General features: G+C 59.7%; 57 protein-coding genes and 2 pseudogenes. 12 read left to right on the top strand and 47 right to left on the bottom strand.

The features are described from left to right. Positions 1–238: 238 nt before the first annotated feature. Both O3W47_RS24970 and O3W47_RS24975 read right to left on the bottom strand, forming a co-directional pair. Positions 239–520 (bottom strand): hypothetical protein, encoded by a 282-nt coding sequence (locus O3W47_RS24970; RefSeq protein ID WP_269314892.1) that lies wholly within the window; start codon positions 518–520, stop codon positions 239–241. Positions 521–548: 28 nt separating this feature from the next. After that, complete coding sequence (locus O3W47_RS24975; protein WP_269314893.1) at positions 549–893, bottom strand: hypothetical protein; 345 nt, start codon at positions 891–893, stop codon at positions 549–551. 681 nt (positions 894–1,574) lie between these two features. Here O3W47_RS24975 and O3W47_RS24980 point away from each other — a divergent pair. Then, positions 1,575–1,793 carry a hypothetical protein gene (locus O3W47_RS24980; RefSeq protein WP_269314894.1) on the top strand — a complete coding sequence of 73 codons (219 nt, stop codon included), beginning with the start codon at positions 1,575–1,577 and terminating at the stop codon, positions 1,791–1,793. A gap of 377 nt (positions 1,794–2,170) precedes the next feature. Here O3W47_RS24980 and O3W47_RS24985 read toward each other — a convergent pair whose 3' ends face one another. The 4 genes from O3W47_RS24985 to O3W47_RS25000 are packed head-to-tail and all read right to left on the bottom strand — an operon-like array spanning position 2,171 to position 4,548. Beyond that, positions 2,171–2,389 carry a hypothetical protein gene (locus O3W47_RS24985; RefSeq protein WP_269314895.1) on the bottom strand — a complete coding sequence of 73 codons (219 nt, stop codon included), beginning with the start codon at positions 2,387–2,389 and terminating at the stop codon, positions 2,171–2,173. Further along, positions 2,370–3,488, bottom strand: a complete 1,119-nt coding sequence (locus tag O3W47_RS24990) for a hypothetical protein (protein WP_269314896.1) — start codon at positions 3,486–3,488, stop codon at positions 2,370–2,372. Before O3W47_RS24990 ends, O3W47_RS24985 begins: the two co-directional genes overlap by 20 nt. Next, the gene (locus O3W47_RS24995) at positions 3,418–4,089 is read right to left on the bottom strand and encodes a hypothetical protein (protein WP_269314897.1); all 672 of its coding nucleotides are present in this window, start codon (positions 4,087–4,089) and stop codon (positions 3,418–3,420) included. The genes O3W47_RS24990 and O3W47_RS24995 overlap by 71 nt, the downstream gene beginning before the upstream one ends. 60 nt (positions 4,090–4,149) lie before the next feature. After that, complete coding sequence (locus O3W47_RS25000; protein ID WP_269314898.1) at positions 4,150–4,548, bottom strand: DUF2829 domain-containing protein; 399 nt, start codon at positions 4,546–4,548, stop codon at positions 4,150–4,152. Between the two features lie 89 nt (positions 4,549–4,637). Between O3W47_RS25000 and O3W47_RS25005 the strand changes: the two genes are divergently transcribed. After that, positions 4,638–4,928: a hypothetical protein gene (locus O3W47_RS25005; protein WP_269314899.1), complete on the top strand. Its 291-nt coding sequence runs from the start codon at positions 4,638–4,640 to the stop codon at positions 4,926–4,928. A gap of 214 nt (positions 4,929–5,142) precedes the next feature. On the opposite strand, the gene O3W47_RS25010 is transcribed toward O3W47_RS25005, so the two are convergent. The 12 genes and pseudogenes from O3W47_RS25010 to O3W47_RS25065 all read right to left on the bottom strand — a co-directional run bounded on the left by O3W47_RS25010 (position 5,143) and on the right by O3W47_RS25065 (position 11,182). Then, the gene (locus tag O3W47_RS25010) at positions 5,143–6,015 is read right to left on the bottom strand and encodes a hypothetical protein (RefSeq protein WP_269314900.1); all 873 of its coding nucleotides are present in this window, start codon (positions 6,013–6,015) and stop codon (positions 5,143–5,145) included. 210 nt (positions 6,016–6,225) lie between these two features. Then, positions 6,226–6,483 carry a DUF2312 domain-containing protein gene (locus tag O3W47_RS25015; RefSeq protein ID WP_269314824.1) on the bottom strand — a complete coding sequence of 86 codons (258 nt, stop codon included), beginning with the start codon at positions 6,481–6,483 and terminating at the stop codon, positions 6,226–6,228. A gap of 5 nt (positions 6,484–6,488) precedes the next feature. Then, positions 6,489–7,178, bottom strand: a complete 690-nt coding sequence (locus O3W47_RS25020) for a hypothetical protein (RefSeq protein ID WP_269314901.1) — start codon at positions 7,176–7,178, stop codon at positions 6,489–6,491. Beyond that, positions 7,168–8,106: a toprim domain-containing protein gene (locus O3W47_RS25025; protein WP_269314902.1), complete on the bottom strand. Its 939-nt coding sequence runs from the start codon at positions 8,104–8,106 to the stop codon at positions 7,168–7,170. The genes O3W47_RS25020 and O3W47_RS25025 overlap by 11 nt, the downstream gene beginning before the upstream one ends. Beyond that, the gene (locus O3W47_RS25415; RefSeq protein ID WP_269314903.1) at positions 8,103–8,288 is read right to left on the bottom strand and encodes a hypothetical protein; all 186 of its coding nucleotides are present in this window, start codon (positions 8,286–8,288) and stop codon (positions 8,103–8,105) included. Before O3W47_RS25415 ends, O3W47_RS25025 begins: the two co-directional genes overlap by 4 nt. Then, positions 8,285–8,943 (bottom strand): annotated as a pseudogene (locus O3W47_RS25035) (hypothetical protein). Before O3W47_RS25035 ends, O3W47_RS25415 begins: the two are co-directional and overlap by 4 nt. 20 nt (positions 8,944–8,963) lie before the next feature. Next, on the bottom strand, positions 8,964–9,305 hold the full coding sequence (locus O3W47_RS25040; RefSeq protein WP_269313759.1) for a hypothetical protein: 342 nt from the start codon (positions 9,303–9,305) through the stop codon (positions 8,964–8,966). Then, a complete protein-coding gene (locus O3W47_RS25045) occupies positions 9,302–9,529 on the bottom strand; it encodes an HNH endonuclease (protein WP_269313760.1) in 228 nt (75 codons plus the stop codon). The genes O3W47_RS25040 and O3W47_RS25045 overlap by 4 nt, the downstream gene beginning before the upstream one ends. 78 nt (positions 9,530–9,607) lie before the next feature. Further along, positions 9,608–10,156 (bottom strand): hypothetical protein, encoded by a 549-nt coding sequence (locus tag O3W47_RS25050; protein WP_269313761.1) that lies wholly within the window; start codon positions 10,154–10,156, stop codon positions 9,608–9,610. A 2-nt stretch (positions 10,157–10,158) separates the two neighbouring features. Continuing rightward, complete coding sequence (locus tag O3W47_RS25055; RefSeq protein WP_269314904.1) at positions 10,159–10,548, bottom strand: hypothetical protein; 390 nt, start codon at positions 10,546–10,548, stop codon at positions 10,159–10,161. Then, positions 10,545–10,964, bottom strand: a complete 420-nt coding sequence (locus tag O3W47_RS25060) for an ASCH domain-containing protein (RefSeq protein WP_269313763.1) — start codon at positions 10,962–10,964, stop codon at positions 10,545–10,547. Before O3W47_RS25060 ends, O3W47_RS25055 begins: the two co-directional genes overlap by 4 nt. Then, on the bottom strand, positions 10,961–11,182 hold the full coding sequence (locus O3W47_RS25065) for a helix-turn-helix domain-containing protein (RefSeq protein ID WP_269313764.1): 222 nt from the start codon (positions 11,180–11,182) through the stop codon (positions 10,961–10,963). Before O3W47_RS25065 ends, O3W47_RS25060 begins: the two co-directional genes overlap by 4 nt. Between O3W47_RS25065 and O3W47_RS25070 the strand changes: the two genes are divergently transcribed. The 10 genes from O3W47_RS25070 to O3W47_RS25115 all read left to right on the top strand — a co-directional run bounded on the left by O3W47_RS25070 (position 11,181) and on the right by O3W47_RS25115 (position 15,961). Beyond that, on the top strand, positions 11,181–11,903 hold the full coding sequence (locus tag O3W47_RS25070) for a LexA family protein (protein ID WP_269313765.1): 723 nt from the start codon (positions 11,181–11,183) through the stop codon (positions 11,901–11,903). The genes O3W47_RS25065 and O3W47_RS25070 overlap by 2 nt on opposite strands. Before the next feature lie 255 nt (positions 11,904–12,158). Continuing rightward, a complete protein-coding gene (locus O3W47_RS25075; RefSeq protein WP_269313766.1) occupies positions 12,159–12,452 on the top strand; it encodes a helix-turn-helix transcriptional regulator in 294 nt (97 codons plus the stop codon). Further along, the gene (locus tag O3W47_RS25080; protein WP_269313767.1) at positions 12,449–12,790 is read left to right on the top strand and encodes a hypothetical protein; all 342 of its coding nucleotides are present in this window, start codon (positions 12,449–12,451) and stop codon (positions 12,788–12,790) included. Before O3W47_RS25075 ends, O3W47_RS25080 begins: the two co-directional genes overlap by 4 nt. Then, a complete protein-coding gene (locus O3W47_RS25085) occupies positions 12,787–13,053 on the top strand; it encodes a hypothetical protein (protein ID WP_269313768.1) in 267 nt (88 codons plus the stop codon). The genes O3W47_RS25080 and O3W47_RS25085 overlap by 4 nt, the downstream gene beginning before the upstream one ends. Beyond that, positions 13,050–13,601 (top strand): hypothetical protein, encoded by a 552-nt coding sequence (locus O3W47_RS25090; RefSeq protein ID WP_269313769.1) that lies wholly within the window; start codon positions 13,050–13,052, stop codon positions 13,599–13,601. Before O3W47_RS25085 ends, O3W47_RS25090 begins: the two co-directional genes overlap by 4 nt. After that, positions 13,598–13,918: a hypothetical protein gene (locus O3W47_RS25095; RefSeq protein WP_269313770.1), complete on the top strand. Its 321-nt coding sequence runs from the start codon at positions 13,598–13,600 to the stop codon at positions 13,916–13,918. The genes O3W47_RS25090 and O3W47_RS25095 overlap by 4 nt, the downstream gene beginning before the upstream one ends. Continuing rightward, complete coding sequence (locus O3W47_RS25100; protein ID WP_269313771.1) at positions 13,915–14,223, top strand: hypothetical protein; 309 nt, start codon at positions 13,915–13,917, stop codon at positions 14,221–14,223. The genes O3W47_RS25095 and O3W47_RS25100 overlap by 4 nt, the downstream gene beginning before the upstream one ends. Further along, positions 14,220–14,483: a hypothetical protein gene (locus tag O3W47_RS25105; RefSeq protein ID WP_269313772.1), complete on the top strand. Its 264-nt coding sequence runs from the start codon at positions 14,220–14,222 to the stop codon at positions 14,481–14,483. Before O3W47_RS25100 ends, O3W47_RS25105 begins: the two co-directional genes overlap by 4 nt. A 258-nt stretch (positions 14,484–14,741) precedes the next feature. Next, the gene (locus tag O3W47_RS25110) at positions 14,742–15,044 is read left to right on the top strand and encodes a hypothetical protein (RefSeq protein WP_269313773.1); all 303 of its coding nucleotides are present in this window, start codon (positions 14,742–14,744) and stop codon (positions 15,042–15,044) included. Then, the gene (locus O3W47_RS25115; RefSeq protein ID WP_269313774.1) at positions 15,041–15,961 is read left to right on the top strand and encodes a hypothetical protein; all 921 of its coding nucleotides are present in this window, start codon (positions 15,041–15,043) and stop codon (positions 15,959–15,961) included. Before O3W47_RS25110 ends, O3W47_RS25115 begins: the two co-directional genes overlap by 4 nt. Positions 15,962–16,281: 320 nt before the next feature. Here O3W47_RS25115 and O3W47_RS25120 read toward each other — a convergent pair whose 3' ends face one another. The 29 genes and pseudogenes from O3W47_RS25120 to O3W47_RS25260 all read right to left on the bottom strand — a co-directional run bounded on the left by O3W47_RS25120 (position 16,282) and on the right by O3W47_RS25260 (position 40,278). Further along, entirely contained in the window at positions 16,282–16,605 is a 324-nt protein-coding gene (locus tag O3W47_RS25120) for a hypothetical protein (RefSeq protein WP_269314802.1), read from the bottom strand. A gap of 74 nt (positions 16,606–16,679) precedes the next feature. Continuing rightward, on the bottom strand, positions 16,680–18,131 hold the full coding sequence (locus O3W47_RS25125; RefSeq protein WP_269314803.1) for an SGNH/GDSL hydrolase family protein: 1,452 nt from the start codon (positions 18,129–18,131) through the stop codon (positions 16,680–16,682). A 147-nt stretch (positions 18,132–18,278) separates the two neighbouring features. After that, positions 18,279–18,425: a hypothetical protein gene (locus O3W47_RS25130; protein ID WP_269314905.1), complete on the bottom strand. Its 147-nt coding sequence runs from the start codon at positions 18,423–18,425 to the stop codon at positions 18,279–18,281. Between the two features lie 109 nt (positions 18,426–18,534). Beyond that, positions 18,535–18,825: a hypothetical protein gene (locus O3W47_RS25135; protein WP_269314805.1), complete on the bottom strand. Its 291-nt coding sequence runs from the start codon at positions 18,823–18,825 to the stop codon at positions 18,535–18,537. After that, positions 18,818–19,531, bottom strand: coding sequence for a hypothetical protein (locus O3W47_RS25140; RefSeq protein WP_269314906.1), 714 nt, complete (start codon positions 19,529–19,531; stop codon positions 18,818–18,820). Before O3W47_RS25140 ends, O3W47_RS25135 begins: the two co-directional genes overlap by 8 nt. 254 nt (positions 19,532–19,785) lie before the next feature. After that, positions 19,786–22,302, bottom strand: a complete 2,517-nt coding sequence (locus O3W47_RS25145; protein WP_269314807.1) for a hypothetical protein — start codon at positions 22,300–22,302, stop codon at positions 19,786–19,788. A gap of 55 nt (positions 22,303–22,357) precedes the next feature. Then, entirely contained in the window at positions 22,358–22,786 is a 429-nt protein-coding gene (locus tag O3W47_RS25150) for a hypothetical protein (RefSeq protein WP_269313737.1), read from the bottom strand. Further along, complete coding sequence (locus O3W47_RS25155; RefSeq protein ID WP_269314808.1) at positions 22,783–25,284, bottom strand: hypothetical protein; 2,502 nt, start codon at positions 25,282–25,284, stop codon at positions 22,783–22,785. Before O3W47_RS25155 ends, O3W47_RS25150 begins: the two co-directional genes overlap by 4 nt. Further along, positions 25,281–25,763, bottom strand: a complete 483-nt coding sequence (locus tag O3W47_RS25160; protein ID WP_269313739.1) for a hypothetical protein — start codon at positions 25,761–25,763, stop codon at positions 25,281–25,283. Before O3W47_RS25160 ends, O3W47_RS25155 begins: the two co-directional genes overlap by 4 nt. Before the next feature lie 29 nt (positions 25,764–25,792). After that, positions 25,793–26,311 (bottom strand): hypothetical protein, encoded by a 519-nt coding sequence (locus O3W47_RS25165; protein WP_269314907.1) that lies wholly within the window; start codon positions 26,309–26,311, stop codon positions 25,793–25,795. Beyond that, positions 26,248–26,874, bottom strand: coding sequence for a hypothetical protein (locus O3W47_RS25170; RefSeq protein ID WP_269314908.1), 627 nt, complete (start codon positions 26,872–26,874; stop codon positions 26,248–26,250). The genes O3W47_RS25165 and O3W47_RS25170 overlap by 64 nt, the downstream gene beginning before the upstream one ends. An 82-nt stretch (positions 26,875–26,956) precedes the next feature. Continuing rightward, a complete protein-coding gene (locus tag O3W47_RS25175; protein WP_269314917.1) occupies positions 26,957–28,771 on the bottom strand; it encodes a hypothetical protein in 1,815 nt (604 codons plus the stop codon). Between the two features lie 251 nt (positions 28,772–29,022). Next, positions 29,023–29,667, bottom strand: a complete 645-nt coding sequence (locus tag O3W47_RS25420; protein WP_442864637.1) for a transglycosylase SLT domain-containing protein — start codon at positions 29,665–29,667, stop codon at positions 29,023–29,025. A gap of 1 nt (position 29,668) precedes the next feature. Then, a complete protein-coding gene (locus O3W47_RS25185) occupies positions 29,669–30,229 on the bottom strand; it encodes a hypothetical protein (protein ID WP_269313741.1) in 561 nt (186 codons plus the stop codon). Then, on the bottom strand, positions 30,229–30,384 hold the full coding sequence (locus O3W47_RS25190) for a hypothetical protein (protein ID WP_269313742.1): 156 nt from the start codon (positions 30,382–30,384) through the stop codon (positions 30,229–30,231). Before O3W47_RS25190 ends, O3W47_RS25185 begins: the two co-directional genes overlap by 1 nt. Before the next feature lie 47 nt (positions 30,385–30,431). Continuing rightward, a complete protein-coding gene (locus O3W47_RS25195) occupies positions 30,432–32,342 on the bottom strand; it encodes a hypothetical protein (protein ID WP_269314909.1) in 1,911 nt (636 codons plus the stop codon). Continuing rightward, complete coding sequence (locus O3W47_RS25200) at positions 32,305–32,958, bottom strand: hypothetical protein (protein ID WP_269313744.1); 654 nt, start codon at positions 32,956–32,958, stop codon at positions 32,305–32,307. Before O3W47_RS25200 ends, O3W47_RS25195 begins: the two co-directional genes overlap by 38 nt. A 72-nt stretch (positions 32,959–33,030) precedes the next feature. Then, positions 33,031–33,309, bottom strand: a complete 279-nt coding sequence (locus O3W47_RS25205) for a hypothetical protein (protein WP_269313745.1) — start codon at positions 33,307–33,309, stop codon at positions 33,031–33,033. Positions 33,310–33,374: 65 nt separating this feature from the next. Continuing rightward, positions 33,375–34,112, bottom strand: a pseudogene (locus O3W47_RS25210) (phage capsid protein); the annotation flags it as partial. 350 nt (positions 34,113–34,462) lie between these two features. Then, the gene (locus O3W47_RS25215) at positions 34,463–34,789 is read right to left on the bottom strand and encodes a hypothetical protein (RefSeq protein ID WP_269314910.1); all 327 of its coding nucleotides are present in this window, start codon (positions 34,787–34,789) and stop codon (positions 34,463–34,465) included. A 42-nt stretch (positions 34,790–34,831) separates the two neighbouring features. Beyond that, the gene (locus O3W47_RS25220; RefSeq protein ID WP_269314911.1) at positions 34,832–35,134 is read right to left on the bottom strand and encodes a hypothetical protein; all 303 of its coding nucleotides are present in this window, start codon (positions 35,132–35,134) and stop codon (positions 34,832–34,834) included. 277 nt (positions 35,135–35,411) lie between these two features. Continuing rightward, on the bottom strand, positions 35,412–35,756 hold the full coding sequence (locus tag O3W47_RS25225) for a hypothetical protein (protein ID WP_269313748.1): 345 nt from the start codon (positions 35,754–35,756) through the stop codon (positions 35,412–35,414). 38 nt (positions 35,757–35,794) lie between these two features. Next, on the bottom strand, positions 35,795–36,130 hold the full coding sequence (locus tag O3W47_RS25230; protein ID WP_269314812.1) for a hypothetical protein: 336 nt from the start codon (positions 36,128–36,130) through the stop codon (positions 35,795–35,797). Next, positions 36,118–36,417, bottom strand: a complete 300-nt coding sequence (locus O3W47_RS25235; RefSeq protein WP_269314912.1) for a portal protein — start codon at positions 36,415–36,417, stop codon at positions 36,118–36,120. Before O3W47_RS25235 ends, O3W47_RS25230 begins: the two co-directional genes overlap by 13 nt. Continuing rightward, positions 36,384–37,130, bottom strand: coding sequence for a portal protein (locus O3W47_RS25240; RefSeq protein WP_269314913.1), 747 nt, complete (start codon positions 37,128–37,130; stop codon positions 36,384–36,386). The genes O3W47_RS25235 and O3W47_RS25240 overlap by 34 nt, the downstream gene beginning before the upstream one ends. A 279-nt stretch (positions 37,131–37,409) precedes the next feature. Further along, a complete protein-coding gene (locus tag O3W47_RS25245) occupies positions 37,410–37,631 on the bottom strand; it encodes a hypothetical protein (protein ID WP_269313749.1) in 222 nt (73 codons plus the stop codon). Between the two features lie 134 nt (positions 37,632–37,765). Further along, positions 37,766–38,584, bottom strand: coding sequence for a hypothetical protein (locus O3W47_RS25250; protein WP_269314914.1), 819 nt, complete (start codon positions 38,582–38,584; stop codon positions 37,766–37,768). Next, the gene (locus tag O3W47_RS25255) at positions 38,530–39,246 is read right to left on the bottom strand and encodes a hypothetical protein (protein WP_269314915.1); all 717 of its coding nucleotides are present in this window, start codon (positions 39,244–39,246) and stop codon (positions 38,530–38,532) included. The genes O3W47_RS25250 and O3W47_RS25255 overlap by 55 nt, the downstream gene beginning before the upstream one ends. Positions 39,247–39,960: 714 nt before the next feature. Further along, the gene (locus O3W47_RS25260; protein WP_269314916.1) at positions 39,961–40,278 is read right to left on the bottom strand and encodes a hypothetical protein; all 318 of its coding nucleotides are present in this window, start codon (positions 40,276–40,278) and stop codon (positions 39,961–39,963) included. Between the last annotated feature and the right edge of the window lie 328 nt (positions 40,279–40,606).

The following is a 40,606-nucleotide window of genomic DNA, read 5'->3' on the forward strand; positions in this document are numbered from 1 at the left end:
TTTCAAACCGAAGTCGCGGGCGTATGCCCGCGTCCGCATGAGCCACCCCCACCACGGGCGGGAGGCCAGCCGGTTTTCCGCGCACGCGAGGCCGGAAACCAAACCTGCCTACTGATTTACGATCAGTTGCGGCATCAATGATTTCAGATGGTTATCTATAGATATGTCGCAAGCCCTCGAAGTCGCACGAACGGACATTGATTTCATTGATCTTTTTCGCTCGGTGCGTCTACCCGCGTCAGGTCCAGCGCCGCGCCTTCGGCTGGCCGTTCGGTCGGCATTTCGCCGATGAACATGACGCCGAGTTTGGTTTCTTGACATGGACTTCCTGCGGTCGCTTGGCATGGAAGAACGGCATGAGCTCGGCGTTGGCATCCTCGATCATGTCGTATGCCTTGCTCATCATCTTGAACACCTGGTCGCGGTCGAGCACGCCAGTCCGCACCGCCGCTTCCATCGCCTGTTCTGGCGTAGCACCTTCGAAGGTCGGGAGACAGGCCAGCTCGGCGGCAAGCGCCACCGGATTGAGTTGGCCAGGTCAGCGAGGTTCAAGGCCGGATCGCGATAGCCCATGGATAGCAGGTAGTTCGCCAGATCGGTGGAACGGCGGTTCTGGGAGCCTTTCGGCCTCCCCTCGCCCGCTTGGCGGCATCCATGATTGACGCGACGTGTTTGACCGGACCGGCGAATAGGCAGTTCTCGCCGTCAGGATCGGCAAGCAAGAGGGATTGCTGCGCGGGTTCCTCGCGCTCGCCCGCGATGGACTGGGCGAGGCCGGCCATGACAGTTTCCGTCATCGCCGCCATCGATCCGACTTTCGCGGCGCGCTCCGGCGAAATTTCGCGGCGTGTGTGCCACTGAAGCCCCTGATTTTGCTCGGTTTCGTCGCTCACCAGCTATTTCCTATTTGTTTATTCCGGTTACCGGATGCGGCTTTCGCCAACCGGTGGTAACCGATTTTCCAACCGCATTTCCGCAAGAAAACAGGAACATATACCTACCGGTTACCCGGTTACCATCAAATCACCATCTACGCGTATACACGCGCGCGCGTAAAAGGGTGCAATATATGGGTAACTCGCCAACCGACATTACAAGCCTCTGATTTTGTTGATTTATCGCGGTTACTCTGCCGCCAACCTAATGGTAACTGCTGGTAACCACCCGCACCCGGCAGGGCAGACAAGCCCCGCAACGTTCACGCTATGACGCATTCCCCGTGTTAAGTGCCAGCGCCGGGATTTTCCCGGCATATCGTGGTGAGCGGCCACAAGGCTGGAGCGAAGCGGAGGCATAGGCCGTGAACAGGCTGCAACGGCAGGCGCTGGCACCGTCCGCGCCTCACTTGCTCCAACCTCTCGTAGCGATTGGCCACGGCATTCCTTTTCTCGTGTCGCCTCTCTCCAATCGCAGTTCAATGCGGCGGCGCGGACACCGCTTTAAAGTCACGGGGCGGGGGTGAAAGAGTTAAATGCGGGAGGGGCAAGGCGGAAGGGAATGACGCAATAAGGACAGGGTGTGGGTTAACGAATGTGAATTGATGTTCTCATTCTGTTCTGGTAATTCAGTCGCCCATGGTTGAGACGATCGGAGAAGCATTCAACGCGGATTGGCAGCTGTTCGCACGCTGTGTGGACGGTCGTGTGGATCTCGGCCACGCGGCGCTGAAATGCGAATGGCGCTATGATCTGGACATGATGACGCTGGTTGCGACACGCGGCCGGGATTTCCGCTGGCAAGCATCGCCGGCAGGTTGCGCTGTCCTCGATGCGGCAACCGGCGCATCAGCGTGACATTCGTTCTCCCAGGCGACAGGAAGGCCGAGGCGGCCGCAACGGCCGATATCACGCTGGTAGAAATAGAAAGGCCCGCCGGATCGCTCCAGCGGGCCACATGGCAGGGATGTGCCGAGCGCTAATGCAGCCCCAGCAATCGCATGTTTCTGTCGCGCTGCAGGCGGCCCTCTGCCGCCTCCTCTTCCATCGCAGCTCGGCTACGATGCGCGGCATGGCGGCATTGAGGCGGGCAAGGGCGCGGGCGTAGGACCATCCACGCGACACGGCGCAGCCGCCCTCGTCCAGCCGGCCGTCATCGCACCCAAAACCGCCCTCCATGTGAGCGGCGTGATACAGCGGGCAGAAACGGATATCAGCGTGAGGGCAGCGCTTCTTCATCCCGAGCTATCCATCCAGGCATCATAGCCGGCCAGATCGACGAGCGTGACGGTTTTGGCCAGGCGGTTGATCTTCACAGTCTTGTCGGCCTTTGAGAGCTCGCGCGGCACGATCGTTTGAGGAGCCTGTTTAAGCGCCAGCGTCCAGCCGCCATGATTGAATTCGCTATCTGCGAAAACACGGTTCAGGTTGTCGTCAGCGTGCGGGATCGCCAACGCATACCCTCCAGGGCTTACCCTTCTCGCGCAGGCCGAGACCGATCAGCGCCAGGCGGGCGCGGGCATCCTCGATGAGCATGTCGGAACGCTGGTCATTTTCCAGCGCCTCAATGATGCCGCCCACCGTCTGCCGCTCGCCGGCCTTGTAGGCGTCCACTTTCGCGCCCATGATCTTTTCAATGACTTCCTGCCATTTAGGCATCTGTTCGGCTCTGTCGGCCGACGTTGCGGCCTCGAGCGTTTCCACCAGCATATCGATATCGAGGCGAACACCATCGGCCGTTGGATCCTGATGCATGCCGGCATCGACAAGCCCCTGCTCTCCCACCAGGAGCTCGGCACAGGCCAACACCGTGCCGTAGGTATCGATCGCGCGCGGATCCAGTGCAAGGCGGCGATCGGAAAGTATCTGCCGCCACTTCGGCAGGATATGCAAATGGAAATCGTGATATCCGTCCATGATCTGTCGGAGGATCATACGGCCCCACTCTTCCTTGATCAGCGGCTGCTTGGCGTTGGCGTCTTTATCGAGCGCATTGAGGTTCAGAATGATCATGCGGGTGCGGTCCTGGACGCCAAGGTGTGGATGCAGGATCGCCGAGAAAATGAAGCTCGAGCGCAATTCGAATTCTGTGCCGTCGCCGTTCGCACCGCCGCGATAGCCCTTGGCACCGGAATAGGACTGGCGGGCAAGCTCGATGATGGCCTGCTCTTTCTGGCCCTGCGCCTTGCGTTCGAATTCATCGACTGCAACCGGCCGGCTGTCCTGCCGGATGTTCTGATAGATACCGGCGGCCGTTGTGTTGGCGGTCGAATAAAGCGCGGATCCGAAAAGCGCCCGCAGGATCCCGTGCAGGGTCGATTTACCCGTGCCGGCACCACCCATTGTGAACAGGATCGGGCGCACGTCGAGTGCGCCGGAGAGAAACGCCGAGCCGACCCAGCCCAGGAAGAAAATCGGATCGATATAAGGCCGCTCCCATTTCCAGCTCTGCAGATCCTGCAGGATGATATGCGCCGGGCTGTCATTGACGCCGATATGCGTCTGCCAAGGGTGCAGGGGTGTCGTTGTCCTGGGCGTAGAAATAGCCGTCATAGTCGCCGGGCTTGGCCGCCTGCAGCTGCCAGTCGATCGCGCGCTGATCCCTGTCGGCTTTCACGTCGACGGAAAACAGGTGCTTGCCGCTATGCCAGATGAATTTGTCCTGCGCCTTCCAGCCGCCACGGCCGCGCACATTGTTCTGGGGATCGAACAGGCCCTTCCGGCCGGCCTCGCCTATGATCGCTGTCCAGGCCTGGTCGCGTTGCACGCGCTCGACCTTCGGCGGAACATAACCTTCGCTGCCGGGTTCGCCCTTGGCTTTCGACCAAGCCGGCCATGCCCAGAACACATAGTTCACGAACGGGGAGAAAATCCGCAACAGCGTGGGCAGATCGTGGCGGGTAATCTCCTCGAGCTCGCCGATCGCGTTGATGACATAGATCGTCTCACCCTTCTTGCCCAGAACAGTAATCGGGCAATCGGGCGGCATGTTGTGGTGCGGCGCACCTTCCCACTGGCCGGCCTTGATGCCGTTGCGCAGTAGGTTGGCGTCCGGATCGAAAAGCTCTTTCTTCTCGTCCAGCACCTGCTGCGCGTCCAGGAACTGCGCGCGAATGCCTTGGATACCACCCTGAATTTTCGGTTTTCTTGCCATAACTGCCCGCATGAATGAGAGGAAGCCGCCGCACCGGGTCGCAGGCGCGGCGGGTAGTGTTTAGGCCGCGCTGACGATCATCCAGTCTTCGGCAAGCATATCGGTTTGGGACGCCAGCCACGGCACGAAAGAACCCGTTGTGGTGAACATGTCGATATGAGGGAGGTAGTCAAAAACAGTACCGACAGGCACGCCTGCCTTGGCCAGCGGCCGGCCCTCGTCGACGGTCAGCCCGGTGGACCCCGGCACTAGGACGAGGAACATGTTTTTGCCATTCCAGCCGGCGCGCGCGACACGATGGCCAGATTTCAGCGCTTCGACCGCATGGCCGAAGTTCATGCAGGTCACCGGCTTGTATGCGCTCTCAAACACGTCCTTCGGCGACCATGAGATATAACCGTCGCTGTATTTCACAGCGTAGCCGCTCTGACCGTCCTTTTCCTGCGGCCAGGCTTGCACCTCGTTTCGTCCCATAATAATCCTGCGTCACTGCATTTCTCCTTGTGGTGGCCCGGCACCATTACCGGGCCTGTTGATAGGCAGGCTCAGTGGGTGGCCATCGGATCGTCGACGGTCTCCATCGTGGTGTCCTCGATCGGCACGGGTCTGGGCGTCGGCTTCTCGGCCGCCAGATCCTCGAGGCGCTTCTTTTCAACCGCGGCGTAATCGTCGAGATCAAGCAGAACGGCAATGAAAGTTTTCAGGCCGATATGCTCCGCCGGCGTCAGCTCGGCCGACTGGCGATGCTTGGTGATGACGAGCTGCTGCGCGAGGATTTCCGGAGTGGCGCGCCGGCCGATCTTGCGGATGAAATCCTGCAGATCTTTGCTGCCTCATAAGAGAACGCCGAGCCCTCAAGCGGAGCGCCGCCAGTAAGGATCGCGCCGATGACCTCGATGTTGGCGTGCACGCTGCGGAAGGCATCATCTGCAACATGCATGATGATGTCGTCGGGATTGCATTTCCGCCAGAATTCCGGGTCAAGCTGACTTGCCGGAAAATTCTCCGGCGTATAGGCCCCAGCGAAAATAGCCGCATCATGGATGGCGTCCGTCAACGCATCACTATGGAGAGGTGACGCGCTGGCCAGTTCACTTTTTCGTCGTCGTATCGGAACGTGAGAACCGGCCCGCTAGAAGGCTCTCCGGTATCGAGATCGACGACAGGAGTTCCGTCCAGGCACTCGGCGTGGCAGGTTCCCATTTCAATATCGATCGCGCACATATCATCCGGCTTGAAGAGAACATCGCAAACCGGGCAGCTATCAGCTTCCGGAGGCGCTTCGCTGCTGGCCGGGCTGCCCTCCGGATCCAGCGCCGGCGCAGCGGCCGCCTTTTCCCGCGCATGCTCGAGGGCGGCATAAAGATCGTGAATGATCTCGACCGGATCATTCGCCGGTGCCCAGTCCTTGAAAGGTCCGTCGTGTTCCCGGATTACCTCAATGGCCTTCAGGAAACTTTCGCCGACGCGGGCATGGCAATAAGCTGAGGCAACCGCTTCGACGCTGGTGAACCCAAAACGATTGAGCGCGGCTTTCAGATCATCCGAGATACCGGCGACGTTGCCCGAGCTTAACGAGCCGCTCTTCTCATCATGGCGTAGGTAAAGGCGTCCATTGCGTCGCTGCAGACGCGACTGTGCTCCTTCGCCGCCTTCATCATCTTCTCTTCCATCGTTTCCGGAGGCAGGATTTCCCTCCAACACTTCCGGCCTGGTCGTTGGCTTCTCCGGAAACGGGGACGTCCTGCCCGCCATCCGCTGCACCATCAGCGCTTGCGTCGCCGTCATTTTCGATTGGTCCGGAACCGGATCCATCGCCGATATCGCCCGAAACGATTTCGCCGCTGGTATCGGCTGTTTTGGCGTCAGCGCCTGGTGTTGCGCCTTCGCCGGCTTCCAGCCCCGATAGCTCTTGCCGCCCGCCATCGCTCAGCCCCTTGCCTTCTGCAGCGCCGTCGACGCCATTAGTTCCATCCACGAGCGGCGCGGTGTCCAAGGCCGCGCTGTCAGCTGATAGAGCTGCGCCTGCAGCATCGATCTCAGGCGCATTTCCGCTTGCTGCCGACGAAGTTTTGTTTCGTGTCCTGCTTCCATTGGTCTGCCCTTTACGTTTCGACATGCTCTTTCTCCTTGTGGTTACTCCATGCCCAGCGCGGCCATGTAGGTCTGCAAAATCGTCTCCTCCTCAATCCGCTGATTGGGATCCTTGGCGCGAAGACGGACGATGGTTTTGATTGCTTTTTTGTTGTAGCCGCGCCCGTGGGCCTCGTTGAGAACATCAGCCTTGTCGGCATTGATGGCCTTGCCCTCCTCCTCGAGGCGCTCGAAGCGCTCGACGAACTGGCGCAGCTCGGCGGCCGCAACGGTCTCAGAAGCTTCAATGTTGTGACCGATCTCGCTCACGAACTTGCCTCCGCACGATCGAGGCGCTCGATTTCGGCGATGAGGAGCGCGGCCGCGCGAACGAGATCTGCACGCCGGTCTTTCGGCTTCCACCAGGTGCGGGACCACGGCCACATGCTCGGGACGTGATTGCGCTCCTCCTCAAGTATGCGAACATCATGGGTCATCGCAGCACGCTGGGCGTAGGCAACGGCCGCTTTGCTCAACTCGAAATTCGTGTGACCGTCATCATGCACGTTGCCCCAGCCTTCCGCCTCGATCTGCCGGCGACGTTCCGCCGTCACATCGAGGGCGGCTTTCGAGAACCAGCTATGTTCTGCGGCCGCTGCGGGAGCGGGATCTGTGTCGCCGACCGGCGCATCAAGATACGGTTTTGCCAAAGCTAGCCCTGTCTCAACGTCGCCTTCGTCGACGCCATCACCGCCCTGCTCAAGAACTTCGTTAGCGGCATGATCGAGCATGCGATGAACAGGCGTCGTGCCATCCTCGCTTTCGCGCTGCAGCTGCCACACCATTTCGCGGGAAAAATCCCGAAGATCTGTAATGAAAAACTCTTGCGGCCATTCCGGCGCGTTCTGGACGGCCCAGGCCATCAGCGCGACGCCGATCGATATGGACAGAACGCCGTTCTCCGCCTTCACGGCCAACAACTGCCCGGCACCATTGCCGAATTTTTCATTCGTCATCATCTTCCCCTTTCATCAGGTCGTTGAAATCTTTGCCCAGGTGGCTGGTCATCTCGGTCAGCGGCTTGTCCGCGCGCGAAAGCTCCTCCATCACCCGTTCGAATTGCTTGACGGCGGTTTTCTTTTCCCAGTCATTGTCGCGGGCAACGATGATGGAGCTGACGCATGGCAACCACACTGGGGCTGACGCCATGGCGCCGAGCGACCCGGCCGCCCACACGCGGGCTTCGGGAATGGCAAGCGCAAGAGAAAGCCCGTCTTCGACGCCTTCGCAGAGGATCAGCGGAAAAGGCCGCGTGGCAGTTTCCGGCGGCTCGCCTTCCGGCCCGTGACTGATGCGGATCATCGCGCCGCGCGCCTCGCCGAACATAATTTTTGCGGTTTCATCGCCGGTCACCGGCAGCTTTTGCGGCCCGAGCGGCGAAAGGAATGTCATGTGCACGGCCGAGATCTGGCCGGTAGGCATCCGCATGGCCGAAAGCACGGCCGGAAACTTCGGGCCGTCCTGCACCTTGATGCGCCGGCCGTTTTCATGGCGGAACTGTGCCCGCTTCCAATATTCCTGGGCGGCCGAGAAACGGAATGTCTGCATGTCGCGGTTCGGAATGTCGTCGATCGGGCAGCCGCGTGCGGCGAAGTATGCCCGGGCATGGGCTTCGGCCGTCGATCGCGCGCCATCCTGGTAACCGCTGTTCCAGACCTGCTCGGCCTTACCCATGCGCTTGAGCCGGTCGGCTTCCGCCCGGGCCTCTGCCTTGCGGCGCTCGTCATCGGCCCGGCGCTTCATGTCCTGGCGCTGCTCGGCCGTCATCGAGCGCAGCCCGAGAAAATCACGCGACCAGTCCATGGCCGCGCGGAAATCTCCGCCAGTCAGATACTGCACCAAGCCGAGAACATCGCCCTTTTCGCCGGTGCGCCAATCCTTCAAGCGCCGGGATCTCGATCGAGCGCGATCTTGAGCTCCGGCGTCTGGTGGAAATCATTGGTGATGGGATTGTGAGAAACCCAAAGCCGCCCTTCCCTCTTGCCGGTGGGCAGCAGGCGCTGGCATAGGCTTTCGATGCGGTCTTTCAGCGCCTGTTTGATTTCGGAGGTATCGGAACGGTTCATGCTGCGACCTCATTGAGAATGTCGCCGCCCCATTGATCTGCCATCGCATCCGCAATCCCAGGGAAAAGCGCGAACGCTCATGACCGCTCTTTCCCTGATGGAAATAATATCGGTATGGCTGACCCGCCCGGGATCCGGAGCGGCGAATGCAATATTCAGGCTCGGGAAGCTGAACTACCTTGGTTGGAGAAAGAGCCGGAAGCCCTTTCAGCCAAAGGCAAACTTTCTTCTGAAGCGGTTCGCCGAACTGCCAGGGCGCTATGATCTGGGCGGGCGGCAGGTAACCGACAATTCGCCTCTTGGCGTGGCGGTGCATGACGGGGTTTTCAATGGCAATTCGGGCGATAGGTGCGTTCCAAAAGTCCGAAAACAATGTCGCAGCTTCGTCGAGCTCGCCCCACATTTGCTCGATCGTCTTGCCCTTTGGCGGAGTGGTTAGCCAGGTGATACCGGCATTACAAAGACGGGTGCATGGCGGATGAGCGACGATGAGCAAATCCCAATCGTCATTGAGATAATCGCGAGCATCGCCGATGATATGCCGGTTGCTTCGATCATCTGCGGGCAGGAGATCACAGGACCACGCATCGTGCCCGCGCGCCGCAAAAGCGCGCCGCACCGTTCCCGAATATTCGCAAGCGACAAGAACGCGCATCGGTCTGATTGGTGCAATCGTCACGCCAGCTCCTCCTCTTTCGGGAGGTCCACCAGCAGATTGCGGAACACATCGAGACGGCTTTCATCCAGCGGCCGGAAGCGGGTCGATGCGAATGCCGGTTCGCGCAGCGAGCCGTCAATGTATGGAACTGTCGGATTGACGATCTCACGCAAAAGCAATGGGAGTGCCGTTCCGCTGCCGTCAGCCAAATTTTCCGGCGGATGAACAGAGCGGAGTGTATATACAACACCCTTTTTCGGAGTTGTGATGCCGTGGCGGACTGCCAGTTCAATCTGTTGCGGCGTATCGTAAGGGGAGACACACACCACGCGCATGCCCGGCTTGAATTCCCAGCTCATGGCGAAATCTCCCCCATCTGGATGGATTTGTAAGTCAGCCAGTCGGTGCGGCCGCGCGCGGAATTGCAGCCCTTGCAGGCCACGGCGAGGTTGTCGCGGTTGCCGCCGCCACCATCGGCACGGCGCTGCAGATGCTCCAGCGTCACGCGCCGGTTCGGCACCTGATTTTTCGGAATGTTGAGCCGTTTCGCCTCCGCCGCGCTGGGCGTATCGAGGCCGGCCATGGGCTTTTCGCTAGCAGCAAAGGCCGCCCTGCCGTTCCCAAAGCAAATTCCGGATACGATCTTTCCGCGCGTTCCCGTTCATGACTGAAACGCCTCCTCGACATAGGCCAGCGCCGCCTCGATCTCCGGCCGCTCGCGTTCGTCGCCGAGCTCTTTCAGCAAAAGCGAAACGGTGGCCTTGCTCACGCCAAGGGCGCGGGCCATGTCCGCCTGCGGGATATCGAGGTACGTTACGGTGATGTAGATCGCGAGCCGGCGCAGCCTGGTTGCCCGCATCCATTGTTCGTCGGCCGTCGCGCGCCTGGAAGGATCGGCGGCGAGGATGAAACCCGGCTGCACATTGGCCTTGTGCGCCACCAGCGCCACAGCTAGGCGATAAGACCGGATGGCAGAGGAACGCTCCGGAAACCGCAGTTCCAGATCCCTGCCCTTCGCCTCGAGATCCCGCTGGCGTTTCAGCTGCGCGATCGCCAGGCGCACGCGGTTGACGGTGCGCGGCGTGAGCGGCCGGATCCCGGTCCGGATAGCGTATAGATACCGCGATGCGACGCCGGCGGCGCGCAACACCTCGCACTCGGCGAGCCCTGCGGATTTGATCGCCAGATCTATTTCGGCGACAGAATTCATTATCAGCCCCTGCAAGCAAAGGCCGGACGCAATACAAACCGGCGTGGACATTTCAGACGAGCGCCACCAGTTCGGGCGGCTTGCTGGTCGCGGTTTTTTTTCTGGGCCTCGCGGTGTTCCGCGAGACCGGACAAGGTCAATTCGCCGCCCTTCGAAGGCGCGATGTAGATGGAAACGAAGCCGTCACGGCGCATGTAGAAGCAGAATTGCGCCCCCGGCCATTCGCGCCGCTTCGCCTCTGCAGCGAGATCGTCGATCAGTTGCAGGTGAAAGGCGCGGTTCTCGGCAAACTCCGCCGGCGGCTTGCCGCCCATGCAAACCATAGTGTCAGTCAACCCCAGTTCGTCGGCGTTTTCGTCCAGCTGCTGGATCCAGTCTTCGGCAAGGATCATGGCGCCACCGGCAGGTTCTTGCGCCACTCGAAAAAGCCGAGCTGGCCGCGCACCGGAATGAAATCAACCGGCCGGGCATTGCGGATGACGAAGCCGTATTTGCCGACGAACCATGCGCTTTCGCTGGATCGCACGCAGTCGACGATCTCGGCGACGCCTACGATGCCTCCCAGATCAACAGGTGGATCGTAGCTCATCGGTCCGTCGGTCGACCGCATGAGGTGGCCCAAAACAGGATGAACGCCTGCCTCGAGATATTCATGGCAATCGCGGTCAAGCCTCTTGCCGGCATGGATCGCCACCCAGCCGCGCGTTATGGTAGGCCAGTCGCGGTTCTCAATATCTTTGTGCCCGTTGACGATCAGCCAGGCCCACGGCTGCATGATCGAAAGGGCGAGTTGAGGGAGCTCGCTCATTGGCGCGTCTCCGGGTCCTGAATTTCCTCGAGCACCGCGCGCTTTTCGCTGATGAGCTCGGCAAGCGCACTGTCGAGCTTCTTTATGGTTCTCTCGGAGAGAGTACGACGACCGCTTTTCCGGGCCGTGTAGGTCGTCTCGTGAACACCAGCGCGCTCACAGAGCGTCTTCTGATCTATGCCCGCTGCGGCCCTTCTCGCTTCAATGTCGGAAAACATGCAAATCACCTTGTCAACTGATTTGCTTAATGTGATAAGCGAAATTGCTTATTCCGCAAGGTGTTTTTTAGTGACTGCGTTAGCACCACACAGGATTAGTTTTGCGCGCATGGCACTTGATCAGCGCGAAACAAAAGAATGGCTTAAAGCGATTGCACGACATTTAAACCTGTCGCCGTCGCAGCTCGCCCTGAATTCAGGCATGGCGGCGTCGACGATAACTCGCTTTATCAATGACAACAGCAACTCGGTCGGCATTACCCAGACGTCACTCGAAAAGGTTGCCAGCTACTCCGGCTTCCGCCCGCACCAAATGCCGGGCCGCGCAAGATCCGGAACCGCAGAGCCTGACACAATCCCTCTCAAGCAAGATAATACCGAATGGCCGAAGTGGGTTATTGCGGCTGTTGACGCAGCCAAAGCTGGCAAGAACGGTATAGAGGCGTGGGTTATGAAGGGTGCCGCCCTAGACGGCATAGGCGTAATGCCAGGCGATATAGCCATAATTGATCAGAACGCCCGCGCCAGCAGCGGAGACGTGGTGCTAGCACAGATTTTGGATCTGGCGAGCGGCAGCGCCGAAATGGTGATGCGGCTGTATCAGGCACCATTCATCACGACGCACAGCATGCGGCTCGGTCCCGGGCGACCAGAGCACGTCGATGAAGACCGTATATCAATTCTCGGGGTCCGCGTCGGGCTGATCCGCTGGGAACACTGAACGTCGCAATTCGGATAGCAGGTCTTAAACTCAGTAGCGCTCCAAGTCATTAAACTTAGGAGCGCTCCTTTTTGCGCTTATGACTTATCGTCCATTAAATTTAGGAGCGCTCCAAATCGCTAAACTGAGGAGCGCTCCCAAAATCGCACTCGCGTCAAAACCGCTTAAGCAGATTTGCAATATGCGCTTGCTCAAATAAGCATTTTCGCTTATTGATTTGCAGCATTGCAATTCAGCAATGGGGAGACGCGAAACATGCTCCAGAATTCGAATGACCGCTTCATGGAGGCGGAAGACGTGGCCGAAGCGCTCGGCCTGGGAAGGGCCACTTTCCTGCGCAAGCGCAACAGCCTCATCATCAACCATGGCATGCCGGCACCTTTGCCCGGGCAGAAGAACATGCGCTGGTACCGTGACAGCATGGAAAAATGGCTGCGCCAGTACGGCGAGCTCAAAGGCCACGCATTGCGCACGGCCGGATCCCTTGTCCGGATCCACGTAGACCGCGCCCAGCTCACAGCCGTCTATGCGGCGGGAGCAAGCGCATGAGCAAGATGGAGTTCCTGAAAAACGGCATGAGCTTCGAGGAGGCGCTATTCAGCGACGATCCTTTCAAGCAGTGCCTGGCACGCTTCGCCGCCAGCGATTTCGCCGAGCGGATGGGCGACTTCATCAATTCCGAACTGCAGCGCGGCACGGAGATTGCCACGCTGATGATCGCCATGGCGCGGTTCCAGGTCTCGGTCCACGCGTCCGTGGCCGCTCAGACGATGCCGATCAAGGCCATCGAGATGACCGCCTGCATGTATCAGGAGATGGTGGGCGAAAATTACCTTGTCCACGTCAAGCAGATACAGCAGCAGCTGGCGGAGGGGGAACCGGCATGACAATGACGCCCCTCACCGAAAACCCGGCCGTGCTGGATCCGCGCAAGAACCTCGAGCGCGCAGAGAAAGACGCACTGGCCTCGATCGACTTTTTCCGCCAGCAGCGCATCGTCGATGGCCGCCTGCAGGTTGGCAACAAGCGCTTTAATCTGGCCACCATCCGGCGGCTCGAGGAAAAGCAGCTCGTGCGCGGCCGAGTGCCGAACATATCCCTCACCACTGGCGGCGGTCTCGCCCTGCAGAAGCTCAGAGGTGACGCATGAACCAGAAGATGCAATTGAGCGACTGGAAAGTCGACAACTCTGCCGGGCGTCCCATCCTGACTTACAAGGGTTGCAGCGTTATCGAGGCCGAGGATGCGGAATTTGCTCTCAGCGCAATCCACCGCGCTCTTGAGGCTACTCCAGCACAGAACGTGCGCGATCTCATCGTTGAGGTTCTTCGCGACCATCACGAGGTCAAACGCATCGGCGCACTGGCAGACAGGCTGGAAGCTGCGCTGTCTGCTGCGAAGCCAGAGCCTACTATACCCTACGCGATTTGGAAGTTTATCGCCATAGAAGTCGATATAGAGCCACGGGAACCCGCAACGCAGGTGGAATGCAGGCACGATCTCGACAAGCTCGAATTCCATCTGCAGACGCTCATTAAGGCCTACCCGACCTTTGCTAATTTGGCACCTTACAACAATGATCTGCGTATGTGGTTCGTCGCGGAACTCACCAAGGTAGCCAGCGGCCGCATTCCGCTCACCGAGATTGAGGCGCTTGTAGACCGGAAGCTGACGGCCGTGAAAGGTGGTGAAGCATGAGCGGTGCGCACAAACAGGAAATGAAGCCCGCGACGTCGACAGAGCCATTGGGCATCCGGCTTGCCGCCCGCATCTGCGGACTGGACCGGCCGCCACCACGCGCCAGCGTGATGAGCTTTGCAATCTCCGTTGGCGTGGATCCCAACAATCTGCGCGTCACGCAGACGGATGACGGCTTCGGCATCTTCCCCGACAAGGCGGCCGCTGCAAAGCGTCTTCTGGCTATGGTGGATGACCGCATGGAGGAGCTGCGCAAATCGGCCGCGCACGCCCGCCGCATTCTTCGAGCGGAGAAGAAGAAAGGCGGTAACGCATGAGCGATATGAAAACCTTCGCCAGCCGGGTAGCCGCCTCCGCCAACCGCGCCGAGTATCTTCGGAAGGCAATCGAGTGGCTGGAGCCTACCAGCCGCGACACCATCCTGCACGAGCCGAACGTCAGCGTAATCCAAACATGGGCAAACGGCATGGGCGGCTATTACCAAGCGATGGAACTCCTTTCTTCCGAAATGAGCGACATCGCAGAAGACGTTGCCAAAGCGACGCTCGTAAAGGCGAAAAAGGAACTCGCTGAGATCGAGGACATCTTCGCCCGCTTCATCGAGCAGGAGAACGCACCATGAGCGCAGACAGAACCATCCACGAGCTCGAGCGCCTTGGCAGCGTGCAGGACGCGCTGATGAAGCGCCTCGAGGACGAGCTGCGCGAAATGCGCGCCGCCAGTGACGAGATCGAGGCGTATCTGCATGGCGCGATCGCCGCCCGGGCAGCACGCACCATAATGCTCGTAGAGGCTCGCCGCGCCCTCGAGGACGCCGATAGCGGCTGCCCGGTGCTCAGTCTCGCGCGTTATCGCCGCCCAGCGCTGAGGACCGTGCAATGACGATCGCGCAATGGTCCCTATCGATCACGCCGCTGCTCATCGCCCAGGCGCTTACCTTTCTCGCATTCTGGCGCGCCACGCGCCGGAAGCAATCGCCGCCCGCTTCCCCGCAGCGGGCGGCGATGCGGGGCCGGTACCAATGGCGGACCACCGGCCCCGCTAACCTGTCCACTGGCTCCAGTCTCCCGGAGCCTGCCTTGCCCGGCGGTCTTTGTTTCGCGTGACCGCCGGGCATTTTTGTATCAAGGAGTAAAATTCATGGCGAAAGACGATCTGAAAATTCCGCACGTGTCCTGGCGCAACGGCCGGCCGCGCTTCAACCCATCGAGGACGCTGCGCGAGGCGGGATATGTGGGCGAGGATCTGCGGCACAAGGACGGTCGCTGGATGAGCGCCGGCGAGGCCCTCGACTGGTCGCGCAAGCTCTCCAGCAAGCTAGAGCTCGACAAGCGCAAACAGCGCCTGAGCGCCGGTGAACCGCGCAAAAGGTCATTCCGCCGATACCCGTCGCAACCATCCAGCCGGCGTTTCCCGTCTGCCTCCTGTTCGACGAGTTTTTGAACGAGACGAAAAACCCGCGCTTCGGAGATCTATCGAAGAAAACCCGCGACGACTATCGCCAGAAAAGCCGCATCATCCAGAAGCACGAACCGGACGTGTGGAGCTCGGAAGCGGAAGCCCTCACAAAGCCGATCTGCATCGGGATTTATGAGAGCCTTCGGGTGAAGGTGGGCAACACGTCAGCCGTCGGCGCGATGCGCATTCTGGGCGTTGCGTTGCAATGGGCGATGGATCGCGGCCGCCTGCCCTCGATGCTGATAAACCCTGCCCACAAGCTCAAAATGAAAACGCCAGACGCGCGCCTGCGCATCGCCTCGAAACAGGAGCTCAAGGTTCTGATCGAGACGGCCGATGCGCTCAACCAACCGGAAATGGGCGACATGTTCACTCTGGCCGTATGGTCCGGCCAGCGCCAGGCGGACCGCCTGCAATACACCCGCAAGGGCCACAAGCGCGGCCGCATCATCCTGCAGCAGTCCAAGACCGGCGCGATCGTCTCCATCATCGAGGCTCCGGAGCTCAAGAAGCGAATGGACGCCGCCCAGAAGCGTCGCAACGATGCCGGCATCATATCGCCCTGGGCGGTTCTGAACGAGCGCGAATGGAAACCCTTCAACGGCGATCATTACCGCCGCAGGTTCGAGGAGGTGCGCCGCCACGCGAAGAAAAAGCTTCCGTCACTCAAGGATCTGACGGACCAGGACTTTCGCGATACCGCCGTCACCTGGCTCGCAATGGCAGGCTGCACCATTCCGGAGATCTGCGCCATCACCGGCCACAGCCTCAAGACGGCCCACGAGATCCTGAGACATTATCTTGCCCTCAATGCCGATATGGCAGACGCAGCCATCGGTAAACTGGTGACGTGGTTCGAAGCCCCTGACGGCGACGACGACCGGCCGGCAAGCATGAAATAAAGAAGGCGGGCTTTGACCCGCCTTTTATTTTTTAAGCTTTCAGGAGATATCTCCAAGCACTGATTTGACAGAAAATCCACATTATGCAATCAACGACAAGAATAAGAAAAGTCGCACAACGTAGTTTTACTAAGCCATTAAAAACATTGTATTTCGATATTACTTTTAATCAGTAGGTCCAGGGTTCGAATCCCTGCGCTCTCACCAAAAACCCCATAAAAATCAATATGTTACCGGCGATTTCAATATGTCGTGCGACCTGTTTACGACATTTTGCGACTAATAAAAGTCGCACATGTCGCACGCCGAATTTTGCCTCTCTAGACAGGCTTTCCACCGGCCCACCGCGTCAGCCTCGATATAATCAAATCAGAAATCCACATCGCGCTTGTGCCTGTCAGGAACGCGGCCGCGTTCATGGTCGCGATTGGATCCTCCGGCAAGGGCCAGTTGATGCTGTAGAGGTAGTGCAGCAGGGGCGTTGTGAGATAAGCGGCCGCCAAAGCGCCACAGACCGGCGAGACAATCATTTCCTTCCAGGTTACATTCGGACGAGACAACGCCCGCAGAACACCCCCGAAAAACCCGGCAAACAACACGCCCAGCTTGATACCAAGTGCATCGAGAAAATCAAAGAAGGACATGACGCCAGGCTTTCGGATCAGGAAATGATGAGAGCATTTTGGCATCATGCCTATGCAGTCAAATGAGGGCCGCGTCACGCAGCCGGTCGCACGAGGCCAAGACGCGGAACAAGCCCCTCGATGATAACGCACCGCTGTAACCAGTTGACGTCGGCCGTCGGGGCAGCAACCGCTCCGAACGCGGGAGCGAACCTGTAAGCAGAATTCGCATCGTCATTGCTGGGGTCACATGCAATGCCGCCGTAAACGATGGGCATCCACCCGCCCAGGCCGGAAGCACCGGCACTAGGCGACCACATCAATCCACCTCCGGTGTACGTTCTCAGGCCGTTATTCGCACGCGTGATGAAGCTGGTGACGGGTGTTCGTTGAAGCGGGTTCGCCTTCGCAAGCATGATCGCAGTGACCGTCTTTCCCGCCATCGAGGCGCGCTCGGCCGCATCGAACGGGTTTGACAGGCTGGAAAAATGCCCGTTGGCATCTGCCGGCTTCACCCTGGCGGAATAGGCAGCGCCGGAGCCGGGGAAAATGTTTGCCGTGTCCGTATCCTTCGTGACACTGTTTCCCGCCACATTCTGGAAATTCACCGGAACCGAACCCGTCCAGTTCGAAAGGTCACCATTGCCGAACAGCTGGGTGCCGATCGGCAACTCCATCCAGCTTACCGTGGAAAATGCGCCTGCCTTAGAACTCCGAAACCGCGCCATCAGCGCATCCGCAACAATCTGGGCACCCTTCGAATTAGCCTCAGTGTCAGACAGATGCACACCTGGCGACGGCTCGCCCAGCCGGTACAGCGAGGCATCCTTGCCAGCCTCGAGTATGCGGGCGTGGCTATCGACAAGCGTAAGGCTGGGGAAAGCAGATGCGACGCCACGAATTGCGTTGTTGACGTTGTCATAGCCGGCAGTGTCACGCCATGGATTTTGTGTCGTCATCACCTGCGCAACGCCCTGCCATTGCCAACTGATCAGTCCGATGATCGACCAGAAGAGCCCGCGACCGATTGCAAGGGCACTACCCGGCGTTTCGAAACTCGACATGTTATGGCCGTGATGAGTAATCGCCACGTCCGGTTTTGGAATGGCATCGATCGCATTCGGCTTGCGCGACGCCTCAAACATGCAACCAGCGACCTGTCCGGGCAAGGCCGCCAGATACACAGCCATTGAACCGCGCGTGCCAGTGCGTAGCGTAACCGGCGCGGCGTATTCTTTTGGGCCGTTGGCGGAGGAACCGCCCCACTCCGCCCAGCGATACATCACGATTGTGTAATCGTAGAGATCCCCGAGCGCGACGACAAATTTGTAATAGGGGCCAAACTCCGAATAGCCCGTACTGTCTGAATTGATGAAGAGGACGACGTTCTGCCCGGCCTCCAACTTTGTCTTTAGAGGGCCGAAGGCATTAACTTCCCGAACAGGCCCGCCGTTCAATCCGCGCCAGGGCGAGAGGGCGGACAAACCGCGCCCCTTATTTCCGCGAGCAAGCGAGGTGGAAGCCAGAAGCCGCAGTGATGTTGTCATTGCACCGAAACCTTGCAGTTCGGAGTAGTGGCACCCGTCAGGGAGACGTAGACATTGCCGGCGCTGACGAACACTATCTGCCGGATCGGATCACCGTTCCCATCCACATTTGCAGCGGAAAGCTTGCTATCCGGAACGGGCACCTGGTCAGCGCCATCGGCGCACTGAGGTAAGAAGCTGCAGCGTTCCACCGCCCAGCGATCCGGAATAGGAGAGAACGCGGTAACCCGCATCGCTCTTCGCCTCGATACCCATATTCTCGGTGCCATTCTGCGTGAGTGTTTTCGTCGGCATGTTTTAGCTCCAGCATCCTTGCCGCTGTCCGTTGCGGTCGTTTCCGATGACCCTTTCCGCGCCCGACCTATCGGCGGCAATCAGCGCCACCAGGCCGGAAGGAGAAAGATTATTTTTCGTCCACCCCGCGCAGCTGGTCGCAGGCATCGACTGGCATGCCGTTGCTGCGAAGGCCAAGAACGCAAAGCTCAAAATCTGTTTTGGTCTGCAGGCTCGCATCGTCACCCTTCCTTTGCATCTCGGCCCTGGCGGCCGCCACGGCCATTTCTGCGATCGCGGCCGACTTGCCCTCCCGCTTCGCCGCCGGCACCATCACGAGCGAGGCGACGGCACAGGCAACGGCAATACCGGCCACCGCCCCGCCGATCGCAACCACTGCGGTTTTGATACGGTCAAGCATTGAACTCGGCCTTGATCTCTCGATACACCTTGGCGATGTCCGCACGACGCTTGATGGCGTAGACGCCGGAGAGGCCGATCGCCACAACGATCAGGATCTGCACACGCCAGTCGAGGCCACCGAATGCAGCAGCTGCAGCGCCCAGAAATGTCAGGATCCATTGCCAGACCGTTTTCGATTTCAGGAGCGGTTTATCCAGCTTTTCCGGATCCACCTTCTCCGCAGGCACTGGCGCTGCGGTATTCCCGTCGACGTGAGGCTCCGGCCGTGCAGGTGCGGGAGAAATCGTCGCCGGCGTATCGCCGACTGTCACGAGCCTGACAAGGTCGAGCACATGGCGCAGGCGCGCCTCTACGCGCTCCGGCTTGACCAGGGATTTGTTGAGGCCGTCGCCGGCGTAATAGCTCTGGCCGCGCAGCACCTGCCGGTGAGCGCCTTTCGTATCGGAGAGCACCGGAAAGCTTGCCCACTCCTTGGCGAGGTTCAGGCCGAACTGAACGAGATTGAGTTTTCCCGAAATGAAATCGGCATAGCCCCGGCGCAGGAGCAGGTAATAACCGAGCCTGTTCTGCAGGCCGCCGGAAAAGATCGTCCTGCCATCGATGGAGGGAACCTCCTTCGCGATGCCCTGCAGGGTGGCGCGCATAAACTGGTAACGGCCCGCCGCGCTGGACGCCGTGTCATAGCCCCAGTTTTTTTCACCCACGTCTTGTTCCCCCATTTTGCCTGCGCATCGACGATATCGCCGTAGGTCATCTGAGTGAGGGGAACAGCCAGCTTTCCCTGGCGGTTTCCAAAAATGGTGTCGAAACCTTTCGGAGCTTCGATATCGCCGATGAAATCGAGTAAGTTTTGCGCATGCAAGGGCACAGCGTCAGGCAGCTTGGCGGTCATGAAAATGGCTCCGGTTTTTTCAACTGGAGCCATGGTATGCGTCCGGAGGTACGGTCAAATGCGCAGTCAGGAGACCTTTACGACGATCTCGGCCCGCCCATCATCCAGAATGCGACGAACCTTTCCGATTGCCGACTTGTATTGCGCTAACGAAATGGTGGCGTCGCGGACGATACTGCCAGAGATCTGTCCCTGATCTCCTCGAACTGGCACGATCCAGTCACCAGGAGCCGCGCCGTAGACGTTCACCGGGACCTTGCCGCAATAGGCGATGCGATCCATCTTGACGCGTTCGCTTTCAAGCAGCTCCTCAAACTCGGAAACTGCCTGGCGATAATCGGCATATTCGGACGCCTCCCATGCACGTCGATGATCTGCACACTTCTGATCGTATTCCTCGATCTGGCGATCAAATTCCGCCTGCGCTTGTGCCGCCTCCTCAGTCGCCATCCGGCTGAAGACAGGAAGTCTCGGCCGCTCGATTTCCAGGGGGACATATTCGGGCTCAGAAGGCCGTTCACCAATTTGCGTGTCCCAGTCATCACCGCCGACAAGGTTGGGATTTGTGGATTTAACACCGAACGATATCGCCTCATCGAAGAGGTCCGTCAGGAGCCCCAGTTCATCGAAGCCAATTATCTGCCCTTTGATGATTTCGCCGCAGTCTTCGGATTTCCGCTCATACTCGGCATAGTCAGCACCGCTCGCATTGATCGTGCCGCCCGCATTGATCGAGCGCCCGGTGGCGCTCTGGCCGTTGACACGCATTGCCGCGTTCGCGCCGTTCGGCGGGGAGCCACGCGCAATCTGGACTTCCAGGGCAGTAACGGAGGCGTTATCGCGCAGGCTCAGCATGGCCTGGCCTTCGGTCGTGGATGATCTGGTTGCGATGATCGCCCCCGCACCGCCGATCGTGAGATTGTTGCCTGTATCGCAACCGATAGACGCGGGCGAGCCGCCAGCGCTGCCGAACCGAACGCGATGCTGGTTTCCAAGAACGATCGCATCAAGCGTGAACGACGAAGCAGCGCCGGAGTTCAGAAGGCTGGTCATGATGCTGCCGGATCCGGCGGCGAGCCCTGCGCCTGCAATACCGTCCAGTATGATGCCGTTGTTGAAATTTCCGCCACCAACATACCCGACCTGCATAGCCGGACCGGGGATGGCAACATTGAAGGCATTGATGTAAAGACCCGCCGAACCAGCCGCCGGCGACGCGCCGGCAGAAGGCTCAACGTCGATCTCAACGCCTACAAGTTTTGCGCCATTCACGCCGGGTGCAGAACCGGCGATGATGTTTGCCCCAAACGACGTGGTGCTGTTCTGCCAGGAAAAAGCAACCGACATGGAGGCCACGACATCCGCAGTGCTGCCCGTGTTCGCAGCATAGGCGAACATCGCATTTGCCGGGGAATGCGTGCCGGAAACATAGCCGGGGCCAAACTCGCGGGAAACACCGAAAAACGTTCCAACCTGACCCGGCCAGATGCCCGCAATATCTTCAAGCTTGTGGCTATCTGCCTGCTCGAAAAGCTTTTCGATTTTCATTTTCGAACCGGCGACGGGGGCGGATCGATAATAATCGAAAACACGAAGGCCACCTGTCGGCTGCGTTCCCGAGAAGGATGCGCCCTGCTCAAAGACGAGCCTATCGGTTGCGGCGAAGGCAAGAGCGGACCCGATTTCATAAGTCCCAGCGGGAAAGACGATTGGCCGGCCGCCGGCAAATGCCTTGGCTCGCAATATGGCGGCCCTGTCGTCAGCGACACCGTCGCCAACAGCCCCGAACATCAGGGGATTTGGAAAGGTCTCCGCAATTTCCCACCACGCGCCATCCGCCGTCTGAAACTTGCCATCGTGCGCGGGCTCGCCACCTGCCTTGACGTAGAGCGCGCCGCCGCCATCACCAGCAACATAAAAGCCATTCACCCGGATCGCATTGATCCCTGCGGGGATCTCGAGCGCCGGCATGCCAACGACCGCTGCATAGATCGGCACATTACCCTGACTGACAATGTCACTCGCCCAGCCTTCGACGAGGTCTTTCATCGCCTCGACTTCGTCACCGATCGCGCCGAGATCCGGACCGGCAACGAGGCGGTTCCCCTGCTTCATCAGGGTGCGCCCGTCATCCATGTCAGCATCAAGCGTGAAGCTCGGCGCGCCGAAATCCGTCACGATCGCGCGGCCAATATCGCGACGCAGTTCCTGCTGTTGCGTCGCAATCTTCGAAAACTCTTTCTCCAGCGCATCCGGATTGATTTTCGTACCGGAAATAACGCCGGCATCACGCGCGGCCACGCGGGCGGAAAGGACCACGAACCGGGTGGTTTCCGGCACGAGGTACGGAAACTTGATGGTGAAGGCGTCAAAGGGATTGAGCACCGTGTTGCCGTTCACCTTGGTAACGACAACGTCGGGAACTTCTTCGAAGCGCAGGGCACCGGCCGGCCGAACACAGACAACAGCATCTTGTGTATCGAATATCTCGAAGTCGAACGGCCCGTATGTGTCGCCGCCATCGCCGACGAGGATATCGCTCAGCCGAAGCTGACGTGGAATGGGATAGGGATTTTCAGCCATAGTCGCCCCGCCTGATTTTTTGGATCAGGCAAAGCGTAAGGGCGGGCCACAGAGGTTAAGTGCGGGATACTCGAACCAACGAGCGGCTAACCAGACGTATCAAAAGGCCTATGCACGACATACCGAGAAATCGAGCACAAACCGATAGAGGCAAGGTTGACCAAGGATCAATTCCCGCCTGCACATACCGACCGTACGCGCCGGTAGCGATAACGATGGAAGCGATAAGAGGAGGCAACAAGATCACCCACCACTTAGCGCGGCCAATAGCAAGCGCGATGGTAACGAGCAGAATAACCATCTGAAAAGGGTCTCGAATTGCCCCCATCATCACGCCGGCGACAACAGCGCTAAAGACGCTTAGTCCGTCCAGAATATCTAGAAAAGCTCCCACAATAGCATCCTGATCAAACGATTCGACCGGAATATAGCTTAAGCCTTCACACCAAAAGGAGAAGTCAAAACGAGGCCCGAGTATCTTCATTCCTGCCCGAGCGCTGCATCTGGATTAGGAAGCCGGCGAAACGTCATTTCACCAGGCTCCCACCAGTGAGAGGCTTTCGCCTTTTGAGACTTGAAGCTTTTGTCTGCGTCCGGATCGAGCAGCCACTGCAGCTGGTCAACGAAGGCACGGCGATACCAGTTGCGGGTTGCCGGGTGCGACGACAAAATCGGCGTGTATCGACCCACATACTTCGCCGCGGCGCGCCCAACTTTTTGATCCTCCGGGTAAATGATCGCCTGGATGCTCTTCAAGGTGAGATCGGCGGTATCGGCTATGAATGCGCCACCTATGCCGCCCAAAGTAGCAACAAGGCTTTGCCCATAACGGTTTTCCGATTTGTCGACGAAATCAGCAAAGAGGCCGCCGCCACCGCCTTTCACGAAAGCCTTAACCCAGAAGGCATTTTCGGTCATATCCTCCGGATCCTTGCCGTTCAGAACGTTGAGGATCTGGATGTAGAACGCCGCGCCCATTGTCAGCGGAACGGCCATAGCGGCGAAATAACCGGATCCACGCGCAACACGGCCGGCCGCGCTTTTCGAAAGCATCGAATAGACATACATCGCCTCGAGCTGGCGCGCTGTGAAACTCATACCGAACGACATGAACTGGGAGCCAAATTCGGCTATTTCGCCCAGGATCGTGCCGCGCTCCACCTTTCCTGTCAGCACGCTCTTGATGCGCGGATCTCCGGCCGGAACCGATCGTTCCTGCCATTGCTGGATCAGCTCGGCATATTTTTCAGCAAGCACGCGATCGCGGGTCTTTTCGAAAACGCCGCCCGGATCCAGAAAGCCCATATTGTCGACGCCGGCCCGCATTTTGTGCCAGTCATCAGGGGTAATGCCGAAACCTTCCATCGCCCGCTGCAGAAGCGGATTAAGGTCGATCCAGTCAGTATCCTTTTCAGCCAGGCCGCCGAGCGTCTCATGCCAGGCCGTTGCCTCGAGACGCTTGCGGGCATCCGTCAGAGGAGAAAGCGCATTCCACGTCAGCGACCGATCGACAAGATAACGGCTCCATTCATGGCCAAACATCTGGTCGACGAAGCGCGCGCTTTCATTCATCGTGTGCAGATAATCGTCCCAGATCATCGCCCGGCGGGCCATCGCCTTACGATCGCCGTCATTGGCGAACCGTTTCAGAATGCCGCCGAAACCGCGCACCACCGGCAGGCCGGCCAGCCGACGCGAAGCTGCAGCTACGAACGGATCTGTTGCGGCCGCCAGAATACCGGTAGAGCCAAGTGCGGCCGACGTCGCGAGGTTACGAATATCGCCAGCCCATTGAGCCGGCGCATCGAGGACAGTTTCCCGCCCGCGCAGGGCACGCCAGAGGCTGTCAATGCGATATTCGGCCATCTTGATGGCTGACATGCCCGGCACCTTCACACCTTCAATATTGAGCGCTCCGGACTGCCGCTTGCCGATATCGACCTGCACGGCCTGTTTCAGCCACTCGATAGTCGCATCCGGGTTCGGTCCAAAGCGCTCCATAGCGGCGATATCGCGTGCCACACCGTTGATGTGGTTGAAAATGGAGCCGATCGCGTCGGAGCTGCCGAATTTCTCATTGTAGGCAAGCCAGCTCCGGGCATCTCTGAAAATCAGAAAGCGGCTGTCCTGGTACTTGCTGGCCACCTTGCCTTTGCCGAACCTTCGCCCTTCCGGCCGGCGGTGCGCCCAGCCATCGGAAGTGATGGTCTCGAAGACATAATCAAGCGAGCTATCGAGCCCGTTGGCGCCAATGACCTCGCCAGTGTTCGGATTGGTCATCTGCTCCGGATCGAGCAAAGGCCGGATGAAATCTTTCCAGCGCTGGCGCGCCTCCTCCGGCGTCCCGCCTAGTTTGCGGATCGCCCGGCGGTTATGGCTGTGCACGATGCCCCAGTCCTGCCGCTTCGGAATATTCCCGCCGGCATCGTTGAAGCGCAGACGCAGATCCTCGAGGACGCCGGAAAGAGCGCCGGCAAGCGCTTTGGCGGTCGGATTGCTAACGTGCTCGCCATGCATGGCCGTGATGAGATCGGGAATATCGACCTTGTTCAAACGACGGCCGAGACCCTTCGAGCGCCGGAAATGATACATCACGTCCGAAAGCTGGCGGTGCGCCAGGGCAATAATCGCATTGGCCTTGCCGGACATGCTCTGGGTGCCCTTGTAACCGTTGTGGATCATCAGCGATAAAACGGCATCGAGCTTATCCGGACGCCCTTTCTTGTCACGGTAGTTTTCGATGAAGCCCGCCAGATCCTTCCGCGCCGCCTCTGTCAGATTGACCTGCCGACGCATCTCTTTGGCATCGGCACGCAACGCGGCCGCCACCTCATCGCGTGCAGCGGCCATCGCCTCGCGTTCCGACATAGCGGCACGCTTGGTGTTGAAGCGGGCATCGTAATAACGGTGCAGTTCATCCGCCTGGCGCGAATTGATCGCCCCCTGTGCTACGGCGGAAGCCAGACAATCGCGCAGGCTCATAGTTTGCATGCCTCCAAAAGATCGGCGAGGAATTCAGGTTCGGCGGCCATCTCGAGCGCTTCCCGGGCGGAAACAACGCTCACCTTGCCGTCGCCATCTTCGATCGCCATAAAGTCGAAATAGTTTTCAGGATTGCCGTTGCGATCGCGCGCGGGTTCGGCGAGCTCGCCGGCGCGGATCTCCGCATTGCGCATGCTGACGTCATCGAGCGGTTCGGCTATGACGCGCGGGCGAATTGATTGCTCCTGCAGGGCGCGCTCGGCAGACGCCGCCGCTGGAGGCTCATTGAGCTGACGCGCCGCCGACTGTGGTGAGACGGCACGATCGGAGACCGCATCGCCCGCCGTCTCGACACGAGCAGCGGCATCATCGATACGCCGTGCAGCGTCAGCAACATCCGAAGCGAAAAAGGTTTCCGCGATATCATCGATGGCATTCGCGTCACCACCATAGATCCGCTCGTAATCATCCGGCCGCATCGTCAGCATCCTGCCGGCTTCCTGCTCGGCTAAGATGCGTTCAACGATCTCGGGGGTGGAAAATTGTCCGGATCCGCCGCATATCTCTCTGCGGCCTGCATGACCTCGATCTGCCCTGGCGAGGCATCCGATGAAACCATGTAATCGTCCAGAACGCGATCTTCGAAGCTCCGATTGATGAGATCGAGCTTTTCGGGCGCGAGCTCGACATTCATGGCTTTCGCCATTGCCTCGATATCACCAGGCTGAGGATTGCCATCGAGGACGCGCGCGGCGATATCCTCGCCACCTTTGCCCATGCGGTAAACGCGGGCGAGCTCCGCCCCGCCCTGGATCGATCCACCGAACAGTGCGCCGAACACAGCGGCAACGCCGGCGTTCTGCAGCATGTCACCCATACCGTGCTCGAGGCCGGCCGCACGCTTGCGCTCCTGGCTTAAGCCCTGCAGCACGAGTTCCTGCCCGCCGTTCAAGAGCGCTTCCGTCAGCATCGTCTTGCCGATCCGGCCAGCAACAGTCGACGACGTCGCGCCACCCGCTCCGAACATCGCCATGCCCCATTGTGTCGGATCGCGGGCAGCGCCTCGCAGGCCACCGACGAGTTGCGCGCCGAGACGTCCGGCCGCCCGAGCTCCGGCGAATTCAGCGCCTCCTGTGATGCCTTTTCAGCATCTCGCATTACCTGGTTGTGCGCTTCCTCGACACTCGTAGACAGAACCTGCTCAAGCTCCTGACGATACTTGCCGGAGAGCGAAAGCGCCTTGGCGTTGAACTCTTCCTCACGCGAGGCCCTACCTTCCTCATCGACGGAGGAAAACGCCGTGCCGCCACCCCCCAGTGACATCGCCATCACATCGGCGCGATCCGGATCCAGATCGACGGCCGCCGCTTCCCGCATGGGATTTGGCAGCGTCTGGCCGGTTATGTCGGCGATCAGCTTGATGCGCTCATCATAAGCCTTTTCCAGACCGTAATAATCGGCATTGGTATTTTCGATCAACCGCATCGTTTCATCGGTCGCGCCGGCAGCCTTCGACCAGGCCTCACCCCAGCTCTCAGGTCCGGCCGAGCGGCTTGCGGGCAGATCCGTGACGTTCGGCAGCTGGATCATCGGTAAGCCCCCGGAACACGCGCACCGAGCCTGCCCTGCATGCCGGCGAGATCCAACACGACGGGATTGCCATCCTTGTCGGCTATGAACTGGGGGACGAGCTAGACAAATCCCCGAGCGCAAAAGCATAACCGCCGGTGACCGCAATCGGCGTCGCTTTCTGGAAATCACGCGCCGTCCAGGTGCGGCCGTTCTTTGCGACCACCTGCCCCACATCGTTATCCTCGAGCGCATCGATGAGATCGCCGAACTTGTCAGCACGGATCGATGGTGGCACGAGGATCTGACGTGACCGAGAGAACATCCCGCCGCTGAATTTCGTGAACCCGCCGAACTGGACCCCATTCGAGAATGTTGCGCCGGCCGCCTCCTGGTAGGCCTTTTCGTAGAACGGTCGCGCGTCTTCTTTCTTCGGATCGATGCCGGCATCATAAAGGCGCTTGCGCGCGATCGCGGCGGCCGCCTCGTCAAGTCGGTTCACCTCCGCAGGCGAAAACTGCAGGGCATCGCCGGCGATCGTCTGGGCAACCGGAATACGCTTCGTGTTCGGGATATCGGTATAGGCCTTGCCTTCCGGGCTTTTCCCATAACCGGAAATGAGATCGAGCGCCGCCTGCCTGTTACCGCCAGCAGCGACCAGGCCGCCGGAAAGAGCAACCGCCGGTGCAGTCTCGCCCAGTTCACGCAGTACCCGATTGGCATCACGGCCGGCCGCGTCCACGAGACCGGCAGCAATCGCCAGCCCCTTTGCCGGATCCGCCTTTACAGCCGCCTCAATCTGCTCGGCCTCGCCCGGGCGGAAATAGCGCGGCGAAACGCCAAAATGCTGTCCGGCGGCATTGGCAGCATTGATCCGCTCCGAAAAAGCGCCAGCAACCATGGCAGGATCCACGTCACCATCCAGTGGCAAGCCTTCCGAAACCGGCAGAACACCGAAGCGCTCGGCAACACCAAGCGGATCCACCTGCAGATCCTTTCGATGATCTGCAATAGCCTTGCGGGCAAAATCAACATCGTCAGACGTCGCATTCTCCCCCAGGATCGTCTTGACGGATTTTTCCACCTCCCCAATCGGCTGGGTTCGAATGGCGTCCGAAACCTTCATCCGCGTCAGCGTCGACGAAACGATTTCCTTACCGCGAGGGGCGGTTCCGGCATCGAGCTGGAACCTCGCAAGCTCATCAGCACCGACCGGTAGGCCACGGGCGATGCGCTTCGCCATGTCTTCGCCGCGCTTTTCGAGATCTGCATTCGATTTGGCATCCTGCGTCCGGCGAGCGCTTTCCGCCCCCGTCAAACCCTTGTCGATCGCATCCCAGTCATCGGCCGTCACGCCATCGAGGTTCCCGGCGGCATAGTCGCGCTGCATGTCCGCGCGCATCGTTTTGATCTGATCGGCGTTCATCGTCGCCGCCTGCCTGGTGTAATAACCCACCGTCAGATCGGAACGGCTCTTGCGCTTCGCCTTCTCCGCCTCTCCAGCGGTCAGGACACCGCGAGCCACGGCGCTGTCATAGTGGGCGTCGATCGTCGACTGCGTATCGGCAAGCGCCACACCAGCCGCGTCGTCATCCATTTTCAGGCCGGCGAGCTGCTGGCTTTTGCGGTTCTCGAGTTCGTCAACGCGACCGAGAAAATCGACACGGTTTGCGGCATCTGCCCGCTCTTTCTGATCGGCCCGCGCCTTGCTCAACAACGCCATCGAGCGTTTGTTGTATGCGGCAGTATACTCCGGCGCGATTTCCTCAAAAACATTGTCGCGCAGATCTGCGGTCAGATTTTCCTGCAGCGCCTTTTCGAGCATGGCGGGATCATCTTTGTAGGCCTCATAAACCGCCTGCTGATTTTGAACCATGGCAGCGTCGGCCATCTCGAGATAGGTGCGCGTGCCAGCCACATCATAGGCGCGACCGGCAGCTGTATTTCGTCGGGAGGGGCGCCATGTTCCCGGCTTTCCGCGCTCAATCACCACAGGCTCGCGAACAGGAGTAACTGACACCGGCCCTACGGAGGAAGAAGACGGCAGTTTGTCATAGGTTCCGCCACTAGGCGCGACTTTCGAGGTCCAACGCGAGGCAAACTGCCCTGCGGTCATATCGGATGTACCGCCGTTCAGGCGCACCGCATCGTGACCAACAACGTCGACGGCTAAGGCGTTGGGATTTGCCAGCAACTTGAAGCCCCGCCAGCACCCTGCTGATGAGCAAGGTACAATTCGCCAGCGTTAGGCTCACGGCCGAGAGTTTTCCGCAGATGATCGCGATTGTCTCGCATGAGGCGCGCAGCTGCATCAGATGCCTGGGCCGGATCGAAGCGGTCACGAAGGCCATATTGCTTTGCCGTGCCGTCGACGAACTGAAAAAGGCCACCCGCCGACGAGTTTTTATTCCGGGCATATGGGTTAAAAGAGCTTTCGATACCCGCGACTTCCGTCAAGGCGTGGGGATCGACACCGTTCCGAACGGCAGCATCCGCGATCATCGTTCGCAGTTCTGCAGGCGGCACCTTCACGCGAACGCCATTTGACGTCTCACTCTCCTTATACCCACCACCCGAGATCTTAATGAGGCCAGGTGCATTCTCTAAGGCTTCTTTCCGAGACAGAGACGCTTCTCTTTTTTCGGCCTCTTGTAATGCCTGAGCACCGAAGTCATCCGCCATACGGGCAAGGCCCGCAGCCACCTTGCGTTCGAGATCTCCGCCCTCGCGCGAAACCGAAAGCAGCCCCTCACTCAAAAGGGGCTGCGCGCGGAATGGCTTGTAAGATACAGGATCCAGCCTTCTGTTTGTCATATTAGTACCCGTCTGCGATGGAAGTTGCACCCTTGAAACCGATCATTGCCGCATCGAACATGGCCGATCGCTTCGCACGCGACGCCCTCTTTCGATATTCGGCCTCACGCTCCTGCAGGCGACCAATCCGCGTCTGCTCCGTTCCGACATCAGACGTGATACCGAGATCCAGTTGCCGGAACGCGTCTTTTCGAGCCTGCATCGGCGTTCCGAAGGAAAGATCAACGCCGGACGCAGCATAGGCAACGTCCTGCTGCGCTATGCTGTCCATCGCCTCTTTCTTGAGAGCCGTGCGCCTCGTGATACCCTGCAGGGTTTCAAGCGGCACCTCGCGCGCAGCATCATCGGCGGCCGCATTCAATGCTTCCGCGTCGGCATTGCCGGCATTGATGGACTGGACCATCCCAAGAACAGTCGCCGTTCCCTGCAACAGCGATGACAGCGAAAAACCTGTCGCAGCAGGAGCCGCCACCCCTGTTGTCACTGCGCCGGTGGCGGCCCCTGCCGCTGCAGCACCGCCACCCCCAAAGATAGACGTCACAAAACTCGCCGCCAGCTCCATTACAGTTTCACCCCCGCGATATAATCCCGCACACGCAGCCGCCCGGGGCGAACCTGCGTAATTGTCAGTGTCGGATCCATGCAGACGCCGATGAGGCCGGAAACCGCGATATGACCCGTGAAATTCTTCTTTGCGGCAACCAGGTCATCGCTCATCAGCTGCAGCGGCACATTGCGCGCCGTTCGACCATTTGCGCCGATAGCTATGCTAGCGGTGTCCTCGAGATAAAGCCGAACAGACACCACCTTGCCGGGCCGTCGCACAACATCGTCATTCGGGAGAACACGCACGAAAGGCATGCATTCATGCAACGGCGCGGACCATATACCGACGAGCGCAGCCTTTCCTGCAATCTCGGTTTGCACCGAGCCCGCAGACACGACAAAGGCCCGTGGAAATCGTTTTCGATTTCAACCCAAACGGCGCGACCATTGAAGCTGGAAAGGCCGGAGATCTGCCCCGTCAGGTCAGTGACCGCAGACACAGTCAACTGCAGAACACTTTCTTCATCTTCAACAAGGATTTCCCGGGTGTACGCCCCGTTGCGCTCTACTGTCAGCCAGACACGGTCGAGACCATCAACGGAAATGTCATGAACTAAACCACCTTCGGCAACCGGCCACTCACTGGCCGCAAGCCTGATGTCCTGACTGACGTTCACGCCGCCGGAAATAAGCCGCCCATCTTCACGTAGGATCCAGAGGCGGTCAGCGGACATTCCGCCCCGTTTACGCTGCACCACCAGTTTCCGCACGTTGGAGACGATATCGTTGTTGAGATCGTTCACGGGATCGGGCTTGAAAGCCTCAGAGACGGCGTCATAGTCGGCAGAATAAAGAATGCCCCCGTCACGCGAGACGAAATAAATCATTCCACCCAGCAGAACAGGCTTGCAACCCTTCTTTGTGCCGATCTCTGACGCCTTCACCCAATTGAGGGGCTTTCCCCGCTCTATCGTCCGGTTAGACGCGAAATATTCCGCCCGGTTCGTAAAAACCACAAGGTACGTGGCATCGATCGCATACAGGACGGTTTCGGAAACTTCAGTTCGAAGCGCCTCCAGCCGGGCAGCGTTATCAGACTGGCTTTCAATGTTGAGATCGAAATACTCACCGATGCGTGACATGGCGATGGCGGCTGGCTTCGATCGAGGCGCGATGTAGACTGATCGATCCTGAAAATTCGTCATCGCTGCAAATCCGCCCCTGGTGACGGAAATCAAGGGTTCACCTGCCGTCTTGCCGATCGACGCGTGGGTGACGAGTGCCGATGCTTCCGATGTGTTGACTATCCGGGCATCGAAATCATATTCCTGCCCCTGCAGAGGGCCGCCGAAACGCACAACCAGCCGCCAGAACCGACCGCCGCCGCCGGCATTGGAAACCGTCACACCCGACGAGAAGCCGGGCAGAGCAGCAATCTTGCTCTGGATGTTGAGGCAGAACGCATCCCAGCCGCCGAGATCCGGAGCGCCGCCAAGGTTTGCCGCTTCCGTTGTATTTCCTTCGACGGTCATGGACACGGCGAGCTCCGGCACGCCTTCACCCCAACGAAAGTAAATGTCCCATACATCGTCCGTCTTTGCGTAATCACCGCCAAGATCAACGTCAGGAACAAATTCAAACGGCCAGGCACCCACAGTCCATAGCGCGTCATTCGAGGAATTCCGCAAAATTCTCAAACCCGAAAAAAGCGACGGATGAAAGATACCAACCGTGTTCGCTTCGCCATAGAATTCGAGATCCGGCAGCATTTCGGATGTGATTTGCGGAACGGCGACAGTCGCAACTTTAACCAGATCTTGCCGCCATATCTCGACCTGCCCCGCCATGAAATAAAGCGTATAGGAAAGCGCCGAGCTCACGGTGAGAGTGGTTTGAACGACTGGAGCCGCCGGAGCCGAGCCGACCAGGCGAGATCCGGGCAACAGCGTAAAACCGCTTTGCGGCACTGGCTCTACGCCAAGCATCCGCTTCGCACCGGAATAGTACTGTTTCAGGTTAACCTTGCCGAATAGGCTCTGCGCCAACTGGCGGCATTCGCTGAGCTCTTGAGCTGTCCCGCAACGCGCGCCATCAGAATTCTCCATGCCAGGGAAGATAGGCGCGTCCACCGGTGTTATGCACAGCGGTCAGAGGGTCATTCGCAAGAAGCGGCTCGCCGATCGGTGCACTCGCCTTGTCCTGGGCCATCAACCGGCCGAACAATCCGCCAGTGCCCTCACGCGAAGGAGTGCCGAAAGCCTCAACAAGCTTTGCCTCTCGCAGATCCTGATCGGCCCAGACCGGAATGGCCAGATATCCGGAAAGTGCGATGACGAAGGCAGCACGGAAGGAAGGATCCCAGTAATCAGGATCGACCAGGACTTTGCAAAGAGACCAGGTGTCCGTCACATTCGCGAACAGCATCCCTTCCTCGATGGCAAAACACCGCAGTGGTGACGGCGATTGTCCGGCTCGATCCATGATCTTGAGAGGATTTCCGATGCGGTTGCCCGGCAGAGCGAAAGCATGCGACCAGCCATTGTCCGGCCTGTCGGCTAGGCGCGTGTTTTTGAAGGTCTTACGGGCGAAGGTCCAATCATGCATGCCGAAGACCTGGTCGACAACGCGTCTCCAGGTTGCCTCGATCTGCTCGGAGAGCTCCGAACCGTCGTCGATCGAAAACATGGGGCCAGCACCGATATCCGTCAGCGCCTCGTTGATGATCGTCGCCCTGTCAATTGTCATGACCACCGCCCGAAAAAAGAAAACCGTGGCCAGAGAATACCGGCCACGGTCCATCGTTGAGTGCGACGCGAATTAAGACGCGGCCAGACCACCATCTACGGCGACGGTGACGTTGCCGGTCGGCGGCACGGCCGTGGTTCGAAGCACCACGCGCGCCGTCGTACCGTTGATATCCGCTACGCAATCGATGATGCTGCCGACCGTCAGATTGTCACGGCTGTCATTGAAGAAACCGGCGGCCTGCACCTCAGCCAGCGTGTGGACGGTGGCATAGTCGAAAAACATGATCTGACGCTGGCCGGGAATGCTGATCGTGGTCCGGCGGCGCAGATCGCGGGGGCGATGAGCCATAGTCGTATCCTTTTCAGTTGAGACAGGAGGGCGAGCCGCCCGCGCGAAACGGGCGGCATGTCACATCAGGTCGGGCGAACCGTATCGTTGATTGCGAGGTAACGCAGACGCTTGACACCTTCCGGGAGGAGGCCGATGGCCGCGCCGGAAAGAGCCGTGTCGCAGAGAAGCGGCTTGCCGGCCTTGCCGATCCATTCGTTGATGTCCATCTGCTCTTTCGACCAGAAGGTTTCACAGCCAACGGCGGATTTCGTCCACATGAACGTATCGAGGTAGCCGGCAGCCCATTCGTCCTGACCTTCCACCCATTTGGCCGTGCCGTAGTTGAAATGCTCATCAGGCAGCGCCATGATATGGATGCCCTTCCAGGTCTTTTTGTCGACGATACCCGACTGAGCGAAGGGAAGATCCTTATCGCCCTGGTAGTCCTTGGAGGAGAATTCCTTGTACCAGCAAAGCTGCTCGAACCACATAAACGGGATGGGGTAGTAAATCTCCTCATCCGAGCCGACGCCACGAACCTGGGCGGCAGCACGATTGACGAAGGGAAGATCGATGCGCGCACTGCCGTCGCCGATCGTCTTCGGAACGGTCGGGCCGCCGCCCGGAATGTTGGCATTGCCGACGTTGCAGAACGCGTCGAGCGCATCGAATTTCAGGTTGTCGCGTTTCATTCGCACCGATTTGGCCATCGCGTCGGAAACTTCCGCCTGGTAAGACGGAGCCTGGCGCAGCGTGTCCTGGTTGCGAATGGTCGCTTCCGCCGTATAGTCGGAGGCCTGCGGGAAACGACGTCGATGTCGAGCCCCTGCGGACGGACTTCCTCGATTGCGCCGGAAAGCTTGTACATTTTGATGCGGCCGCCCGCGATCGGGAACTTGACCGTACCGGCGACGTTTTCGCCGGTTTTCATGGTGCCGTCAGAAATCCACCCTTGGACTTCAAACGGGTTGCGACGTCGTCGCGGATTTTTTCTTTGAACCAGGCTTCAACAGGCATGTGTGACCCTCAATTGGTGTGATGGACGAAATCACCGTGAGGGCCGATTAGCCGGGCGCTACTGGGTCCGGTGAAGGATAGCCAGCATGTTCCCCAGGTCGCTCCCGTCCGGTAGCAGGCAAATCATGCCAGCGGGCGGGAGCCGTTAAGTGCGTCAGCCGGGATAAACGCGTTTATAGTCGGCCTGCAGCTGGTCATAGGACGCGCGGTCGAAATCCTTGTGACCGACAGTGTTCTGCGGCAGAGCCCCGCGCTTGGCCAATTCAGCCTTTGGATCAAGACCACCGGAGCCACCAAACTGCATGGCAGGGCCGCCACCCTGGCCACCGCCGACAACGCCACGCATCCACTCAAACACGCGATGCCCTTTCGCGCTGTCCCCGAGCATCGCCTTGGCAAATTCGACGTCATCTTTCGCAAGGCCGCCGTTTTCGGCGCCCTTGGCGGCAACGCTATCGAGGAACGCGTAATTTTCGTTCATGCGCTTTTCGACGGCCTGGCGCTGCTCGGCCTCCGGCAAGTGCTAGGCAACATCCGGAACGAGGGCGGCCCGCTCGGCCTTCTCGTCGACAACCGGCTCCATCAGGCCCATTTCAGACGAGACGGAGAGGAACTGCTGAACCATGCCCTGGTAAACAGGCAAAGGAACCTTGTTATCGAAAGCGTACTGCTGCATGCGCGCCGTCAAAGGATCGCCTTTCAGCGTTTCCAGATGCGGCTTAATCGCTTCCGGAATGTCGCCGGAAAACTCCGCATAAGCCTCAGCCGTCGCCCCAACCTTGTTTGCCGCGTCGCGGTCTCGATAACCGTCGAGCGCCTTTTTCATGTTGTCGATCGTCTCGGTGTTGCTCTTGCCAACAAGATGATCCGCGATGCCTTCCGGCTTGTAGATATCTCCGGCGGGCGGAGACGGTGCGCCCGCCGGAGGGCGACAGCCGATGGAGGCGGCTGCGCGCCCGCGTCGGCGGGAGGAGGAGCCGACGCGGAAGAACCTGCCGGCGGCGCGGCTGCTGCAGCATCACCGCCACCGCCGCCACTGCCGCCCGCGTCCGAGTTGAACAGCATCAGGTCAAAAAAATTGATGCCGCCTAAAAATCTGCCTTTCATGATCCAGCTCCATTCTGGTTTTGAGATTTCGATAAGAGTTTTTCGCCATGACCAATGGCCGCGAGGATCGCCTCGCCGACGCCATTAATGCCCTGCCGTGTTGCCGTGTTGAGTGCTGTTTGCTCGAAGGTCTGGCCGGTCGAGCGCAATGGCATGCGAAGGGTGATATCCATCATCCATTCGAACATGGCCCGGCCTTCAGGCGTGTGGTAAAGCCCATACATAAATTTGGCGACACCTTCCCGCGGCTGCAGTGGCGCATCCTGCAGCTGCGGCCTAAACAGGGCCTCGAGCCCTTCCCAGCCGTCGCCGTCATCCGTAAGCCGCTCGAGCAGATCCATAGGCTGAGCGGCGCGCTCCGGAAGAAATGGACCTGACATCAAGCAGCCCTCCGCATATCCGCCACAGCGAGATCCTTGATCGCGCCCGGAGCCTGCTTTGCCATTTCGGCCGCCATCATCGCCTGCATCTGCTGGCGACGTGCATCCTCGATCTTGAGGAGCACCTTTTCCTTTTCCGCGTCGTCAGGGATCAGATCCTTGTCGATCTGCAAGCCGTCGGCGATCCGCTCCATGACCTTGTCCTGGTTCAGATAGAGCTCGCGCTGCTCGGGACCGGCAAAGGCCATCACCATATCGTGGTAATTGGCGATCGAGGCGATGCGGTCCGCATTGAGCGCAGCCTGCATCGGCGAGCGGACGTTCACCGAAACCAAAGGTCATCCACCTGCTGGATCCCGGGCAGCATGCCGAATTCCATCAGGATCTCTGCAGCTCGCGGCACAACAACCGGCATGATCTCGCGGACCAGGCGGCCGAATGCGCCGATGTGAATGTTTGCACGCTGCTGCAGACGGGCCGTCATTTCGGAGGCGGAACGCGGCGTGCCCTCATATTCCGGCAGGCGCGTATCGAACATGGCCTGCTTGATCTGGCCCTGCAGATCGCCGATGAGCATCTGGGCAACGTTCATGCTTCCCGACGCCGGATCGAGGCGCTGCACGTCGGACCGAGAACGCCGCCCGTCGATTGCATCGCCCAGAACTGACCCGGGGCCATCTGCACGGTGTTCGGGTTGAATGTGCCGCCGGCGCGGTAACCCCAGATACCCAGCATGTTGATCGCGGCGCTTTTCAGAGCAAGCTCTTGCGCCTTGTTCAGCGTCTTGATCGTCGGCAACGCAGTCGGGATTACGCCACGGCCGTAAGCCTCGCCGGGCACGCGGTAATAGCGGGGAATGGCAATCGGCTGGGTCCGGTAACGCTCATGCGTCACGAGACCCAGTGCGTTATCGATGCGCGCGCCGAAGTGCCAGCCACCACCCGGCTGACGATCCGCCCACCAGTCCTGGTAAACCAAAATCTCCTCAGACGGGCGGGTTCTCGCCAGCTCCTTGAAGTTGTCAGGAAACCGGCCCTTCGACCAGGCGTCAACGATCTGGTCGCGCCGAAGCGTCTGCCGCCACGACACCAGGTTGACCCGGCCGAAAGCATCGGTCGATATCGCCAGCTGGTCGAAGGGAATGCAGGCAAACATGATCGGGTTGCTGGGCGTACCTTTGACCGGCAACAGCGCGCCAGTGCCCACGGCCAGATCGATGCACATTTCGTGAATGGCAGTATCCCAGTCACCCGCCAAGAAAAATGGGTGAATGAGGGTCGAGACCCGCGACAGTTCCCGGTTGAACTGCTTTTTTTCGCTGTCCTGCAGCGCCATCGCGGCGAGGGGCCAGCCTCGAGCTCGAATGTGGACTGGCCGGCCGGGAAGAGATCGCGCTGCAGATTGCCCGCGAAATACATCGCCGACATTGGCGCGGTCATATCGAATAACCGATCCGGCCCGCGCGCCTTGCCATTCGCGCCGCCGCTGGGCCGACGCATCGGCACGGCGAAATCATAGGCCTCCTGGTAGATCGGCGTCCAGTGAGGCGAGCGCCCCGGGTGTTATCAACGCGGGTTTTCAGAGCCTGGACATCAACGTTGAAATCGCCATCCATCAGGCAAGCACCGCGCTGGATCCGCCGGCGTCAGCGCCACTGTCCTCAAACAGACGGCGGCCACGGGGCGCGCGCCGCGTGGCCGCCACTGCCTGATTGTTCCGGTTCGCTTCCGCAAGCTGCCGATCGTTCGCCACCTGCTGCAGCTGACGGCTCTTTTCCGCCTCCTGCTTTGCGCTCTTGTCCGACCCGCCGAAAAGTCCCTTGACGATCTGGCCCATGCAACTCCCCGTTCAAAATCAAAGGGTTCCGCCCGGGTGCTGGAAGCCGACGAGGCGCGCCATGCGCACACCGCTGGGGTTGCTTTCCGTCACATGGGTTATGACGGTTCGATTTTGGGCCAGAGCCGTCAGCGTCAAATGCGCGATACGGACGAGTTCGCGCATATACGCGCGGGCGGGCGGGCGAAGCGCCAGACAGAATTCCCATCGCCCCTCACAATCCGGGACGAGATAAGCAATGGCCAACAACTCATCACCGGCATGAAGCGAGACACTTTCGCCGTTCGAACGCTGCCAGATCGCTGCCTTACGCGCGAGCGCGCGCCCGCCCGCGCGGGGCAATCAAGCCAGGCTGCCGGACTGGCGACGGTTACGTCCCATACGCTGAAATCTCCCGGGCGCTGCGGCTTAGGCTGATTTCGCAAAAGCCGCTGCTCATGCAAGCTGACGACGCCGGACGGCAGCACCGAATTCGCGCCGTGCGCGACAACGTTACGCAGGCCGATGTACCCGAGCCGCCGGTATTGTTCAGCATCATGCGGATGCGAGTAAGCGTTTTTGACCACGGCAAGCTTATCGGTTCCGCCGATCGTCGCCTGTTTCGTGAGCTTGTAGTGAGCAGCGAAGCCGCCCAGGATCATCTTGCAGCGCGGATCGACGAGGTAACCCGGCACCCGGCCATCAATCATGGTGGTGAGACCCATTCGCACCGCATCCTGTCGTACCCCGGGCTCGTTAGATGGGGCGGGCAAAATGGGAAAGCGCAGCGTTTTCTGGACCGTCATGGCGAAATTCATTTCGTCGGTCTCCTTGTCGCCGCCGTAGAAAATCGCCGGGTCGCCATAAATGCCGATGATCGGCAGGCCCGAAAACTGGCTCATCAGCAATTCCAGCAGCATCAACGAAAACCGCGTCGGCCCCGTGCCGGGTTCCGTGACGAGCTCGGCCAGCAAGCGTTCCTGCCCGTTCGCCTGCGGCTGGCCGATGGTCGCCGATGGAGAGCCGCCGCCATCGATGCCGATCGTGATGCCACGACCTGGCGTCGGCGCAAGCGGCTGATCCGCCTTGTGGATTTTTTCGTTGTACTCAGGATAGACCGGCTTTCCGTCCTGGGCGTAACCGGGAGCCCATGCACCATGCGCCGAGACAGGTTCTCCGACATGGCGCGCAGATCCATTTCGTAAGCCGAGCGCGGGCGGCCGACACGGTTTTCCGCCCCATCGTCGAGACCACCAGGCTGACGGAAAAAATTATAGGCCGGGTTCTTCTTGTCAGGATCCTCCCACCCGACCTCTTTGAGCAGCGGATGATCGACGTCGGGCGGGTTCATATCGCCCCAAAACATGCGCGGCAGGGTGATTTCGGTGTCGTCGACCGTCATCCCCATCCGCCTCATCGCCTCGCGGCCGTCGCGCGAAACTCGATCGAGCTCGGAAGGCGCGATGTCTTTCACTGGCGGATATCGGCCGGTACGCATGAACAGAGCGCCCGGGACTTCCGGGCTCATCATGTCGACTTCGTTCCCCCAGGCCATCGAGACCTCATAGCCTTTGACGAACTGCATCACGTTGCTGTCAGCGATCGCGCCCGTCTCGAGCGTGAATTCAACGATCACCTTATCCGGACCGCGCCAAGCTTCCCCAGACCAGATGGTGGCGGACCGGGCGATCCTGCCCGCCCTCATACCCCTTGTCCGGCCGCTGCCAAGGGTGACCGACCGGAAACATTTCGTGCCAACTCGCCAACGCCGTTCGGGCGAAATCGCGATACGTGTCACGAACGCAGATCAGCTTCACGCGCACGCGCCCGTCCCTGCACACGGGCATGTACGGGGCCGCGAGCAGCGGCCCTGATGCAACTGGCGACGGTCTTTCCGGAGCCGGCCGGCCATGATGATATCGATCGGCCCCCGCGAGTGAATGAAAGCCGCGCCCACCGGACCCGGCGGCACATACCGCGCAACATCGATATTTCCCATGACCCAGAAACCCTTTCGAAACCCATAGCCCGCGCGCCCTCCGCTCTCGTTCGGAAAGATTAATTTCGCCGCGACGCCGTTCAGTCGGGCAATGGCCAAAAGGGCAGTGTGTGTGAGGCGACACACCCATAGGGGTACTTCACTTTCAATTTTCAAACCGAAGTCGCGGGCGTATGCCCCGTCCGCATGAGCCACCCCACCACGGGCGGGAGGCCAGCCGGTTTTCCGCGCACGCGAGGCCGGAAACCAAACCTGCCTACTGATTTACGATCAGTTGCGGCATCAATGATTTCAGATGGTTATCTATAGATATGTCGCAAGCCCTCGAAGTCGCACGAACGGACATTGATTTCATTGATCTTTTTCGCTCGGTGCGTCTACCCGCGTCAGGTCCAGCGCCGCGCCTTCGGCTAGCCGTTCGGTCGGCATTTCGCCGATGAACATGACGCCGAGTTTGGTTTCCTTGACATGGACTTCCTGCGGTCGCTTGGCATGGAAGAACGGCATGAGCTCGGCGTTGGCATCCTCGATCATGTCGTATGCCTTGCTCATCATCTTGAACACCTGGTCGCGGTCGAGCACGCCAGTCCGCACCGCCGCTTCCATCGCCTGTTCTGGCGTAGCACCTTCGAAGGTCGGGAGACAGGCCAGCTCGGCGGCAAGCGCCACCGGATTGGAGTTGGCCAGGTCAGCGGGTTCAAGGCCGGATCGCGATAGCCCATGGATAGCAGGTAGTTCGCCAGATCGGTGGAACGGCGGTTCTGGGAGCCTTTCGGCCTCCCCCTCGCCCGCTTGGCGGCATCCATGATTGACGCGACGTGTTTGACCGGACCGGCGAATAGGCAGTTCTCGCCGTCAGGATCGGCAAGCAAGAGGATTGCTGCGCGGGTTCCTCGCGCTCGCCCGCGATGGACTGGGCGAGGCCGGCCATGACAGTTTCCGTCATCGCCGCCATCGATCCGACTTTCGCGGCGCGCTCCGGCGAAATTTCCGGCGG

Source organism: Agrobacterium sp. LMR679 (assembly GCF_027157905.1).
GTDB lineage: Bacteria > Pseudomonadota > Alphaproteobacteria > Rhizobiales > Rhizobiaceae > Agrobacterium > Agrobacterium leguminum.

Coding starts and splice junctions, on each gene's coding strand:
- O3W47_RS24980 (WP_269314894.1), top strand. CDS start 1,575: ATGGTTGAGACGATCGGAGAAGCATTCAACGCGGATTGGCAGCTGTTC.
- O3W47_RS24990 (WP_269314896.1), bottom strand. CDS start 3,488: ATGACGGCTATTTCTACGCCCAGGACAACGACACCCCTGCACCCTTGG.
- O3W47_RS24995 (WP_269314897.1), bottom strand. CDS start 4,089: ATGGCAAGAAAACCGAAAATTCAGGGTGGTATCCAAGGCATTCGCGCG.
- O3W47_RS25010 (WP_269314900.1), bottom strand. CDS start 6,015: ATGGCGGGCGGCAAGAGCTATCGGGGCTGGAAGCCGGCGAAGGCGCAA.
- O3W47_RS25020 (WP_269314901.1), bottom strand. CDS start 7,178: ATGACGAATGAAAAATTCGGCAATGGTGCCGGGCAGTTGTTGGCCGTG.
- O3W47_RS25415 (WP_269314903.1), bottom strand. CDS start 8,288: ATGAACCGTTCCGATACCTCCGAAATCAAACAGGCGCTGAAAGACCGC.
- O3W47_RS25040 (WP_269313759.1), bottom strand. CDS start 9,305: ATGAGCTGGGAATTCAAGCCGGGCATGCGCGTGGTGTGTGTCTCCCCT.
- O3W47_RS25045 (WP_269313760.1), bottom strand. CDS start 9,529: ATGGCCGGCCTCGATACGCCCAGCGCGGCGGAGGCGAAACGGCTCAAC.
- O3W47_RS25050 (WP_269313761.1), bottom strand. CDS start 10,156: ATGAATTCTGTCGCCGAAATAGATCTGGCGATCAAATCCGCAGGGCTC.
- O3W47_RS25055 (WP_269314904.1), bottom strand. CDS start 10,548: ATGATCCTTGCCGAAGACTGGATCCAGCAGCTGGACGAAAACGCCGAC.
- O3W47_RS25060 (WP_269313763.1), bottom strand. CDS start 10,964: ATGAGCGAGCTCCCTCAACTCGCCCTTTCGATCATGCAGCCGTGGGCC.
- O3W47_RS25070 (WP_269313765.1), top strand. CDS start 11,181: ATGCAAATCACCTTGTCAACTGATTTGCTTAATGTGATAAGCGAAATT.
- O3W47_RS25065 (WP_269313764.1), bottom strand. CDS start 11,182: ATGTTTTCCGACATTGAAGCGAGAAGGGCCGCAGCGGGCATAGATCAG.
- O3W47_RS25075 (WP_269313766.1), top strand. CDS start 12,159: ATGCTCCAGAATTCGAATGACCGCTTCATGGAGGCGGAAGACGTGGCC.
- O3W47_RS25080 (WP_269313767.1), top strand. CDS start 12,449: ATGAGCAAGATGGAGTTCCTGAAAAACGGCATGAGCTTCGAGGAGGCG.
- O3W47_RS25085 (WP_269313768.1), top strand. CDS start 12,787: ATGACAATGACGCCCCTCACCGAAAACCCGGCCGTGCTGGATCCGCGC.
- O3W47_RS25090 (WP_269313769.1), top strand. CDS start 13,050: ATGAACCAGAAGATGCAATTGAGCGACTGGAAAGTCGACAACTCTGCC.
- O3W47_RS25095 (WP_269313770.1), top strand. CDS start 13,598: ATGAGCGGTGCGCACAAACAGGAAATGAAGCCCGCGACGTCGACAGAG.
- O3W47_RS25100 (WP_269313771.1), top strand. CDS start 13,915: ATGAGCGATATGAAAACCTTCGCCAGCCGGGTAGCCGCCTCCGCCAAC.
- O3W47_RS25105 (WP_269313772.1), top strand. CDS start 14,220: ATGAGCGCAGACAGAACCATCCACGAGCTCGAGCGCCTTGGCAGCGTG.
- O3W47_RS25110 (WP_269313773.1), top strand. CDS start 14,742: ATGGCGAAAGACGATCTGAAAATTCCGCACGTGTCCTGGCGCAACGGC.
- O3W47_RS25120 (WP_269314802.1), bottom strand. CDS start 16,605: ATGTCCTTCTTTGATTTTCTCGATGCACTTGGTATCAAGCTGGGCGTG.
- O3W47_RS25125 (WP_269314803.1), bottom strand. CDS start 18,131: ATGACAACATCACTGCGGCTTCTGGCTTCCACCTCGCTTGCTCGCGGA.
- O3W47_RS25130 (WP_269314905.1), bottom strand. CDS start 18,425: ATGCCGACGAAAACACTCACGCAGAATGGCACCGAGAATATGGGTATC.
- O3W47_RS25135 (WP_269314805.1), bottom strand. CDS start 18,825: ATGCTTGACCGTATCAAAACCGCAGTGGTTGCGATCGGCGGGGCGGTG.
- O3W47_RS25145 (WP_269314807.1), bottom strand. CDS start 22,302: ATGGCTGAAAATCCCTATCCCATTCCACGTCAGCTTCGGCTGAGCGAT.
- O3W47_RS25150 (WP_269313737.1), bottom strand. CDS start 22,786: ATGAAGATACTCGGGCCTCGTTTTGACTTCTCCTTTTGGTGTGAAGGC.
- O3W47_RS25155 (WP_269314808.1), bottom strand. CDS start 25,284: ATGAGCCTGCGCGATTGTCTGGCTTCCGCCGTAGCACAGGGGGCGATC.
- O3W47_RS25160 (WP_269313739.1), bottom strand. CDS start 25,763: ATGCGGCCGGATGATTACGAGCGGATCTATGGTGGTGACGCGAATGCC.
- O3W47_RS25165 (WP_269314907.1), bottom strand. CDS start 26,311: ATGTTCGGAGCGGGTGGCGCGACGTCGTCGACTGTTGCTGGCCGGATC.
- O3W47_RS25170 (WP_269314908.1), bottom strand. CDS start 26,874: ATGATCCAGCTGCCGAACGTCACGGATCTGCCCGCAAGCCGCTCGGCC.
- O3W47_RS25420 (WP_442864637.1), bottom strand. CDS start 29,667: ATGACAAACAGAAGGCTGGATCCTGTATCTTACAAGCCATTCCGCGCG.
- O3W47_RS25185 (WP_269313741.1), bottom strand. CDS start 30,229: ATGGAGCTGGCGGCGAGTTTTGTGACGTCTATCTTTGGGGGTGGCGGT.
- O3W47_RS25190 (WP_269313742.1), bottom strand. CDS start 30,384: ATGAGCGATGACCTGGTTGCCGCAAAGAAGAATTTCACGGGTCATATC.
- O3W47_RS25200 (WP_269313744.1), bottom strand. CDS start 32,958: ATGACAATTGACAGGGCGACGATCATCAACGAGGCGCTGACGGATATC.
- O3W47_RS25205 (WP_269313745.1), bottom strand. CDS start 33,309: ATGGCTCATCGCCCCCGCGATCTGCGCCGCCGGACCACGATCAGCATT.
- O3W47_RS25215 (WP_269314910.1), bottom strand. CDS start 34,789: ATGAACGAAAATTACGCGTTCCTCGATAGCGTTGCCGCCAAGGGCGCC.
- O3W47_RS25220 (WP_269314911.1), bottom strand. CDS start 35,134: ATGAAAAAGGCGCTCGACGGTTATCGAGACCGCGACGCGGCAAACAAG.
- O3W47_RS25225 (WP_269313748.1), bottom strand. CDS start 35,756: ATGGATCTGCTCGAGCGGCTTACGGATGACGGCGACGGCTGGGAAGGG.
- O3W47_RS25240 (WP_269314913.1), bottom strand. CDS start 37,130: ATGGCGCTGCAGGACAGCGAAAAAAAGCAGTTCAACCGGGAACTGTCG.
- O3W47_RS25245 (WP_269313749.1), bottom strand. CDS start 37,631: ATGGGCCAGATCGTCAAGGGACTTTTCGGCGGGTCGGACAAGAGCGCA.